Consider the following 55,753-nt stretch of genomic DNA (forward strand, 5'->3'; position numbering starts at 1 on the left):
CGCTGCCGACGGTGGAGGTTTCTACCATGCCCCACACGTGAACAACGTCGACACCGTAGCGTTCCTCCCACATCTTGATAAGAATTGGGGGAACAGGGGAGCCGCCGGCATAGATCTCCGTGAGGGTCATGCGCTCCGGCGGGTGGTGCATGTAGTGCACAAAGAGTTGGATCCAGATGGTGGGAACGCCGTGGGCCACGCGCGGAGAAGTAGCGGCAATGGCCTTGGCAAGGGTGGGGGCGGATACGTCGGCGTCGGGAAGCACGAGCGGGGTGCCCGTCATGAAGCAGGTAAAGGGAACGCCCCAGCTCAGCACGTGACAGATGGGGATGCAGCACAGGAAAGTCTCGCCGTGGGTGATGCACAGCGAGTCCGAGGAGCGCAGCTGCATGGCCTCCAGATACAGCGAACGGTGCGAATACAGTACGCCCTTGGGGGCACCCGTGGTGCCTGTGGAATAGCACAGTGCCGCGGCCGTGCGCTCATCTAGTTCCGGCCAGTCATAGACGGTGGAGCGGCCATCAATTAAAGCTTCATAGGAATACACTTCAATCCCACGGGGGAAGAGATGGGCAAACTGCTGCGCAGGCTGTGCGCCGGTAATGATGACGCTTTTCACGGAGTCGGTACCCACAAGCACCTTGCCTAGTTGCTGCGCCAGCCGGGGATCGCACACGATGGCAGATATTTCCGCGTGATTAATAATATGGCGAATCTGGTCATTCATCAGCTGCTTATTCAGCGGCGCAAAAATCGCGCCCTTGCAAGCAGTGCCAAACATGACCTCGAGGTGTTCGGCGCAGTTCCACATAAAACTGCCCACCCGCTCATCGCCGGTAATACCCAAATCATCATGAATAGCGTGGGCGAAGGCGGCTGCGCGAGCGGCGATATCGCGGAAGGTAACTTCTTCGGCCGGATCAAATTCAGAGCCGGTGCCCTCACCGTGCCAGGTTGTCACCGTGGTGCTGCCGTGCACCGAGGCGCCGTATTCCAAAATGCGGGTCAGGGAGAGGGGGATATCCATCATCGTGGAAAGCATGCCTCTACTGTAGCGGTGTCATGGTGCGGGCGTTGCGGTCTATGCGTTATACTTGTTCGCGACTGGTAGGAAACCGGAATTTTTAGCTCCCCTTTCCTATGGATTCGGGCCCAGAGAAGTTTTGCCCGCAGTCGTTTCTTGATTTCTTCCGGTTCGTGCACCCGCTGTGCGAATTCTCCTTGAGAACATGGAAGAGGCCTCATACTTATTGCCCGGCAGGACGCGCATGCGCCTTGGCACGAGGGCGAGAAGTCCTAGAAAAATACACATTGGCTTCCAGTGCAACGCCGTGAGCCTAGGCTACGGCGGCTCCCGCATCATCGGACCTGGTCAAGCAACGAAAGGATATCCGTGAGCGAAACGGACAACACCGCAGCACAGGATCTTGCATCCCTGAAGCTGCCGGAATTGCGCAAAATGGCCGCAGAGCGCGGCCTACGTGGTGTCTCTGCCCTGCGCAAGGGGGATCTCATCACCGCCATCAAGACTGGTCAAGTTCCGCCAAAGGCCAAGGCCAAGGTGGAAAAGGCCGCTCGGGTAGAAAAGGCGGAAAAGGCAGAGAAATCTGATAAACCAGAAAAGCCACGCGCGCAGGCGCAGGACGATGCGCCGCAGAAGGCGGAAAAGCAGGAAGAATCCGGCGAGAAGCAGGATAACCGCCAGCAGAACTCTGGCGACGAGCAGCGCTATGAGTCGCGTTCTCAGGCACGCCGCGCTCGCCGCAACCGCGCCCGCCGGCAAGAACGCCAGGAGCGGCAGGAACGTCAAGAGCGCGAGGAACGCAGCCACAACGAGGAGCAGGGCGGCAATAAAGACAACCGCGAGAATAACTCCCAGGATGGCTCCGATAATCAGGGCGATAAGAATGACCGCGGCGATAATAAGCAGCGCGGCAATCGCCACGATGACAACAATAATCACGAGCGCGGCAACCGTCGTGGGCGCCGCAATCGCCGCAACCGCCGTGGCCGCGGAAACAATAATGACAATAACGGCGGCAACGATTTGCAGGTCCGCGAGGGCGATGAGCTGCAGGCCGTCGGTGGCATTTTGGACGTGGTAGACAATAACGTCGCCTTCCTGCGCACCACCGGTTACCGCGCCGCGGCTTCCGACGTCTTTGTCAACAACGGCATTGTCCGCCGCCTGGGCCTGCGCTCCGGCGACGCCATTACCGGCCAGGTTAAGGTCTCCGGCCCGACGCATACGCATGGCAACGGTCGTAACCGCCGCAAGTACAACCAGCTGGTTCAGGTCGATACCGTCAATGGCATCGATCCGGAAAACGCAAAGCAGCGTCCGCACTTTAATAAGCTGACCCCGCTGTATCCGAATAAGCGCCTGCGTTTGGAAACGGACCCGAAGATCCTCACCACCCGCGTGATTGACCTCATCATGCCCATTGGTAAGGGCCAGCGCGCGCTTATCGTCTCCCCGCCAAAGGCCGGTAAGACGACGATTTTGCAGAATATCGCCAATGCGATTTCTACCAATAACCCGGAGTGCTACCTCATGGTTGTCCTCGTAGATGAGCGCCCTGAGGAAGTTACGGATATGCAGCGTTCCGTCAACGGTGAGGTTATTGCTTCCACCTTTGATCGCCCGCCATCAGAGCACACCTCCGTAGCCGAGCTGGCTATCGAGCGTGCCAAGCGCCTTGTGGAGCAGGGCAAGGACGTCGTTGTTTTGCTCGACTCCATTACCCGCCTGGGCCGCGCCTACAATAATTCCTCCCCGGCATCCGGCCGCATCCTCTCTGGCGGTGTGGACTCCAACGCGCTCTACCCGCCAAAGCGCTTCCTCGGCGCCGCCCGCAATATCGAAGAGGGCGGCTCGCTGACAATCATCGCCACCGCCATGGTGGAGACCGGTTCTACCGGCGATACCGTCATCTTCGAGGAATTCAAGGGCACCGGCAATGCCGAGCTGAAATTGGACCGTGGCATTTCCGAGCGCCGTGTATTCCCGGCCGTGGACGTTAACCCGTCCGGCACCCGTAAGGATGAATTGCTGCTCGTACCAGAGGAGGCGCGCATCATGACCAAGCTGCGTCGCATCCTTTCTGCCCTGGATTCCCACCAGGCCATTGACCTGCTCATTAAGCAGCTAAAGAAGACCCGCTCCAATGGCGAGTTCTTGATGCAGGTGGCCTCCTCGGCCCCGATGGCTGCGGATAAGGATGAAGAAGATTATGTCTAATCAGGTTTCCCTCGTTGATGACATTGTGTCCGAATACCAGGGCATTGAGATGCAGATGGGCGATCCGGAGGTGGCCGGCGACCAGAAGCAATTCCGCAAGCTCTCCAAGCGCTATGCGGAACTGCGCCCCATCATCATGGTTAATGATGAATTAACCCAGGCCCGCGAGGATCTCGCGGACGCCAAGGAGATGGCCTACGAGGACCATGACTTCCAAGAAGAAGCGGACCGCCTCGAAAAGTCCGTGGAGAGCTTGGAAGAAAAGCTCGCTGATCTGCTCGCGCCGCGCGATGAGCAGGACTCCGAGGACATCATTATGGAAATCAAGGCCGGCGCGGGAGGCGAGGAGGCGGCCCTCTTCGCCGGTGACTTGGCCCGGATGTACGAGCGCTACGCGGATAAGACCGGCTTTAACTGGGAGGTCCTGGGCCTCAACGAGTCGGATCTGGGAGGTGTGAAGGATATGACCATTTCCTTCCGCTCCAAGTCTCCTTCGCGCGATGGTGCCTGGTCCGTCTTCAAGTTCGAGGGCGGTGTGCACCGCGTGCAACGTGTCCCGGTCACCGAGTCCCAGGGCCGTATTCAGACTTCTGCCGCCGGCGTGCTGGTCTACCCAGAGCCAGAAGAGGTGGAGTCCGTCAATATTGATGACAAGGATATTCGCGTTGACGTTTACCGTTCTTCGGGTAAGGGCGGCCAGGGCGTGAATACCACCGACTCCGCGGTGCGCATTACCCACCTGCCAACTGGGCTTATCGTTACCTGTCAGAAGGAACGTTCCCAGATTCAGAACAAGGCGCGTGCACTGCAGGTCTTGCAGGCCCGCTTGGACCAGATGGAGCGTGAAGCTCGCGAGGCTGAGGCCGGCGAGCAGCGCGCCTCCCAGGTGCGCACCATGGACCGTTCGGAGCGCATCCGCACCTATAACTGGCCGGAGAACCGCATCACGGATCACCGCATTGGCTACAAGGCTAATAACCTGGACTCTGTTTTGAACGGCGATATGCATGACCTTATTAAGGCCCTGCAGGACCAGGAGCGTGCCGAGCGCCTCGAGGCTGAGGGCTAAACGGGCGTGGATAACACGTATGGACAGGCGCTGCGCCGTGGGGTGCAGCGCCTTCGTGCTGCCGGGGTACCAAGCCCCGAGTGGGATGCGCGCATCATTGCCACGCACCTTATTCATTGCGGCCACATGGATATCCCGCTGGACCAAGCTCCTATGCCCGGTTTCGATATGGCCTATGATGCGCTGCTACGTCGCCGCGAGTCCCGCGAGCCCCTACAGTACGTGCTAGGCAGCGCCTGGTTCGGTCCGCTGGAGCTCAAGGTGGGCCCTGGCGTATTTATCCCGCGGCCGGAAACCGAGGTGTTGGCGGACTGGGCGGTGCGCAATGCGGACGGCCCGCGGCTGGTGGACTTGTGCACTGGCACAGGGGCGTTGGCACTATATCTGCACCACTACTTACCTGAGGCGCAGGTGCGGGCAGTTGAGCTTGCCGACGCCGCCTTGGCCTACACCACTGCCAATACCCGCGGCAGCGGGGTAGAGGTCATTCAGGCCGATGCTACGGATGCCACTACCTTGGCGGAGTGGAACGGGACCGTGGACCTTATCGTGACCAACCCGCCGTATGTACCGGAGACGCCGAACCTCGATCCGGAGGTCTACCATGATCCACACGACGCGGTCTTTGCCGGTGAGGATGGGATGGGCGTCATCACCGGCCTCATCCCGACGTTCGCCCGCCTTTTGCGCCCGGGCGGCAAGGTGGCCATTGAGCACGATGACTCCACGAGCGAAGCCGTACAAGCCGCAATGGCCCGCCACGGCGGCTTTGAAAGAATTTCGGCGCTGCAGGACATGACGGGAACGCCCCGCTTTGTCACTGCGGTGCGCGCGGTAGACTAAGACACCACTTAGGGCAAGAAGGGGAAAGACTATGCAAGGAAAGATTTTTAACTGTGCCGATGAGGCCGAGCGCGAAGAGGGCCTGAACATTGCGGTCAAGGCTGCACAATCCGGTCGCCTTGTGGTCATGCCCACCGATACGCTGTATGGCCTTGGCTGCGATGCCTTTGATAATGATGCCGTAGCCAATCTCTTGGCTACCAAGCAGCGCGGTCCGGATATGCCGGTACCGGTTTTGGTTGGTTCCTGGGATACCGTTCGCGGTCTCGTGGCTTCCTATACCGATACTGCGCGTGATTTGGTCGAGGCCTTTTGGCCGGGTGGCCTGTCTATCGTTGTTCCTCAGGCGCCATCCTTGCCGTGGAACCTCGGTGATACCCGCGGCACGGTAATGCTGCGCATGCCGCTGCACCCCATTGCAATTGAGCTTTTGCGCGAGGTTGGTCCGATGGCTGTGTCTTCCGCCAATATTTCTGGCCACCAGCCACCAACCACCGCGCTTATGGCTAAGCAACAGCTGGGTAAAGCCGTGACGGTTTACTTGGATGGGGGAGAGACGGCCGTCGGTAAGCCTTCCACCATCATCGATCTCTCCGGTGAGCGCCCGTATCTACTCCGTGAAGGCGCGCTCTCGGCCGAGGAAATCGGCAAGGTCATCGGCCTCGATGCCCAAACCCTGCGCACCCGCCCCCAAGCTTAAGGAGGTATTCGCGTGAGCGGCAGTGGTGTCCCGCTGCGCGAGTTGGCCCTTGTCATCCTCGTCGCAGCAGCATTTACGTATCTGACCACCGGTGTGGTGCGCTCCTTTTTAGTGCGCACCGGCCGGGTGGCGGAAATTCGCCTGCGCGACGCTCACACGCAGCCCACACCCCGTATGGGCGGCGTGGCCATGTTTACCGGCTTTGCGGCGGCAATATTCCTCGCAGCCCAGCTTCCAGCCTTGACTCGCGGCTTTATGCCCGTCACTCCGGAAATGAATGCGGTGCTATGGGCGGCCTTGGCGCTGGTGCTTGTTGGCGTGGTCGATGACCTAGTAGAACTCAGCGCCGTCGTGAAGCTTTTTGGCCAGCTTTTCGCTGCCACGCTCATGAGTGGGTTGGGCCTTACCTGGACACTACTTTTCATTCCGTTTGGCGGCGGCACCACCGTTGTGCTGGACCAATTGCAAAGCACCCTGCTCACCGCATTCTTTACCGTCTTGCTTATCAATGCCATCAACTTTGTAGACGGGCTTGATGGCCTGGCAGCAGGCCTTGGAATGATTGCAGGAGGGGCAATTTTAGTCTTTTCCTTGACCGTCCTCCATGACCAGGGCGGCGCTGTATCGGCCTATCCGCCAGCCATTATTAGTGCCGCACTGGTGGGAATGTGCGCCGGCTTCTTACCCCATAACTTCGAACCATCCCGCATTTTTATGGGCGACTCCGGCTCCATGCTTATCGGCCTTTTGCTCGCTGCGGCCTCAACTTCTGCGTCCGGCAAGATCAACATGTCTCTGTATGGCACGGTGGATATTGTCGCGTTGATGTCACCCATTATCGTGGTCGCCGCAGCGGTATTTATTCCAGTCCTCGACCTTGTCTGGGCTGTTATTCGCCGCCTATCGCGCGGCCGTTCACCGTTTTCTGCGGATAAGGCGCACATTCATCACCGCCTCCTCAAGCTTGGGCACACTCATAGGCGTACCGTGCTAGTGCTTTACTTGTGGGTTTCCGCAGTGGCATTTGGTGCGGTGTCCTTTTCCATCGTTCCCGCGCCGGTGGCCATTGGCGTGACTATTGTGGCCCTGCTTCTCGCGTTTGCAGCTACTCTCGTGCCCTTGCGGCAAGGAAAGATCGGCCCTGCTGCTCGAGAGACCGTCGTGGTGGCGGAAACTGAACCTTCGTGAGGTAGGCTCGGTCTCCGTGAATGATCCTAAAGTAAACTCTGATTTTGATGATCCGCGTCTGCCCCTCAAACGCGCCGTGCAGCTAGGTGTCAAAGCGTTGCTTGTCATTATGTTGGTATCACTTGCCATTTGGGGGGGATTGAAAGGCCTTCCCGGAATTTGGGGCGTCTTAATTGGTGCAGCTCTAGGCGGAGGATTCGTATTGTGCACGGCTCTTTCAGTCCTATTTACAGCCAAGTCAACCCCCTCGACAACAATTGCAGTGGTGCTCGGTGGGTGGCTGCTTAAGCTAGTTTTGCTCTTGGGGGTTTTGGCAGTAATTAGGGAAATGGATTTCTATGACACGTGGGCCTTGTTTCTTAGCGTAGTTGCAGCTCTTGTTGTAACCCTCGGAACCGAAGTCTGGGGGATAGTTACTTCTAAAGTGACGTACGTGGCTTAATCGGCGTTCAAAGAATGCTGCCAAAAGCTTGGGGTAGCTCAGCATCATGGGGGATATCGAGCAGCTCTATTTCATCTGTTACTTGCGGTTATGAGAGATTTATACCCCCGACGAGGGGCGGGTGAGATGTGGTGTGATGAATTCCACGCTTATGAGTTTGGCCAGCAAATCGCAGGTTTATAGCTTAATTACTTACTTTGGAATTGAAGAGTAGCTTCTATGGGGCCCCCACGTGCAAAAACTCAGGATCCAGCTGATACGATTCACTTCGGGTTACCGTGGAAGTAGGCACGTGCTCTCTTCCGGTATTGGTAAATCCCTGTCTTGTTCATGCTGATGTGCGACGGAGTCCGTGAACAGGACAGAAAGTTTGAGACGTCCATCGCACCACAAAAGCTTTTACAAGCTGTGTGGCCCGAACACGGGAGAGAACGCTGAGCGTTACAACATTGGCTATGAAAGGGCACTTCCACACGCCCGATCTAGGTGAAGAATTCTTCCCGGGGCAAATTGATGCCGACCATCTTTTTTTCGGTGACTTCGCCGGCGGATGGTTCGCGCTTGATCGCCTGATGCTGATTCGAATCTTGATGACGCTAATTGTGGTGATCCTTTTCTGGGCCGCCTTTAAGAACCCTAAGTTGGTTCCTTCTGGCATTCAGAATGTGGGCGAGAATGCGGTCGACTTTGTCCGTATTCATATCGCTGAGGACATTTTGGGTAAGAAGGAGGGAAAGCGATTTCTGCCAATTATCGCTAGCATCTTCTTCGCGGTTCTATTCATGAACGTTGCGACCGTTATTCCGGGGCTTAATGTCTCGCCGAACGGACGTATTGGTATGCCAATTGTCTTGGCCGCGGTTTCGTACATTGTGATGATTTACGCGGGTGCCAAGAGGTATGGCCTTGGTAAGTTCATTCGCTCCTCGGTAGTGATTCCGAACTTGCCACCGCTATTGCATCTTTTGGTGGTACCGATTGAGTTTTTCTCTACGTTCATCTTGCGGCCGGTTACCCTTGCTATTCGTCTCATGGCGAACTTCCTTGCTGGACACATCATTCTGGTTCTTCTCTTCTCTGCTACGAACTTCTTCTTCTGGCAGCTGAATGGTTGGACCGCACTGTCTGGATTAACCATTATTCTGGGCTTGGCTATGAGCCTGTTCGAGATTCTGGTTATCTTCCTACAGGCGTACATCTTCGCTCTTTTGACGGCGGTGTACATTGAGCTGTCCTTGCACGCTGATTCGCACTAAGGACGAGGTCGACGAGCGCGACCGAGTAAACCACCTAATTTAAACCATCGACATTCAGTCTTGAGACAGACTGAAATTCTACGAAAGGGAACGACTTTCACCATGAACGAAATCATTCTGGCAGCGGATGCCGCTTCGAAGTTTGAAGGACTGGGCACCATTGGTTATGGCCTGGCGGCTATCGGTCCAGGCATCGGTATCGGTATCGTTGCCGGCAAGACCGTTGAAGCTATGGCCCGTCAGCCAGAAATGGCTGGCCAGCTGCGTACCACCATGTTCCTGGGTATCGCCTTTACTGAGGCCTTGGCACTTATCGGCCTCGTTGCCGGCTTCCTGTTCTAAGAGCTCGAGTTTTCACACCGAATCTTTTAAGACGGGAGACCAATGAATAACGTCGTTTACTTGCTTGCAGCAGAGGGCGGAGATAACCCAGGTTCGGGTAGTTTCTCTGTTCTTCTGCCCAAGAACTATGACATTTTCTGGTCTTTGCTGTGCTTCATCGTAATTCTGTTGCTGTTCTGGAAGTTTGTAATTCCTATGTACAGCAAGATGTTGGCAGAGCGTGAAGACCGGATCGAGGGCGGCTTGAAGCGTGCCAAGGCTCAGCAGGCCGAGGCCAAGGCTGCTCTGGAAAAGTACAATGCTCAGCTGGCTGATGCCCGTGCAGAGGCAGCCGAGATTCGCGAGCAGGCGCGCGAGCGCGGCAAGCAGATCGAGGCCGAGGCCAAGACCAACGCGGAAGAAGAGTCCCGCCGCATCGTCGCCAACGGCGAGAAGCAGCTGGAGGCTTCCCGTTCGCAGGTTGTTACTGAGCTGCGTTCCGAAATGGGCCAGAACTCCATCAACCTGGCGGAGAAGATTCTGGGCGGCGAGCTTTCCGACGCCTCTAAGAAGTCCTCCACCATTGATGGCTTCTTGTCCGAGCTCGACTCTGTGGCACCGGCCGGAAAGTAGGCAACTATGAAGGCAGCTAGCCGCGAAGCACTCGCAACCTCGCAATCTCGCTTGGATGAAATCCTTGCTGGCGAGAATAACGTCGCCACCGCCGCACAGGCGGGCTTGGACATCTTTGAGGTTGTCGATGTCTTGGATGATGACCGCGAACTGCGCGTTGCATTCACCGATATCGCCGCCCCGAGCGAGGCACGTAAGTCCCTAGCGGAGAACCTTTTTGGCTCCAAGATTTCTGGTGGTGCGCTGCGCATCATTCAGGAAGCTGCGGCCGTACAGTGGTCCACTCCGAAGGACTTTGTCAAGGGATTGGTTTCCTTGGGCCGCCGCGCACTGCTGCGTGGCGCTGAGGCGCAGGACCAGCTGGGCCAGGTAGAAGACGAACTCTTCCGCCTTTCCCAGATCCTTGACCGCGAGGGCGAGCTCACCCAGCTGCTTTCCGACCGAACTGCTGATTCCGCCCGCAAGCGCGGATTGCTGGCAAACGTGCTCTATGGCAAGGTCACGATGTTTACTGAGGCACTGGTGCTTCAGGCCATCTCCCGCCCAGAGCAGAACCCGATCGATGATGTGGCCGCTTTGGCTGATTCTGCAGCAGACCTGCAGGACCGCACCATTGCGCGTGTTACCGCAGCGGGTGAACTAAACGAAGGCCAGCAAGCAGTACTCGCTGAGAAGCTGGGCAAAATTTATGGTCGTGCGATGTCCATTCACTCTGAGGTTGACACCAGCCTCCTCGGTGGCATGCGCATCCGCGTCGGCGATGAAGTCATTGACGGTTCTACGGCAGGCAAGATTGCTCGCCTGCGTGCCCAGATGGCGTAGCCGAAACGACAGAAACGATTTAAGTAAGTGCTGGAAGATACTACCGAGAGCAGGAAGAACATGGCGGAGCTGACGATCTCCTCCGACGAGATCCGTAGTGCGATTGCGAACTACACCTCGAGCTACTCCGCGGAGGCCTCCCGTGAGGAGGTCGGCGTGGTCATTTCGGCAGCTGACGGTATTGCGCAGGTTTCTGGCCTGCCGTCCGTTATGGCGAATGAGCTGCTCGAGTTCCCAGGCGGCGTGATTGGCGTCGCACAGAACCTTGACACTAACTCCATCGGTGTCGTGGTCCTGGGCAACTTCGAGTCCCTCAAGGAGGGCGACGAGGTTAAGAGGACCGGCGAGGTTCTCTCCATCCCAGTGGGCGAGGAATTCCTCGGCCGCGTAATTAACCCTTTGGGTCAGCCGATTGACGGCATGGGCCCAATCAACGCTGAAGAGGAGCGCGTCCTCGAGCTGCAGGCACCGTCCGTGCTGCAGCGCCAGCCGGTTGAAGAGCCAATGCAGACCGGCATCAAGGCTATCGACGCAATGACCCCGATCGGCCGTGGCCAGCGTCAGCTGGTCATCGGTGACCGTAAGACCGGTAAGACCGCGGTGTGCATCGATACCATTTTGAACCAGAAGGCTAACTGGGAGTCCGGCGACAAGGATAAGCAGGTACGCTGCATCTACGTCGCAATTGGCCAGAAGGGCTCGACCATCGCTGGTGTGCGCCGCACCCTTGAGGAGCACGGCGCACTCGATTACACCACCATCGTGGCCGCACCGGCTTCCGATTCCGCCGGCTTCAAGTGGTTGGCACCGTTCTCCGGTGCAGCGCTGGGCCAGCACTGGATGTACCAGGGCAACCACGTCCTGGTTATCTACGATGATCTGACCAAGCAGGCTGAGGCCTACCGTGCCATTTCCTTGCTGCTGCGCCGTCCCCCGGGACGCGAGGCATACCCGGGCGATGTGTTCTACCTGCACTCCCGCCTGCTGGAGCGTGCTGCCAAGCTTTCCGACGACATGGGTGCTGGCTCCATGACCGCACTGCCGATCATCGAGACCAAGGCAAACGACGTCGGCGCCTTCATTCCGACCAACGTCATTTCTATTACTGACGGCCAGGTCTTCCTGGAGTCCGACCTGTTCAACCAGGGTGTTCGTCCGGCTATTAACGTCGGTGTTTCCGTCTCCCGTGTCGGTGGCGCTGCACAGACCAAGGGCATGAAGAAGGTTGCCGGTAACCTGCGTCTGGACCTAGCCTCCTACCGTGATCTGCAGGCCTTCGCGGCATTCGCATCTGACCTGGATGCTGCCTCCAAGGCTCAGCTGGAGCGCGGTTCCCGTCTGGTTGAGCTGCTGAAGCAGTCCGAGTCCTCCCCGCAGCCGGTGGAGTACCAGATGGTATCCATCTACCTCGCCGAGGCTGGCATCTTCGACGTCGTTCCCGTTGAAGACGTCCGCCGCTTCGAGGACGAGGTACACGAATACCTCAACGCCAACACCCCAGAGGTCTTTGAGCAGATTTCCGGCGGCAAGCCGCTAACCGATGAGTCCAAGGACGCATTGGTTGCGGCAGCTAAGGATTTCCAGCCGACCTTCCGCACCTCCGAAGGCCATAACTTGGGCTCTGAGGCACCGGTAGAGCCTTTGGATGAAAGCGACGTAAAGAACACCGAGCTCAACGTCTCCCGCAAGACGGCTAAGTAGAGTTCAGAACTCATAACTAACCGTCTAGATTAAAGAAGGGAGGAGAAACGATGGCTAATCTTCGCGAACTACGTGACCGCATCCGGTCCGTTAATTCGACTAAGAAGATCACCAAGGCCCAGGAGCTTATTGCTACCTCGCGCATTACCAAGGCGCAGGCCAGGGTAGAAGCATCTCAGCCTTATGCGACTGAGATGACCAGCATCATGAATAAGCTGGCTTCCGCCTCTACGTTGGAGCATGACATGCTGCGTGAGCGCGAAGACGGAAACGTCGCAGCCATTCTCGTGGTCACTTCTGACCGCGGTATGTGTGGCGGCTACAACAACAACGTCTTCAAGAAGGCCGCACAGCTGCAAGCTCTCCTGGAAAGCAAGGGCTACGAGGTAGTTCGGTACGTTACCGGCAACAAGGGCATCGGCCACTACAAGTTCCGCGAGGACGAGGTAGTTGGCAGCTGGGGCGGTTTCTCTCAGGACCCAACCTGGGAGGCCACCCACGATGTGCGCCGTCACCTGATTGATGGCTTTATTGCTGGTTCCAACGGCACTACCAAGGGCCGCGACGGCCTGCATGCGCAGGGTGAAGGCGTAGGTGTACGTGGCTTTGACCAGGTACACGTTGTCTACACCGAGTTTGAGTCCATGTTGACCCAGACTGCGCGCGCACAGCAGCTGTTGCCAGTTGAGCCGGTTATTCAGGATGAGGAGTACCACCTCGGTGACTCCGCTCTGTCCGACGCCGAATCTGCGGAGGATGTTGCCGCCGGATTCGAATTCGAGCCGGACGCAGATACGCTGATGGAAGCTCTGCTTCCGCAGTACGTCTCGCGTATCCTGTTTGCTATGTTCTTGGAGGCTTCTGCCTCCGAGTCCGCTGCACGCCGTACAGCTATGAAGTCTGCTACTGACAACGCAACCGAGATGGTCGAAGACCTCTCCCGCGTGGCTAACCAGGCCCGTCAGGCACAGATTACCCAGGAAATTTCAGAGATCGTCGGTGGCGCTGGCGCGCTATCTGACAGCGCAGAAAGTGACTAGATTATGACTACAGCTCTGCAAGAGCAGAATGCACAGTCTTCGGCAGTCGCCGGTCGTGTCGTGCGCGTCATCGGTCCGGTTGTGGACGTGGAGTTCCCACGTGAGGCACTGCCGGCCCTGTACAACGCACTGCACGTCGACATCAAGCTCGAAGCTGTTGCAAAGACCGTCACCCTCGAGGTCGCTCAGCACCTCGGTGACAACCTTGTCCGTACCGTGTCTATGGCACCGACCGACGGCCTCGTCCGCGGTGCCGAGGTCATCGACTCCGGAAAGCCAATTTCCGTGCCGGTCGGCGACGTCGTCAAGGGCCACGTCTTCAACGCCCTCGGTGATTGCCTCGATGAGCCGGGTCTCGGCCGCGATGGCGAGCAGTGGGGAATCCACCGCGAGCCGCCAGCGTTCGACCAGCTCGAGGGTAAGACCGAGATTCTGGAGACCGGCATTAAGGTCATCGACCTGCTGACCCCGTACGTCAAGGGCGGCAAGATCGGCCTGTTCGGCGGTGCAGGTGTGGGTAAGACCGTTCTGATTCAGGAGATGATTACCCGTATCGCCCGCGAGTTCTCCGGTACCTCCGTCTTCGCCGGCGTCGGCGAGCGTACCCGTGAGGGCACCGACCTCTTCCTGGAAATGGAAGAAATGGGCGTGCTGCAAGATACCGCCCTTGTCTTCGGCCAGATGGATGAGCCGCCAGGAGTCCGTATGCGTGTGGCTCTGTCCGGCCTGACCATGGCGGAGTACTTCCGCGATGTGCAGAACCAGGACGTGCTGCTGTTCATTGACAACATCTTCCGTTTCACCCAGGCCGGCTCTGAGGTTTCGACCCTGCTGGGTCGTATGCCTTCCGCCGTGGGCTACCAGCCGACCTTGGCTGATGAGATGGGTGTTTTGCAGGAGCGCATTACCTCGACCAAGGGCCGTTCCATTACGTCCCTGCAGGCCGTTTACGTTCCTGCCGATGACTACACCGACCCGGCTCCGGCTACGACGTTCGCTCACTTGGACGCCACCACCGAGCTGGACCGTGCTATTGCCTCCAAGGGTATTTACCCGGCAGTGAACCCGCTGACTTCTACCTCTCGTATTCTCGAGCCAGGTATCGTCGGCGAGAAGCACTACGAGGTTGCACAGCGCGTCATCGGTATTCTGCAGAAGAACAAGGAACTCCAGGACATCATCGCCATCCTTGGTATGGACGAGCTGTCTGAGGAAGACAAGGTCACCGTTCAGCGTGCCCGTCGTATCGAGCGCTTCTTGGGCCAGAACTTCTTCGTTGCGCAGAAGTTCACCGGCCTGCCGGGCTCCTACGTACCGCTGTCCGAGACCATCAACGCCTTCGAGCGCATCTGCGATGGCGAGTTTGACCACTACCCAGAGCAGGCTTTCAACGGCTTGGGCGGCCTTGACGACGTCGAGGCTGCATACAAGAAGTTGAACGAGAAGTAGGGAGAGGCACATGGCTGACATCACCGCCGAATTGGTTTCCGTCGAGCGCCTGCTGTGGTCTGGACAGGCCTCCATGGTCACGGCTGAGACCACCGAGGGTGAGATCGGCGTGCTTCCCGGTCACGAGCCAATGATCGGTCAGTTGATCGATAATGGCGTGGTGACCATCCACCCAGTGGACGGCGAGCGCCGCGTCGCCGCCGTGCAGGGTGGTTTCCTCTCCGTTACCCAGGACAAGATCACCGTCCTCGCTGATTGGGCCATCTGGTCCGATGAGGTGGATGAGGAGAAGGCTCAGAAGGACTTTGCTTCTGAGCACGAGCTCGCCAAGTCCCGTGGCGAGGCCGCACAGCGTGCTGTCCGCCGCGCCAAGGCTTAGTACCTTGGATTGATAGGAGAGGGCAGCAATAGCCGCCCTTCCTGCTCTCTAAAGGCGCCCCGGTTTAAACCGGGGCGCCTTTTTGCGTTTTCTTTGCCTTTTCTTATTGGCGTATAGGTCCTGCCAAGCGCTACAATTCAAGAATCAGTTTCTCCACAAAGCGAGGATGGCGTGAAGGCCCATGAATTCAACGGTGGTTACAGTGCTTCTGTGGGCCCTTGGCGTGGCCCTATTGCTGGTTATTTTTCTGGCTGCGCTTCGCTTTTTTACCGTGCGTGCCCGCGGCACTGCCGTCTTGCTACGCCGAGTACCCGCTAGAAATTCCCTTTCTTGGCGCCATGGTTCGCTGCGTTATGAAGGCGAATTTGTGGAGTATTTCAAGCTCCGCTCCGTTTCTCCGCGCTGCGATCTGCGTATCAACCGCCTCGACATCGAAGTAGTAAGCACCCGCTCGCTCGATGATGCCGAGGCTTCTTTTATGTCTGCCGCCACCGAGGTTGTGCGCTTTCGGGTCAAGGGCCGGGAATATGAGTTGGCATCTGATGCCCACGGCATTATGGCCTTCGGGGCGTGGGTAGAGGCCGCACCATCCAAACGTCAGCAGCGCTTCGACTTCCGGCAACTTCGCCAGCGCGCTACCCGTCAATCCAAGCGATAAGGTTACCCGCTAGGGTAGAGGGCATGCGTTTAGTAATCGCCCGATGCTCCGTAGATTACGTGGGCCGTTTGGATGCCCACCTTCCCATGGCAGACCGTCTACTCATCGTCAAGGCTGACGGCTCTGTATCCGTGCATGCTGACGACCGCGCGTATAAGCCGCTTAATTGGATGACCCCTCCGTGCACGTTAAAAGAATCCGCCATTGAGGACCTAGACGGTGACGATACCGGCGAGGTTTTGTGGTTGGTGGAAAATCCTAAAGGCGAGCAGTTGCGCATTACAATTGCTGAGATCCATGAGGAAATCTCCTATGACATGGGTGAAGACCCAGGCCTAGTCAAAGACGGCGTGGAGGCTCACTTACAAGAGCTTTTGGCAGACCAGATCGATACCTTGGGTGATAGCTATACGCTGGTACGCCGCGAATACCCAACGGCGATAGGCCCGGTAGACATTATGGCGAAAGATGAAAACAACAATAATGTTGCCATCGAGGTGAAGCGCCGTGGTGGGATTGATGGCGTGGAGCAGCTGACGAGGTATCTGGAGTTGCTTAACCGTGATGAGCTTCTGGCCCCAGTATCTGGTGTATTCGCGGCCCAGGAAATCAAACCGCAGGCCCGCACGCTAGCAGAGGACCGAGGCATTCGGTGCGTCGTACTGGACTATCAGGAACTCCGCGGACTTGAGTCTAACGAATTGCGATTGTTCTAATGCCACGGCGGAATAGACGCAAACCGCTCGAGCTTCGATCCTTGCCTAAAGATGGGTCGACTTTTCTCGGCTCGCAGACGGTCGAGGGGCCTAGCTGGACGCACGGTGAACCCTATGTTATGCGGCATATCGGTTCTGCGCGTGCCCAAAAGTACTATGTGTGCCCAGGGTGTAATCAAAATATTCCTCCCGGGGTGGCTCATATCGTCGCGTGGCCGCGCGACGTGGGCCGCCAGGGAGACGATCGTCGGCACTGGCACCGCCACTGCTGGGAGCGTAGGTAGACTAGCGGGCATGATTGTTGCATTCTCTGTAGCCCCCGCAGTAGTCAATAATGACTCCCAAGAAATGGCTGACGCCGTCGCTGAGGCCGTGCGCGTAGTCCGCGAATCTGGCCTTCCTAACGAGACCAATGCCATGTTCACCCTGCTTGAAGGCGAGTGGGACGAGGTCTTTGGAACTATTAAGAAGGCCACTGACGCGGTGCGTGCGGTATCCCCGCGCACATCTTTGGTGGTCAAGGCTGATATTCGCGAGGGCGTAACCAATCAACTGACTGACAAGGTAGATGCGGTTAACCGCCGCCTTGCAAAGGAGGACTAGATGACTTCAGCAAATAACGCTTATGTAGGAGGCGCGCTCGACCTCAGCCAAGTAAAGGCGCGGGCCGAGGCACGGCAGAAGGCGCAGGAATCTCCGCAGACCACTGCTGGCGGGATCCAGCCCTTCTTCACTGTGACGGAAGCTAACTTCGACCAGGACGTGGTGCGCCGTTCTACGGAAGTTCCGGTGATTGTACTCATTGGCACCGCCCGTTCCACGCAGTCGGAGCAGCTAAAGACCGATCTGCAAGGTTTGGCAGCGCAAGGAAACCGCAGCTTCCTAGTTGCCTACGTGGATGCAGATGCTACCCCACAGGTTGCGCAGGCCTTTGGCGTGAAGAACCTCCCCACTGTGGTGGCCCTGGGCGCTGGGCAGCCGCTGACGAATTTCGAGGGTGCACAACCACTAGATGCGCTAAAACAATGGGTAGATGCCCTGGTGCAGAATGTTGGCCCACAGTTGAAGGGCCTACAGAGCGATGCGGGAGAGCCCCAGACCCAAGAGGAAGAAGAGGATCCGCGTCTCCAAGAAGCAGAGGGCTTCTTAAATGCTGGCGACTTTGATGGTGCTCTTAAGGTCTATAACTCCATCTTGGAGGCTGAGCCCGAAAACGTGCAGATTAAGCAGGCCCGCGATACAACCGTACTGCTCAAGCGCCTTGATCCTGCCAACCAGACTGAGGATCCGATTGCGGCTGCGGAAGGGGACAAGGGGGACGTCGATAAGCAGATGCGTGCTGCCGACGCCGAAGTGGTTGCCGGCGCCCCAGAAAAGGCCTTTGATCGCCTCATCGAGACGATGAAGGCAACGGCCGGTGATGAGAAAGCTCGCGTGCGCGAGCGCTTGCTGGAGCTTTTCGGGCTCTTTGAGGGCAATGATCCGCGTGTGATGGAAGCTCGAACCAAGCTGGCGAGTGCCCTGTACTAGCTTGGGTAGGATGGGAAAGCATGACTTCAGTGCTTTTCCTGTGCAATACAAATCGCGGCAAGTCGCAGATGGCTGCGGCGCTTGCCGCCAAGCATGCGCCTGAGTGGGATATTTACTCGGCTGGGGTGCAAACTACCCCGGAGCATACCCAGCAGGGCATCAATCAAGAGGCCAAAGCTTCCCTCGCGAAGGTGGGGGCAGAAATGACTGGTACTCCTGCTCTAGTGGATCCCCACCTTGCTGCCGCTGTCGACCACGTCATCGTGGTAGGTGATGCGGAATATGACGGGCCAGCGCAGAGGTGGGCCATCGAGGATCCTTCGCTGCGTGGTCTGGAGGGTGAAGAGCGCATGGATGCGCTTCGCGATGATATCGAAGCGCGCGTGGTGGAGTTCCTACGCACGCAGCGATAGGCGTTTTATTGCTCCAGTACGTACCACTGCACCGAGTTGGCCGGTAGGTGAAGCGTGGCGGAATTATCCGCCACGTGAATATGCTGAGGAAGCGGGTTCCCAGCGCCCTCATAAACGGCATCATCGGTGTTAAGTACCATTTTCCAAGCACCATCACGTGGAACCCAGAGGCCGTAGTCGGGAATGGAAGAACCCGAAAGGTTGCACACGGCGAGCAAGGCAGAGCCGTCTGCGCCATAGCGGACGTAACCCAGCACGTTATTGTTCGAGTCATCGGCCTTGACCCATTGAAAGCCGTCTTGGCTGAAATCCTGGCTCCACAAAGCTGGAGTGTCGCGGTAGATGAGGTTGATATCGCGCACGAGGCGCTTAATGCCCCGGTGCCACTCATTGCCCCAACCATCGAGGTTGCCCCAATCCACGGAATGCTCCTCGGACCACTCGGTGGTTTGTCCAAATTCCTGGCCCATGAAGAGCAGATTCTTGCCAGGGTGGGAGAACATGTAGCCATACAAAGCGCGCAATCCGGCGGCCTTATTCCAGTCGTCGCCAGGCATGCGCTGCCACAGTGAACCCTTGCCGTGGACTACTTCGTCGTGGCTAAACGGCAACACGTAGCGCTCAGAATAGGCATACACCATGGAGAAGGTGAGCTCGCCATGATGATAGGAGCGGTGGATAGGCTCGTGCTTGAAGTACTCCAGGGTGTCATTCATCCATCCCATATTCCACTTCAGGGAAAAGCCCAGCCCGTTCTCGGAAGTAGGAGCGGTAACGCCCGGCCAGGAGGTGGATTCCTCGGCGATGGTGAGTACGCCAGGATGGGTGCGGTTGAGGGTGGCATTGGTTTCCTGCAGGAATTGGACTGCTTCTAAATTCTCGCGCCCGCCAAACTGATTGGGTAGCCATTCATCGCGGGAGTAGTCCAGGTAAAGCATGGAAGCGACGGCGTCTACGCGCAGGCCGTCAATGTGGAATTCTTCAGCCCAATACAGGGCGTTGGCTACGAGGAAATTGCGCACCTCATTGCGGCCAAAGTCAAAAACATAGGTACCCCAGTCGGCTTGCTCGCCGCGGCGGGGATCGGGGTGCTCATAAAGCGCTTGACCATCGAAGCGGCCTAAGGCCCAGTCATCTTTGGGGAAGTGGGCTGGCACCCAGTCCACGATGATCCCGATGCCGTTTTCATGCAGTGCATTGACTAATGCGCGGAACTCATCCGGCGAGCCCCACCGCGCTGAAGGCGAGTAATAGCCAGAGACTTGGTAGCCCCAAGAGCCGCCGAAGGGGTGCTCGGCCACGGGCAAGAGCTCGACGTGGGTAAAGCCATGCTCCTTGAGATAAGGGATGAGCTCCTCGCGAAGTCGGTTATAATTCGCCCCGACCTTCCACGAGCCAACGTGGACCTCATAGATGCTCATCGGGACATCTAGGTTGCCGGTGCGCTTGTCCATCCACGCGGAATCAGACCAGCCGAAGCTGGTGGAATCCACGATCGAGTCAGTTTCCGGCGGGCAGGCGGTGCGCTTGGCCAATGGGTCGGCCTTGTCTTTGCGGCCTTCCTGGCTAAAGATGGCGAACTTATAGTGCTCGCCAGCACCGATGCCTGGGACAAAGACCTCCCATACGCCGGTAGAACCGAGCGAACGCATCGGATACTGGGTAGGATTCCAGCCGCAGAAATCGCCCACGACGGCAACACCTTGGGCATTGGGGGCCCATACGGCAAAGGACACACCGCTTACGGGACCCATCTCTGTGTCATAAGAACGTAGGTTGGCGCCGAGGACATCCCAAAGGCGCTCGTGGCGGCCTTCGCCGATAAGGTGCAGATCTAGGGATCCGATGGTGGGCAGGAAGTGATATCCGTCTGCCACGGTGCGGGTAGGGGCGCCGGGGTAGGAGATTTCGAGGCGGTAATCGCAGTTCTCGCCTACTTCCGCTTCCCAGATATCGTCGCCCACCAAATTCATAGACAAGGATTGCGTGGGGGTATGAAGCTGTACCGCGGTGGCACCAGGCTGGCGGGTACGGACGGTACCTTCATGCCAGCCGTAGAATCCGTGTGGGTCATGGTGGCGGCAGTCATTGAGGCGAGCGAGGTCAGCGGCCGGGATGTTCATATAATCAGGGTACCTAGATTGGGCGCGTTCCGGTGGACAAATGTTTACGGGCGATAGTCGGTGACCTCGCGCCAGGTGAGCTGCTCCTGCAGGGCGTGGTCGGCAGGGGGAAGGACGAAGACATGGGCGACGTCGCGAAGCGGCTCTAAGCGCACAAAATTGCGCTCGGACCAGTGATAGGCAGAGCCGGTAATCGTGTCTTGGACGGTATAGGACTCGCCGGGATGGCGGCCGATAGCGCGCATATCTACCGTAACGGTCGCTTCTTGCGCATTGCGCGGATCCAGGTTGACCACGACGAGGACCACATTGCCAGTGGCTGGATCAGCCTTGGAATAGGCAATGATGGCGTCATTGTCGGTGTCATGGAAGCGGAGGGTACGCAGTTGTTGCAATGCGGGGTTATCGCGGCGAATCTGATTGAGCAGCCGGATATAGGACTCTAAAGAGTCTCCTGACGCAACCGCAGCAGCAAAGTCGCGCGGCCGCAATTCGTACTTCTCCGAATCGAGGTATTCCTCGGACCCTGGGGCTACCGGGGTGTGCTCATAGAGCTCAAAACCGGAGTACACGCCCCATAGTGGAGACATGGTGGCAGCGAGGACAGCGCGTATGGCGAACATGGCGCGCCCCCCGGTTTGTAAAGATTCATGCAGGATATCCGGGGTATTGACAAAAAGATTAGGCCGGCAAATATCCGCCTGCTCTACGTGCATCTGGCCAAATTGGGTGAGCTCATGCTTCGTGGTCTGCCAAGTGAAGTAGGTATAGGACTGGGAAAAGCCTGCTTTTGCTAGCCCGAAAAGGCGAGGGGCGCGGGTAAAGGCCTCTGCCAAGAAGATGACGTCTGGGTGGGTGGCGTGTACGCGGGTAATCAGCCAATCCCAGAAGTTGGCGGGCTTGGTGTGTGGGTTATCTACGCGGAAAGTGCTCACTCCGGCTTCGACCCAAATCATGAGCGTTTCATAGATTTCGTGGTAGATGGCATCAGGTGCGTTATCGAAGTTGAGTGGATAGATATCCTGATACTTCTTCGGTGGGTTCTCAGCGTAGGCGATGGTGCCATCAGGAAGGACCGTGAAAAATTCTGGGTGGCTGGTGGCCCACGGGTGGTCGGGCGATGCCTGCAGCGCGAAATCAAGCGCTACTTCCAGGCCAAGCTCCTCGGCGCGAGAGACCAGCTTCTTGAAGTCTTCTATTGTGCCCAATTCGGGGTGGGTGGTGGAGTGGTCCTGGATGGCCCACGGGCTTCCCACATCACCGGGCTCAGCAACGACCGAGTTATTTTTTCCCTTGCGGTGCACCTTGCCAATGGGATGAATGGGTGGAAAATACACCGTATCGAAGCCCATATCGGCCACGCGCTCTAGTGCTTGGGCAGTAGTGTCGAAGGTGCCGTGCACAGGATTTCCCTCTTTGTCCCAGCCACCCGTGGAACGGGGGAAGAGCTCATACCACGAGTTATAAAGCGCGGCCGGGCGCTCCACGTAGACCTCGTGAATGGCGCCTTCTACTAGGAGATCGCGCAGGGGATGGGAGTGCAGGATGTCTGTGACCTCGTCCGAGAGCGCTACCTGCACGCGCTTATCGACGTCCAAGGACTCATCCTCCAAGTCCCGTGCAGCAGCAAAGAGGGGCGCCACAATATCCGAGGGGGTCTGGAGAGCCGCCCGAGAAAATAGATCCGCACCATGCTGGAAGTCATTGGCCAACTCGGCAGCGGATTGCCCAGCCGCCATCTTTTTAGTAACCGCGTTCTTCCACGTAGCAATGGGATCGGACCAGGCATCGACGCGGAAGTACCAGGTGCCTTGGGTGCCTGGGGTAAAGACGCCGTGCACTCGATCTTGGTCTTTGGGGTCTACCTGCATGGTGACAGAGGACGTAGCCGTGGACCGCGCCGCCCAGGCAGACAAAGTGGCTGAGACCGCGTCGTGGCCTTCGCGCCAGACCAGTGCGGTGACAGGAATTACCTCGCCCACAACGGCTTTAGAAGCTACAGAACCGGCGGAGATAAGCGGGCGGACATCGTCAATACCAAGGCGAGTAGTCATGCCCATAAGACTAATGCAGCTGTGTCAATTTCACCGGGCAAAGAATAAATCAGTCACAATGGAGGGCGTGAACGACGTAACTCCTACAGATCAAGATTGGCTCGTAGATTTTCGCGGCGTCGAGTTGCGCCGCGGCGGCAAGACCCTCGTTGGTCCTGTGGACTGGCAAGTGGAGCTCGATGAGCGCTGGGTCATTATTGGCCCCAATGGCGCGGGTAAGACCTCGCTAGTGCGCATGGCCGCGGCCGAAGAATTCCCGTCGAAGGGCACCGCCTTTTTGATGGGGGAGCAGATCGGCAAAACTGATATGCGCGATCTGCGCGCGCTCATCGGCATCTCCTCCGCTGCAGTGCAATCGCGAATCCCCGAAAATGAGCGCGTGGACGATCTCGTCGTCTCCGCAGGCTATGCAGTGCTGGGCCGCTGGCGGGAGGAATATCAGGACATGGACTTCTCCCGCGCTGATGAGATTTTGGCCCAGGTAGGTGCAACCCACCTGAAGGAGCGCACCTGGGGAACATTGTCAGAGGGCGAAAAGAAGCGCGTCGTCCTCGCCCGCGCACTCATGACTAACCCAGAGCTGCTCATCCTAGACGAGCCTTCCGCCGGAATGGACCTGGGAGGCCGCGAAGACCTGGTGGGATACCTCGGCGATCTAGCCATGGATCCAGATGCCCCAGCCATCGTCATGATCACCCACCACGTGGAGGAGATCCCATACGGATTTACCCACGCCATGCTGCTGGATGAGGGTAAGGTAGTGGCAAAAGGTCTGATTAATTCAGTCCTCACCTCAGAAAACCTGACTCGCGCCTTCCACCAGCCCATTCAGGTAGACCGCATTGGACAGCGATACTTCGCCCGCCGAGCTTCTCTATGACCAACCCTTTTCATGACCGTATCGATGCCGTTGACGCCAGCGATACCACCGGCTTTAACGGTGGGCGCTTGGCGGCAACCGTCCTGCTTCTACGGGACGGCACCGACGGTCTTGAAGTATGGGTACAAGAGCGCGTGCACACCATGCACAATTACCCGGGGCATTCGGTCTTTCCCGGCGGCGGCGTAGACCCACGCGACTTTCCGCCGCGTTCCTGGGACTCGGGCGAACTATGGGCCGGAAAATCCGTCATCTCCATGGCCCGACGGATGGGCGTAACAAAGTACAAAGCCCACGCGCTAGTATTCGCCGCTGCCCGGGAGCTCTTTGAGGAAGCCGGCACCCTCTTTGCCATCCGCGAAGACGGAATTGTCTCCAATGCACGGCGGTATCACAAGGAGCGAAAACTACTCGAGAGCCACACCATTTCCTTTACCGAATTCCTCAGCAATAACGGCATGCGTGTCGACGCCGATATGCTCCTTCCCTGGGCACGGTGGGTAGGAAAGGGAAAAAGCCACTGGTTCGACACCTTCTTTTTCGTCGGGGTGCTGCCCTCTGGCCAAGAACCCGATGGGGATACCGACGAGGCGGACGATGCCGGATGGTTTTCTCCCCAGCTCATCCTGGACGGCTGGCGCGCCGGGCTGGTGCGCCTAGTCATTCCTACTTGGGCGCAGATGCAGAGGCTGAGCAGATACTCCTCGGTTCAAGAAGTCCTCGATGATGCGTCCTTTTCTGACCTGCGCCCTGTTATCGGGGATCCGCGCGAGGACCCTCGTTACCGCGAATTCTTTTCCACCACCCCTTTAGACCGCATATGAGTTATACCCCCGCAGAAGTCAGCTTCTTGATTGAGCACCACGAGGAAATTGCTCACCTCGATCTCACCTTGACCAAGGCTTCTCGGCTTAAAGACACCGAAGTCTTGAAAGAGAAGTTCGGCGACTATGGCCGCGCAGTCATGGAGCTGGTGACCGCACGTAGTTCGGGCAAGCTTCCCAGTGATTGGCTGATGGACGCCGACTCAGCCCAACAAGCAACCCCCGTCGAGGTTGCGGCATACCGGGCGGAGTTTCTTGCAGAGCAGGGGGTGGGCAGCGTCCACGACATCACCTGCTCCATCGGTACGGAAGGTCTAAATTCTCCGCTCGACTACTTTGGCTCAGACTTGGACGAGTCGCGCGTGAGAATGGCGAGGCACAATCTTTCTTCGACCAAGATCTTTCGCGCTGATGCGCTCACCACTACAACGACTGCCGATGTCCTCCTTGCAGATCCCGCCCGTCGCGCCGGAGGTAGAAGAATCACCCGGCCGGAGGATCTCGTGCCACCGCTTCCAGAGGTCGTCGACAAGCATCGAGACAAGGAATTGGCCATTAAGTGTGCACCCGGCCTTGATTTCAGCGAATGGAACGGCCTTGTTACCGTCGCAAGCGTCGACGGCGGAGTAAAAGAAGCCTGCCTTTATACCCCAGGCCTAGGAACCGGCCGAAGGGCAGTAATGATTCGTGGACACAAGCTAGACGTCCTCGATGATCAAGAAACAAACCTGCCCGAGGCCGGAGACATTGGTAGCTACCTCATTGACCCGGACGGTGCCATTGTGCGCTCCGGCTTGGTGCGGCATTACGCGGCACGGGAAGGGCTGCACCAAATCGATGAGCGCATCGCGTACCTGACAGGGGAGAGGATTCCGGAGGGAGCCTCGGGATTTCCATTCATAGAAAAAGTACCCCTAAAGAGATTAAAATCCGTACTTAAATCCTATGACGCGGGGAGCTTGGAAATCCTCGTGCGCGGGGTAGAAGTGGACCCTGACCAGCTGCGGAAGAAGATGAAGCTCAAGGGGAAGAAGCCTTTTGCGGTAATCATTACGCGAATTGGCGCACAAGGAATCGCCTTGCTGTGCAAACCCCGAGTATCATCGTCCGAGGATAATTACGCAACATAAATATATCGGAAAGGTGAGTGCCCAATGCCAACTATCGTGGCTCTGGTCAAACACGTGCCGGATACGTGGTCTACCAAGTCTTTGGAAGATGACCACACCCTGGATCGCACCTCCGTGGATAACGTCATTGATGAGGTTAATGAGTATTCCGTGGAACAAGCCCTGCGCCTGCGCGACGACAACCCGGATGCGGGTTATAAGGTAGTAGCGCTGACCATGGGGCCGGCCCAGGCAGACGAAGCATTGCGCAAGGCACTGGCTATGGGTGCCGATGACGCGGTGCTTGTCTCCGATGATTCGCTGGCGGGAGCGGATGCGCTGTCGACCGCATGGACTCTTAACGCTGCGCTGAACAAGCTTGACGACGTCCAATTGATCACCGCTGGCACCGAGGCCTCCGATGCCTCGACCGGCCTACTTACTGGATTGCTCGCCGAATACCGCCAGCTGCCTGCCCTTACCGGGCTGCACAAGGTAGAGCTGGCGGGCGGCACGCTGCGTGGCACGCGAGATGATGCGCGTGGCACCTGGGAACTAGAAGCGCCGCTGCCTGCAATTGTTTCTGTGAACGATAAGAGCGACAAGCCGCGCTTCCCTAACTTCAAGGGATTGATGGCCGCTAAGAAGGCGGAAATCACTACTTTCTCCTTAGCTGATTTGGGAATTGAGGCAATTGCGCCCACTACCTCCGTTTCGGCCGCCGAAAAGCGCCCACCGCGCACCGCTGGCGAGGTTATTTCTGAGCCCAACCCGCAAGACGCAGCGAAGAAGATCGCTGACTTCCTAGCCGCAAAGAACTTGATTTAGGAGTCGATATGTCTCACGTTTACGTATTAGTTGAGCACGATGCGGAAAAAGTCCTTCCCGTTACCGGAGAACTGATTACGGCCGCGCGCGAATTGGGTACGGTGTCTGCAGTGGTCGTCGGCAAGCAGGCAGATAAGTTCGATGCTGACCTTGCCGCCCTTGGCGCCGCGCAGGTGGTCCAAGCAACGGCCGAAGACTATGACCAGCGCCTCCTGATTCCAGAAGTCGATGCCTTGCATGCTCTCGGCGCCGCGAACCCCGCACCTATCGTGCTGGCCGCAACTCCCGCCAATAACGAGATTGCCGGCCGCCTAGCTGCCCGCCTCGCTTCCGGCGCACTGGTCAATGTCAGCGGCATCGCCGCTGATGGTTCCGCCCAGATGACCATTTTTGGTGGCTCCTATGAGACTACCTCTACCGCTACCGGCCAGTGCCCGATCTATACGCTGCGCCCAGGCGCGGTAGAGGCCGCACCACAGCAGGTGGAAGCGCAACCAGCCCCGATGCCGTTGCCGGCCGCTACTGGCAAAGATGTCAAGGTAACTTCCTTTACCCCTGCCCAGAAATCTGCACGTCCGGAAATTACCGAAGCCAAGGTGGTCGTCGCTGGCGGCCGGGGCGTGGGTGATGAATTTGGTGATGTTGTCGAGCCGCTTGCCGACGCCCTCGGCGCCGCAGTCGGCGCTACCCGCGATGCGGTAGACGAAGGCTTCTATGACGCTGCCTATCAGATCGGCCAGACTGGCGTTACCGTTTCGCCTGAACTCTATATCGGTTTGGGCATCTCCGGCGCTATCCAACACACCTCCGGCATGCAGACCTCTGGCACTATTGTGGTGGTCAACCAGGACCAGGATGAGCCATTTTTCCAGATCGCTGACCTTGGCGTTGTGGGTGACCTCCATGAAATCGCCCCAGCCTTGACCGAGGAACTGAAGGCACGTCAGTAATGCCGCATTATTTTGACTACGCTGCTACCCAACCGATGCGCCAGAGCGCGATTGACGCGTGGGTAGCTGCGGCTGGCTCCCTGAACTCCGGCGCGCAGTATGGTTCCGGCCGCAAGGCTCGGTCTGTGCTCGATGATGCCCGCGAGAAGGTTGCTTCACTCCTCGGCTGCGAGCCAATCGAGGTGATTTTCACTTCTTCTGGCACAGAGGCAGACAATATCGCCATTCAGGGACTTTATGCGGCCGGTAAAACAAACCGCATAGTTTCCACCGATATTGAGCATCCCGCCGTGCGCGATACCGTGGCTAAGCTGCACAATTCGGGTGCTGCCGTCGAGATTCTTCCTGTCGATCGCTCCGGACACATAGCAGACCTGTCGGCTCTAGACACGCTTGCCGACGTCGCTACCTGCATGTGGGCCAATAACGAAACCGGCGCCATTCAACCCATCGAAGATATTGCCGCCCGAGCCAGCGCAGTGGGTACACCGGTACACGTTGATGCCGTGCAAGCGGTAGGAAAGGTTCCCATCGACTTTTCCCACCTAGGGATCACCAGCCTTGCAGCTAGCGCCCACAAGTTCGGCGGTCCCCGCGGCATTGGCCTACTTCTAGCCAAGCGGAGTCCCGCACCCCAACCCATTGCCTATGGCGGTGGGCAGGAGCGCGGAATTCGTCCTGGAACTGTCGACGTCGCTGGTGCTTCCGGTCTAGCTGCGGCTTTGGAGGAATCCGTCGCGGAAATTTCTACTCAAGGTGAGCGGATTTCCGCGCTTCGCAATAAGCTCCGCGATGGAATTCTCGCCACCATTGACAATGCAGTCATCAATTCCACTGAACCGTGTTTGCCTTCTCACTTGCACGTCTCTTTCCCTGGTGCAGATGGCGATAGCCTTATCATGCTGCTAGATTCCCTGCAGATTGAGGCCTCAACCGGCAGCGCCTGTAGCGCAGGTGTAAACCGCATGTCTCACGTTCTGGAAGCGATGGGAGTAAGCGAGGCTGAAGGAATCGGTTCCTTGCGCTTTACGCTAGGCCGGCTTACTTCGGAAGAAGATGTCGATTACGTGTTGGCTCATCTTCCCGAGGTAATCACCCGAGCCCGATCCGTCTAGCTTTCATTCCTTTCCTTCGCCGCTGCCCGTCGGGCGGCGATAGCTTGGCCCACCGTTAGCGCCCAGTTCTTGTTCTTGGGTGCTAGCGGTCCTTGGGGCTCGTCATATTCCCAGCGCCCATCATCAAACAGCCACACAATGTCCCCAGTGTGCGGATCCATGATATAAAAAGCACCGCCGTCAGTCTTGACGTTATGGTGGTGCTGGCATAGTGAAGCCAAATTGCTCCCTGCAGTTTTCCCTCCCCGAGCATGGTCAATGCGGTGGTCTTTCTGGCAGCTTTCCGCAGGGCGGTAGCACCCCGGCCAGCGGCACACCCCATCGCGGCCTTCCACATAGGCGCCTATGAGCGGGGGAGTAACGTAGCTTTCGCTTTCCATTTCTTTGGCTAAGTCCATGTCTCGCGTCTGAGCGGGGCGCAGGTTATCCGCGGTCTCTGGGCTTACCCATCCGAATCCCCGGATAAACGCGGGTGCAGACTCCTGATCATGGGCGCGATACATATGCAGAACTACCTTAGTCCGAGACTCAATTTCACCCAGAATCAATTTGGCCAGTGCTTCTGCCTTGGAAAGGCCATGTTCCTCGGCGGCTTTGCTGATGTGTTCGTCGATAGCTATAAGGGTAGTTTCGTCAAATTCAACTGCTAGCCCGGCTTTGCCACCGAAGCTGGAGTAGGTGAAATAGGAGTTATTCTTCGTGGGAGCCTCTTTGTTTTCTTCGGTGGATGGGTTTTCAATAGCAATGAGGCCATTGAGTTTTCGCCGTAAATTCGTGTTGGAGGGTAGTACCTGTCTCGGCTTCGAGGGGGTCAAATAACGAGATAGTTCTTGGTCTATCCTCTCGAGGGTTTCCGCAGGGACATCACCGAGCTTGCTAAGTACGGCGTCGATAGTAATGAGGCGAGAGAAATCCAGGAAGTAGTAGGTTTCCTGCAGGGCCATTGTTAGAGGTAACTCAGCCAGCCGGTAGAGCGCCATGGTTATATCGCGCGTGCGCCGCTCACTCAATCCCGTACGGGTGGCAAGGGTATGGCAAGTAATGTCGAAATCGTCTTCTAAGTCTGGTTTGGCATCTTTCCAGAAAAGGTAATCTTGCTTTCTGATTTCGGTAGCTTTAACTGCTAATGGATCTTTAGGATCATTGACTATGTAATAGGCTTCCAAAATTATTTCCCCCGAATATTAGAACTGCTGAACTAATCTTCACGGTGTCTATCTTACGCTGTGGGTGCGCCCGCCACAAGAGGGGGGCAAAAATATGTTCTAAATGGTGAAATTGCCTACGGTGACAGGAATAGAAGAAAAGAAAATTATCTCAAGTGGCGCGTGTTAAAGATGTTGATAGAGTGAAACCATTGTTAGACTCACGCGCATGACTTCAAAGAAGGCACTCCGAAAGAGTATTACTGCGGTAGTTACCGTGGCTGCACTAGCTATTAGTGGTACCGCTGTTGCCCAGGCGGTGAGCTTTGGCGCCCCTAAGGGCGTGGACGTTGCGGCACACCAGCACCCGGGCGGCACGCCCATCGATTGGTCTAAGGTACGTACTGACGGTCAGTCTTTTGCATTTGTAAAAGCAACTGAGGGTGGGGATTGGGTAAATCCGCACTACGTCGAAGATGTTCAGGCCGCCCACGCTGCCGGCCTTAAGACAGGCGCATATCACTACGCTCGTCCATCGACTGACGCCAAAACGCAAGCGGCGAACTTTGCCGCGCAGATTGCGCTGGCGCCAGATCAGACATTGCCTCCCGCACTCGATATCGAGGTGGATGAAGGTAAATCCGCGGCCCAGTTGGAGCAGTGGATCGAAGAATTTACCAGCGAGCTCAAGCGCCTTACCGGCCGCACTCCCATGATCTACACCTACAAGTACTTCTGGATGGGGCAGATGAATAACTCCCAGAAGTTCTCGGATATGCCGTTGTGGCTTGCGGCCTATCAGGATCAGGCGCCCGAGGCCGTGGGTGGCTGGAAGAAGCTATCCTTCTGGCAGCGTTCTGGCTCCGGCAAGGTGGCAGGAATTCCTACCGACGTTGATATGAACCTTTTTAATGGTTCCAAGCAGCAGCTGCAGTCCTTTAGCGATGGAAATTATGTGGATGTCGGCGGCGCGCTCGAACAGCTCGTGGTGGGCGATGGCGTTGACCTAAGCTCGGACAGCACGCCGCTTATCGGCGCTATCCTAGCCCTCGCAGCAGGACTGATTGCGATACCACAGCTTGTCGACGCCGCCGAAAAGTCCGGCCTTGACCCCCAAGCAGCGCAAGGTCTAGCAGGCTTCGTGAAGACCTTGCAGGACAAGGATGCCCTCCCAGTAGAAGATCTGGGTGATATGGCAAAGGGGAACTTCTCTGTCAGTGACCTAGCAATCCTGTTGGACAATGCCGGTCACGTGAACAACGTTAAGTCTGGCAATGTCTCCGAGTCCGAAGTTTCGGAGGCTAAGAACGCGGCCAAGAAGGCTGGCGCTGATGTTCCCGATTTCGATGCGGGCCAAGTAGCCACGCTACTTAATCGCGTGCTGCAGTAGCACCAGCGAAAAACGCGCGGGTCCACGCCTCGTCCTTGTAGTGGGCAGGCACCGCCCCGCCAAGGAGTGCCTTAGCCAGCTGAGCGGCTTCAATGGAGCCCTCGGCTGGCATTTCTGTATCCGAGGCTATAAGGATGATGTTTCCGTAGCGCCGGCCTTTAAGCATTGGTGGGTCCGCGATGACCGCGAGGTGGTCAAAAACCTTGCTTAGTCCGGCCAGTTCGCTTTTTGCTAGCTGCAGATCAGAATGGTCTCCGCAATTGGCAATATAGAGTCCACCTGGCTCTAGTGCCTGCTTTGCAGCCTGGAAGAACTCCACGGTGGTGAGGCTAGACGGAGTCTTATCGCCAGCAAATACATCACGGATGATGATGTCACGGCTGGCGGGCAGGAACCCCTCGGTTTCTTTGCGTGCTTCGCCGGCGCGGATCTTCACGGTAGGGGAACGGGGGACGTCGAAAAGTGTACGCACCAATTCCCCCAGTTTGGCGTCGAGTTCGACCACCGTGTGGCGGCTACCCGGGAGCTTGCTGGCAAAATAGCGTGGAAGGGAGCAGCCTGCGCCACCTAGGTGGGTGACACGCAGCTTATTCGCTGGCCGAGTATTGAGGCGTTCGACGGCAGCTGTAATCCAGCGCATGTATTCGAACTCCAATTCTTCTGGCTCGCCCAGCACGATGTGGCTACTCGGCACGCCGTTAACGTTGAGGATATAGGCTCCATCGCGGAACTCATCCGCCACAACCTCGGCTGTTCCGGTCGAGATTTCGTAGGTGCCGGTGATTCCTTGTTCGGTGGAGGCTCGCTTTCTTCCCATGTGACACAAGCTTAGGGAATGGATTCGATTTAAACCGCGTTGGGGCTAGGGAGTAGACTTTCGGGCCTGTAGTCAAGGTGAATTGGGGAGCAAGATGCGAGTATTGGTTGCCATGTCCGGCGGCGTGGACTCATCTGTTGCCGCCGCCCGGGCGGTAGAAGCTGGCCATGAGGTGATTGGCGTTCACCTCGCCCTGCACAAGGACGCGCAGCAAACCAGAGAGAAAGCGCGCGGTTGCTGCTCGCTAGAGGATTCCGCTGATGCTCGCCGCATCTGCGATAAGTTGGGCATCCCCTTCTATGTGTGGGATTTTTCGGAGGAATTTAAAGAAGAAGTCATCACGGACTTCGTGGATTCCTATGCTCGCGGCGAGACACCTAATCCTTGCTTGCGCTGTAACGAGAAGATTAAGTTCCGGGCACTGCTACAAAAGGGCATGGCGCTCGGCTTCGATGCTGTGGCGACGGGTCACTATGCCACCATTGACGAAAACGGCTACATGCGCCGTTCTTTGGATGAGAATAAGGACCAGTCTTATGTCTTGGGCGTCATCTCGGCCGAAGAGCTGGAGCACTGCTTTTTCCCCATTGGCGATACTCCTAAGCCGCAGATCCGTGAAGAGGCCGCGGCGCATGGCTTTTCCACCGCGAAGAAGCCGGATTCCTATGATATTTGCTTCATTCCCGACGGCAACACTCAGGCATTTTTGGGCGCTCGCATCGGGCGTCGCCCTGGCCTGATCGTGGATCAGGAGGGCACGGAGCTTAAAGAGCACGATGGTGCATGGAACTACACCATCGGTCAGCGAAAGGGCCTAGACATCAAGGCGCCGGCTGCCGACGGCCGTCCCCGCTACGTCACCGACATCGATGCTTCTACGGGCACGGTGACCGTCGGTGCCCGCGAGGACTTGGCCGTGACCTCAATTCAAGCTGACCGCCTGAAGTACCTTCACCCAGCCATGGATGGGGACTTCGAGTGCGAGGTTCAGGTGCGTGCGCATGGTTCCGTGGTGCCTTGTGTCGCGCACGTCGACCGCGATGCGGATGAGATGCGCCTTGAGCTTAAGGAACCGCTTTCCGGCGTGGCTCGTGGCCAGGCGGCGGTGCTGTATTTGCCGTCGCCAGACGAGCTTGGCGATATCGTTATCGGGTCCGGCACCATTTGCGGGACGGCCTAGATGGCCGGCTTTGCACTTGGCCCCATGCCCGGCACTTCCGTAGCGGAGGCGGCGGACATCATAATCAGTGAGACTGACCTGCCCGCTATCCCGCAGCTTCCTGATAGGGGACTCGGCTCCGATGCGGTTGGGCGTACGGCCAGCATGCTCGAGGCCATCAATATCGATCGTGGTCCGCGGTCGTGGCGCATGACTGCGCGTCCGCAGCTTTTGACGCGGCGCACCTGGGATCGCTTAGAACGCGACCTCGATGAGGTTCAGGGGGTCTGGGGCGAGACGGTTTCCCACATTAAGGTGCAAGCCTTGGGGCCCTGGTCTTTGGCGGCGAGCATCGAGCTCTCCGATGGCCACCGCGTGTTCACTGACTCTAGCGCTTTCGCAGAGCTTTCCGACGCCCTCTTACACGGCCTCCACACCCATGCCCACGATGTGGCACGCCGTTTCCACGGCGAGGTGCACGTACAACTCGATGAACCGCTACTGGCAGATATCATTGCTGGCCGGATTCCCGGGACTACTGATTTCGACTCGATACCAGCGGTCCCAGAGGAAGTCGTCCTAGAAAGCCTTTTAGCGTTTGAGGCCGACTATGTGCATGCTGCGCCTATTTGGTCGGTGGCGCGCGCAGCGAAGACTTTTTTGGTTGATTCGCGCTTTCGCCAGCAGCTTTCCACCCCACAGCACTATGACGGATTGGGCGAGCACCTCAGTGCGGGCTACCGCATCGGCTTGGGCATTCCCGGCAAAGATGCGAGGGAGGAAGCAATCGCCTTAGCTTCCCACCTTGATCGCATAGGTATGCCGCGCGAGCTATTGGTCGACCACTTCGATGTTTTCCCCAGTGCGGCTTCGGCTAGTTCGCTTCGTTCTGTCACTGAGACCGCCGACATCCTCGTCCGGGACGCCGGCGATCTTTAATCGACACGCCCGCGGCTATCCGTGGCGGTGAAGTATTCGCCCATATAAGGGATGACGTAGCGCAGTTTGCCGTGTGCGGTGGGTTCGATCAGGTCGGCGTCGATAAGCCGCTGGCGAGTGGCGGACAAGGATCGTACAGTGCGGTCCATGTGTCCTGCTATGTCGGCGATGGTGGCCACGCCGTCTAGCTCCACTGCGGCCATTGCTTCCAAAAACTCCCGCTGTGCCGGTGGCAAGGTCAACGTCGCAGGCTGGTGCACCTGCGCGCCCATAATTGAAATCGCATCTGCAGCTATCGAGGCAATCGTCTCCTGAGAAATGCCACTTTCTTGGTTCTGGCGACTGCGCTCCCATGCCAGCGAGCCAACCAATTGCACGAGGTACGGGTAGCCGCGGGTAAGCGCCGCGGCGTCCCTAGTCGCCTCGGGGCTAAACTCTAACCCCGAGCCAGACGCTGTGTGCTCTAGAGCCTGCTGCGAATTGGCCGGAGACAGCGGTCCTAAGACGAACTTCTGGGCCCTGCGCAGAAACGTTACTCCAGGAAGATCTAATAAGTGGTTGACCCCTTGGGGAAGGCCGGCGGCTACCAAAGCGATATCAATTTCATCGCGCACTAGGTCTTGGTAGGCCACGGCGATGGTGGTGAGCTCTTCGACATCGGCGTCTTGCACCTCGTCGATGGTAAGCAGGATTCCGGTGCCTTTTAGCTCTGCGGAAAGCTCACGCAGGCGAGTATTCAGCGTGGGGGTGAAGCGATCTTCCTTTTGATGATCAAAGCCGATTGACCCTACGCCGCCGATGCCGATGCGGCTGACCTTCTTCTTGTCGCTCGGAGAGAGTTGTTCAAGCAGCCTGGGGATGGTGGTATTGACCAGTTCCTCGACCATGGTGGAGCGCCCTGAGGCGCGTAGCGTTACCCACCCTCGGGCCTCGGCGATGTCCTCCAACTCGTTGATGAGAACAGTCTTGCCGATGCCCCTTGCACCGCTGAGCACCATGGAGCGGGAAGCATTGCCTGCCGAGCCATCGAGCGCAGTGCGGAAGCTATCGAGCACGATACCGCGCCCGACCCAGAACAGGGGAGGAGCACCGAATGTAGGGCGGAACGGATTTTCCATATGGCTAGTGTAACCCTTGTTATCGGAGATTTGGGAGACTTTTAGCCGTACTTGGAGATTTAGGAGAATTGGGAGACTTTATCCGATGAGGGGCCATGCAGTCGAGACATCCGAGGCATCGCGGCCCTTGCCCTCTAGGTATTTCTTAAATGCAGTCCGATCCTCGTACCACTTGACCGCCTGGAATTCCATGAGCTCGTTTTCATCCATCTGCGCCAAGTTGGGGTAGTGCTGGCGTACCTGTTTCCAAGCGACGCGGGCGGCTGCGAGGGCGTCGGCAGTAGCTTCGTGGGCGTTGCCCAACTCGACGCCGTAGTGCTCGCACACTGCGCCAAGGGTGCGCTTGCCCTTGCGCCATTTATCGCTGACGCGGTCGATTACATAGGGGTCATAGACCGGGCCAGTGACCGTGAAATCGCCGGTGAGGCTCCGCAGCACGGTGAGATCAAAAGCAGCGTTGTAGACAATGAGCGTTAGACCATCCTCCCAGGCGGCCTTGATGGCCGCGACCGTATCTTTCAGAACCTCTTCGTGCGGTCGGCCCTCGGCGCGGGCTTTTTCGGTAGTGATGCCATGCACGTTGGTCGCTTCCTCCGGGATCTCGATTCCGGGATCGGCGAGGTGCTCCACCTTTTGTACATCGCGGCCATCAATGCGGACTAAGGCAGAGGTGACGATGCGGGCTTCTTTGGGATTGGCCGAGGTGGTCTCAAGGTCGAAGGCGAGCATGCGGGAGGCGTCGAAAGTCATGATCAATACCTTAGTAGCTAGCCCCGACACGAGGGATAGCTACACTTGAGCAGCGTGACTAATCCAGTTGATCTGCACCGTGAATGGAATGACCTTGCGCAGGAAGTGCGCCGCCACCGCAACCTGTACTACAACGGTGAGCCGGCTATTCCCGACGCCGACTTTGATGCCCTCTTCCAACGCCTTCTTGCACTCGAAGAAGAACATCCTGAGCTTGCCGTGCCTGATTCACCTACCCAGCAGGTGGGTGCTGCACCGAGCGCCGGTGAGGATATTGAACACCTTGAGCGCATGATGAGCTTGGACAATGTGTTTAGCGCTGGCGAGATGCAGGATTGGCTCGATAGAACCCCAGCAAAGACTTATCTGACTGAGCTCAAGATTGATGGCTTGTCTATCGATTTGGTCTATCGCAATGGGCGCCTGACTACCGCCGCGACCCGTGGCGATGGCACAGTGGGCGAAGACATCACTGCTAATGCACGCGTGATTGAAGACATTCCGCATGAGCTCAAGGGGACAGATGAATACCCGGTCCCAGAGCTGATCGAGATTCGCGGCGAAGTCTATATGCGCCCCGAGGATTTTGAAGAGATCAATGAGGAGCGCGCGGCCGATGGCAAGGAAAAGTTTGCTAACCCGCGCAATGCCGCGGCAGGTGGACTGCGCATGAAGGATCGCGCCGAGGTGAAAAAGCGCCGCCTGAAAATGGTGTGTCACGGGCTAGGCGCGCGCGAGGGATTTTCACCCACTTCCCAACATGATGCTTATAAGGCAATTGCGGCTTGGGGGCTGCCCGTTTCCCCATATACCAAGCAGGTTTACTCGGCTGAGCAGGTCCAGGACGAGGTGGCACATTGGGCAGAACACCGCCACGATGCCATCTTTGAGATGGATGGACTCGTCGTCAAGGTAGATGATTTGGGCTCGCAGCGCGCACTGGGTGCGACTTCCCGCGCCCCGCGCTGGGCCATTGCCTATAAGTATCCACCGGAAGAGGTGACTACAAAGCTTAAGGGCATTGAGGTGGGTGTTGGGCGTACCGGGCGAGTGACCCCGTTTGCCATTATGGAGCCGGTCTTTGTCTCCGGTTCCACAGTGTCCATGGCTACCTTGCATAATCAGTCCGAGGTAAAGCGCAAGGGTGTGCTTATCGGGGATACCGTCATCATTCGCAAGGCGGGCGAGATTATCCCGGAGGTGCTCGGACCAGTGCGCGAGCAGCGCGATGGTAGCGAGTATGAGTGGGCATTCCCGGAGAACTGTCCGGCATGCGGCACGAAGTTGGCCCCACAAAAAGACGGCGACGCGGATTGGCGGTGCCCCAATACCCAATCGTGCCCAGCACAGCTTTCCGCGCGCTTGGAGTATTTGGCCTCGCGCAAGGCACTGGACATTGAGGCCCTGGGCGAGAAGGGGGCAATGGACTTAATTGAAAATGGTATTCTCGTCGACGAATCAGAGCTTTTCGAGCTCACCGAGGAAAAGCTCCTAGCCTCGGACGTCTACACGGCGAAGAAGGATACAAAGGACAAGCGCACCAAAAAAGAAGGAAATGTCAAGGTCAATACGGCCGGACAGAACTTGTTAAAGAATCTGGATGAGGTCAAAGGCCGTGACTTCTGGCGCGTCCTGGTCGCGCTGTCTATTCGTCACGTGGGACCAATTGCCGCTCGGGCGCTGGCCTCCCGCTATGGATCCATGGAAAAGCTACGCGCAGCCAAAACGGAGGAGCTGGCAGAAGTCGATGGCGTGGGTATGACCATCGCACAATCTTTCCATGATTGGTTCGAAGTGGACTGGCACCGCACTATCGTGGACAAATGGGCTGCCGCAGGGGTGGCTATGGAGGTAGCGGTGGAAGACCACAAGGAGCAGACTCTAGAGGGTCTGACCATCGTGGTGACCGGCAGCTTGGAGAACTTCACCCGTGATTCCGCGAAAGAAGCTATTGTTTCTCGTGGCGGAAAGGCTACCGGTTCGGTCTCGAAGAAGACCTCCTATCTCGTGGCTGGCGAAAACGCCGGTTCGAAGGAGGATAAAGCCCGTGAGCTGGAAATCCCGATTCTCAATGAAGCGGAATTCCAGCAGCTACTAGAAACAGGTGAAGCCTAAATCGGTCCGGCTACTTGAGGAAGCTGCCCAAGATAGTGCCGATGTGACCTAGGTGCTCCACCTCGGAAGCTAGGTAGTCAGGGCCGCCGGTGCGGCCCATGGCTATAACTAGGCCGGTATCGCCGAGCGGGGCGGCGGCTAGGGCGGAATCGAGAAGGGACCAACTTTCCGGGATCCATTCATCACGCTCGGGGCTGAGCACGCGGGCGCTTTCCACCTCGATATCGTGAGGAACGGTGCCGTCATCTTCGGGGGCGGCATTGGAAGAAGCTACGCGGTGGATGGGCTCGTTATTGTCGATGACGATGCACCACGTGGAGGTTAGAGCCCTTGGGATCGCGGCTACTACCTCTTCCATAGCGGCAGTGACATTCGTGGCATGGGCAACTCGTGCAAGGAGCTCGATTTGCCCGCGGCGGTCTACGCGGCCGCTGAATGGGCGGATGGAGTCGACCTCCACGCCCTCGACAGAGGAGGCGGCGGTAATGAGGACATCGGCCATGGTGCCTTGCGGCAACTCAATGACAATGTCATCCATGACTGTTCCATCGGGAAAGTTTTCTACGATATCGACCGATTGGATATTGCCATCGACGAGTCCAAAGGCGTCGGCAAGCTGGCCCAAGCTGCCAGGAGCATCGGGGAGCAGTACGCGGATCAAAAAGGACATGGTCTTGCACGCTTTCGGTAGTTTGTAGTCCCAGACATGATACGTGCGTCACAATGCGGGCTTCAAGCAACGCAAATTTGGGGTGACGCGGCAACCGTCGTGGTCGGTGCAGTACCATGGGTCGTTAGCAATTCACATAGTACATGCTGACGGTGAATATTTTTCACCCGCGTGTCAATTATGCAGAAAAAGGATGGAGTTCGCGTGTCTGAGATTTCGCGTGATGAGGTAGCCCACCTCGCCAAGCTTTCCCGCCTGGCCCTCAGTGAGGAAGAGCTAGCCCAGTTCGCAACGCAGATTGATGAAATTGTTGATTCGGTTTCCGCGGTGGGAAACGTTGATACCGAGGGCGTGGAGCCGATGAGCCACCCGCACTCCGTGGACGCCCCGATGCGCGAGGACGTTATTGTGCGCACCCTTACTGCAGAACAGGCCTTGGACCAAGCACCGGCCGTAGAAGAAGAGCGCTTCGTTGTGCCACAGATCCTGGGAGGAGAATAAATGTCTAACCTGACCGTTCCCGCGGAGGGCCTGACCTCCCTGACTGCTGCCGAGCTGGCGGAGAAGATTCACGCCCGTGAAATTACTTCCCGCGAGGTAACCCAGGCATTCCTAGACCGCATTGCAGAGACCAACGAGGAGCTCAACTCCTTCCTGCATGTGGGTGCGGAAGAAGCCCTCGCGGCTGCCGACGCCGTGGATAAGGCACTCGATGCCGGCGAAGAGCCTGCTTCTGGTCTGGCCGGCGTGCCGCTGGCGCTTAAGGACCTGCTGGTTACCACCGATGCGCCGACAACCGCCGCTTCCAAGATGCTGGAGGGCTACGTTTCTCCCTATGACGCCACCGTGACCAAGCGCCTGCGCGAGGCTGGAATCCCCATCCTGGGCAAGACCAACCTGGATGAGTTTGCTATGGGTTCTTCCAATGAGAACTCTGCTTTTGGCCCAGCGCATAACCCTTATGACACGGAGCGCACCCCAGGCGGCTCCGGCGGTGGTACCGCTGCTGCGCTTGCATCCGGTCAGGCGCCGCTTGGCATCGGTACCGATACCGGTGGTTCCATCCGCCAGCCAGCTGCACTGACCAACACCGTTGGCGTAAAGCCGACCTACGGCACCGTGTCCCGCTACGGTCTTATCGCTGCTGCCTCGTCCCTCGACCAAGCGGGCCCGTGCGGCCGCACTGTCCTCGATACCGCGCTCCTGCACGAGGTCATCGCTGGCCACGATGCTTTCGATGCTACTTCCGTTGATAAGCCGGTAGCGCCGGTTGTCGCCGCTGCACGCGAGGGTGCTACGGGGGACCTCTCTGGAGTCAAGGTCGGCCTGATTAAGCAATTTGAGCGCGATGGCTGGCAGGAAGGCGTGATGGAGAACTACCATGCCGCCGTTGAGCAGTTGCGCGAGCAGGGTGCGGAGATTGTCGAGGTAGATTGCCCGCACTTTGACGACGCCCTGGCAGCGTACTACCTGATCATGCCGTGCGAGGTGTCCTCTAACCTGGCGCGTTTCGATGGCATGCGCTACGGCCTGCGTGCGGGAGATGACGGCTCCCACTCTGCCGAGCAGGTCATGTCCCAGTCTCGTGCAGAAGGCTTTGGCCCAGAGGTCAAGCGCCGCATCATGCTGGGTACTTATGCACTGTCCGTGGGCTACTACGATGCCTACTATCTGCAGGCGCAGCGCGTGCGTACGCTCATTGCCCAGGACTTTGCTCGCGCCTTCGAGCAGGTTGACGTAATTGTTTCCCCGACCACCCCGACTACCGCGTTTAAGCTGGGGGAGAAGGCCGAGGATCCGATGGCAATGTACAACTTTGACCTGTGCACTCTGCCGCTGAACCTGGCTGGCCTGTGCGGCATGTCTGTGCCATCCGGTATGGCAAGCGATACCAATTTGCCCACCGGTCTGCAGATCATGGCGCCAGCCTTCCAAGATGACCGCCTGTACAAGGTCGGCGCTGCCTATGAAGCTGGCCGCAATAAATAAGCGACTTCCTGTGGGGTCCCTGGCAATTCCATAAAGGTTTATCTGCCCCCGTTGAATTTATATTCGGCGGGGGTAAAATTATCGGGTATGCATTTCAAGAAGACCGCAATTTTTTCGCTGTCCGCCGCTGCACTCATGGGCGTGGGCGTTGCCAATGCCGCGCAGGTGCCCTCCATCGATCCGGGGTTCAGCATGACCGCGCCGACCAACTCTGGGCTTATTGCCCCGCTGCCGAAGGGCGCGGAGAAGCTGGAGCCTCACATCGAGGGGCAGACCATCACTGGAACTCTCCACTCCATTAAGGAAGAAGGAAAGTTTAGCGTCGAATTTGCCAAGGACCACTCCTTGGTGATGAATGATGGCTGCAATACTTACACCACCACCTACAAGGTGGCTGCGGATGGCACCATCAGCGTCGGCGAGTTTAACTCCACCCGCGCGGCGTGCGATGAGCATACGCAGCAGCTTTCCGACGCCCTGCTCGGCCTCCTTGAGTCCAAGCCTTCCTTCTTTAACCTCCCTGGCGGCACCGTCGCCTTGGGCAGCGAGGAAGCTGCGGCCGAGTTTAGTGTTGCCAAGTAAAACTCGCAGCACACTAAAACTAAAAATGCGCACCATGTCTTCGGGCATGGTGCGCATTTTGTGTGTGTGGGGGGATTACTTGGCGTCGGAAAGCGCATAGGCTGCGCCCGCCGAGGCCGCGGTCACGCTAAGGACGGCTGGCCAGGCGCCAATCTTCTTCGCCAACGGGTGGGAGGCGCTGAATGCGCCCACGTAGAGTGCACACAGGCCAGCAGTGGTAGCCGGAGTGGTTTTCTTTGCCCAAGAGCGGCCTGCCCACACGCCAGCGGCGGCGAGGATAACGCCGCCGAGCGGGCGGATTCCGGTCTCGCGGGCGGTCACCCACCCGCCGATAAGGCCGAGGGTGACAGTAGTGGCGGTAGATACGTCTTGGGGCTTTTTGATATCAATCATGGACATGCGGCCAGTCTAGGCCGATAATTCTGGCCCCGCTAGACTTTATGGCTATGACTGTGGAGACGCACTTGCCGCCTGAGCGCCAAGCATGGCGCGCCATGTTTGCACTGTCCCTGGGATTCTTTGTGTCTCTTCTGGACCAATCCATGGTGGCGGTCGCGCTGCCGAACCTGCAACGTGATCTAGACGCGGGTGTAAACCAGGCCATGTGGGTATCCGCGTCCTATTTATTGGCTGCAGTGGTGCCGTTGCTCTTCGCCGGCCGTCTGGGCGACGTTTTGGGCCAACGCCGGATGTTTTGTCTGGGCGTGGCTATCTTCGGGGTCGGTGCGATGGTTTGTGCCATAGCTCCCCAAGTAGAAGTACTCATTGCCGCGCGTGCCGTGCAAGGCGTAGGGGCATCTCTCCAGATGCCGCAAAGTATGTCCGTCATCAACCGAATCTTCGCACGCGAGCGCCGTGGACGTGCGTTGGGCGTGTGGGGTGTAATCGGCTCGATTGCAGCACTTGTCGGTCCACTCGCCGGAGGCTTCTTAGTGGGAAACTTCGGTTGGCAGGCCGCCTTTTGGGTACACATTCCTTTCGTGGTGCTGGCCATCGTGCTGGCGCTGTTGTGGGTGCCCGAGTTGCCTACTACCGCGCAGTCCATCGATGCGCCATCGGCCGTTGTTTCTCTGATCGCGTTGGCGGCGATTGTCTTTGGCATCCAACAGGGACCAGTACTGGGGTGGGGCTGGACCATTTGGCTTATTCTGCTCGCCGGAGCAATCGCTAGCGCAGGTTTTATTCGGTTGCAGGCTACCGCCGATGCCCGCGGGGCGAGCCCGCTGGTGCCGCTGACGCTCTTTCGCGACCGCAATTACCTTGCCGGCTCGGTGGGCATTATTGCCATGGGGTTTATGGCGGCTGCAGTGATGCTACCCATCATGTTGTGGCTGCAGACCATGCAGGGCATTCCAGCAGGCGAGGCTGGCATTATCGTGGCGCCAATGGCTCTGATTTCTCTACTGATATCTCCGCTCGCGGGAATTATGGCGGATTATGTGAATCCTCGAATTCTTGGAGTGGTGGGATTTTCCCTCCTTATTCTTTCTCTGCTTGCGGCATGGTGGGTGATGCATGTAGACGCCTTGCCGTGGGTGCTCGGGCTGCCCATTGCAGGCCTTGGCGTGGGGCAGTCTTTCATCTGGGGTTCCAACGCAGCTACCACCTTGCGCGATATTTCGCCGGAGCTCATGGGTGCTGCATCCGGTGTGTATAACACCTCCCGCCAAGTGGGATCCGTAGTGGGCGTCGCCTTAGTGTCTGCCGTTATGCAAACAGGTGACCCAGCAGTGGCACTTATTAATTCGCTCCTTGTCATCGTAGTTGCGCTGGTGGTGGGCTTGGTTTCTGCTCTCTGCTTTCGGGACACTCTGCAGGGCTAAAAATAGCGCGCTAGATTGGTAGGTATGCGTCTAGGTGTTTTAACGTCCGGTGGCGATTGCCCCGGCCTCAATGCTGTAATTCGTGCGGTTGTGCGTACCGCATCCAATGAATTTGGAGATACCGTCGTAGGTTATGAAGACGGTTGGGTGGGCTTGATGGAGGACCGCCGTCGCGATCTCTATGATGATGCAGAAATCGACCGCATTTTGTTGCGCGGTGGCACCATCCTAGGCACTGGCCGCCTGCATCCGGATAAGTTCAAGGCGGGTCTTGATCAGATTAAATCCAATATGGCCGATGCCGAAGTGGATGCCCTCATTGCCATCGGAGGCGAAGGCACCCTCAAGGGAGCAAAGTGGCTATCCGATAACGGGGTGCCGGTAGTAGGCGTTCCAAAGACCATTGACAACGACGTCAACGCCACCGACTACACCTTTGGTTTTGATACCGCCGTATCCGTAGCTACCGATGCTATTGACCGCTTACATACCACCGCGGAATCGCATAACCGTATTCTGATTGTGGAGGTTATGGGCCGCCATGTGGGGTGGATTGCCTTGCATGCGGGCATGGCTGGTGGCGCGCACTACACGGTGGTGCCCGAGGAGCCCTTCGATATCGCAGAAATCACCAAGGCGATGGAGCGCCGCTTCCAAATGGGTGAAAAATACGGCATCATCTGCGTTGCAGAAGGCGCCCTCCCCAAGGAGGGGACGATGGACTTTGAAGCCGGCGGCGTGGATCAGTTCGGGCACCAGACTTTCAACGGTATTGGCCAGGTCATTGGCGATGAGATCAAGGCTCGCACTGGATATGACGTGCGAACGACGGTTCTGGGACACATCCAGCGCGGCGGTACACCGACTGCCTATGACCGCGTTCTGGCAACTCGATACGGCGTGCACGCAGCCCGTGCTACCCATGAAGGCAAGTCAGGTATGTGTGTAGCTCTCCATGGCGAGGATATTGATCTAGTTCCGTTGGAGGAGGCCGTGGGAACCCTTAAGACAGTGCCGGAATCGCGTTACCGCAATGCACAAGCGCTCTTTGGGTAGAGACCACGCACATTTCGAATATTAGGATAGCGCTCCCACTGGGTGGGAGCGTATTCTTTTGTCTATGAGTATCGATAGCATGACAGATAATCGGATGGCGGCGGCTACTGTGCCCTCCGCAGCTCAAGACCGCCAAGCATTTATCGCAGCGCTAGGCTTTCCGGTGCTCGTGATTATCGGCGGCGTGATTGGATACTTTGCACCGAATACCGCGGCATCCTTTGCCCCGCAGGTCACCCCGCTGCTGGGCATTGTCATGTTTGGTATGGGCCTTACCCTCAAGCCGGTGGACTTTGCCTTGGTGGCCCGCCGGCCGCTTCCCGTGCTCATCGGAGTAGTTGCGCAGTTTGTCATCATGCCGCTGGTGGCATTGGCGGTGGTAGCAATCATGGACCTCCCAGAAGCGGTAGCGGCCGGGGTCATTCTTGTAGGCTGCGCTCCCGGTGGAACGAGCTCTAATGTGGTGTCCTATTTAGCGCGTGGCGATGTAGCCCTGTCGGTGACCATGACCTCGATTTCCACCCTATTGGCACCGGTGTTTACCCCGTTGCTGACCTTGTGGCTGGCAGGGGAGTATATGCCGGTTTCCGCTTCGTCTATGGCATGGTCCATTGTGAAGGTGGTGCTCATTCCTGTCGTCGCCGGCATCCTCATAGGCATGCTGGCGCCGCGGGTGGTGGCAAGGATTAACTCGGCATTGCCTTGGATTTCGGTTGCGGCGATTTCCGCCATCGTGTGCATCGTGGTGGGCGGAGCGCACGACACCATCGCCAGCGCCGGTGCGCTGGTCTTTGCCGCCGTGATTATCCACAACGGGTGTGGCTACGGTCTGGGCTACCTAGCCGGATTGATAACCAAGCAGCCAGTCGCTGCTCGGCGCACGATGGCCGTCGAGGTGGGCATGCAAAACTCCGGCTTGGCCACCTCCTTGGCATCGACGTATATGAACCCATTGGCTGCTCTGCCAGGAGCCGTCTTTTCCGTGTGGCACAACCTTTCCGGTGCGGTGCTGGCTGCCATCTGCCGCTATGTGGATTCCCGTAGGAAGGAGAGTACTAGCTAGAAACCAATCGTGACCGCTGGAAGAGACTCGTCTACAAACCAGGGTTCTTCCTGTGCGGTCAGGGGCGGCTGACCTTCTTCGAAGCTTAAGGTGTCGCCGTCCTTGACGGTGGCGCCTTGGAGAACGTGGTCTGCGATATTAGCCAGCTTGTAATAGAGATCGGTGGGATCCATCGATTCGGTGGCCGCCTGGACTTCGGGGTGACCTGCTTGGACTAGCCCCACGGTATAACCCAGAATCTTGTTTCCCTTTTGGGTGAGCCATACTGGCGCAATGTGCATCGGGGCAAGGTTGTCCCGAACGGCCTCGAGGAACGTATTCGGAGCGATAGATACGTTGCCTCTGGGGTTGTGGACGATGAGGCATTCTGGGTGTTCGGCTACCACAGCGGTGGCTTTAGAGAGCAGCTCTAGGTGCTCGCGGCGAGCCTCACGAAACTGCTTGGCACCGTTGTCTTCTGCATCCCGGGGAAGTACGGAGACGAGGATTTGTGCGGTGGCAGAATCGAGACCGCGTGCGTCCGCGCTCAAAATGGGGTGGAGACCATAACTATCGCGGGTGGGAGGGGTATCGATGGCTTGGTAGTGCAATAAGAATGAATCATCGAGCTCGGCCATGAGGCTACCGGGATTCTTGCCCGGAGTGATGTCTCCCAAGCGATCGGCAAAAGTGGTGGTCAAACGCTCGCTTACCTCCTCGGGCGTGGGGGCAGTGCGAAAGACTGCGATGTTGATCAAAGGGGCATCGATAAGCTGAGCATCAACGCTATGTGGTGTAGTCATAATATTCAGCGTAGGGGCGTGAGCGCGCGGGTGCATGGACGTATTAAGATGGCACGCATGACTGCTGCGATGTATGACCTGATGGACTTTGATGAGGTCCTAGAAAAGTTCGAGCCGGTAATGGGCATGGAAGTCCACGTAGAGCTGGATACGGAAACCAAGATGTTTTCTACCTCTCCTACGAACTTCAACGCAGCGCCTAACTCCAACGTTGACCCAGTCTCACTGGGTCTGCCCGGTGCGCTGCCGGTAGTAAATTCCAAGGGCGTGGAGGGCGCCATCAAGATTGGCTTGGCGCTTAATTGCTCCATTGCCGAGTCCTCTCGCTTTGCCCGCAAGAATTATTTTTACCCGGACCAGCCAAAGAACTACCAGATTTCCCAGTATGACGAGCCGATTGCCTACGACGGCTACCTGGACGTAGTTCTGGAGGACGGCACCGAGTGGCGGGTGGAAATTGAGCGCGCGCACATGGAGGAAGACACCGGCAAGCTGACCCACTTGGGCGGCGTGGACGGCCGTATTCACGGTGCTACGGCTTCCTTGGTGGATTGCAACCGTGCGGGCATTCCTCTCATTGAAATTGTCACCAAGCCGATCGTCGGCGCCGGCGAGCGTGCACCGGAGGTGGCTAAGGCCTATGTTTCCGCTCTGCGTGAGCTTGTGGCAGCCCTAGGCGTTTCCGATGCTCGTATGGATCAGGGCTCGATGCGTGTGGATTCCAACCTGTCTCTGCGCCCAGTGGGTCAGGAAGAATTCGGCACCCGTACCGAGACCAAGAACATCAACTCCCTGCGTTCTGTGGAACAGGCGGTTCGCTTCGAGATGCAGCGCCAGGCACAGGTACTTGAAGATGGCGGCACCATCGATCAGGAAACCCGCCACTACCAAGAGACCGACGGCACTACCTCCAAGGGGCGTCCGAAGGAGACCGCGGAGGATTACCGTTACTTCAATGACCCGGATCTTCCACCGGTCATCGCCCCACGCGAGTGGGTAGAAGAACTGCGCCAGACCCTTCCGGAGCTGCCATGGGTTCGCCGTGCGCGCATTCAGGAAGAGTGGGGCATCAAGGATGAAGAGATGCGCGACTTGGTCAACGCCGGCGCACTCGACCTCATCGTGGATACCGTTGAGGCCGGCGCGAAGCCGGACGAGGCGCGCTCTTGGTGGGTTTCCTATCTAGCAGGCAAGGCCAACGAGAAGGAAACCGACCTTGCAGGTTTGTCCATTACCCCGCAGCAGGTGGCGCGCGTTATCGCGCTCGTCAATGAAGGGAAGCTGACTACCAAGCTGGCGCGTAAGGCGGTAGATGGCGTGTTGGCGGGCGAAGGCGACGTCGACGAGGTCGTCGAAAAGCGCGGCTTGGAGGTCGTACGCGACGATGGCGCCATTGAAAAGGCCGTGGATGATGCGCTGGCAGCTAACCCGGACATCGTGGAGAAGTACCGTGCCGGCAATAAGAAGGTAACCGGTGCCATTGTGGGTGCGGTCATGAAGGCCACCCAGGGTAAGGCCGATCCTGGTCAGGTCAATAAGCTCATCGCAGAGATGCTGAACTAAGCACCACATTAAGCCAGCCGCGCTCGCACTTCCTCGAACATGACGCGTGGCTGGCTTTTTTGTGCCCTCATTTCCTGCCAAAATTGGTGATTATTTTCGTTAGGCGAGGTCAGTAGGGGTGGGCGTAGGGTTGTGGGCATGTCAATTAAGAGCAAAGTATTGCAAAAGGAAAGTCCTGACGCATCCTTTAAGGTCGTAGAAATCGAGCGCCGCGATCCGCGCGAGGATGACGTGGTCATTGATATCAAAGCTGCGGGCATTTGCCACTCCGATATCCACACCATTCAAAACGAGTGGGGCGAAGCCCACTTCCCACTGACGGTGGGCCATGAGATCGCCGGTGTTGTAGAAGCCGTGGGCGATAAGGTCACTAAATTCAAGGTCGGCGACCGCGTTGGCGTGGGATGCTTAGTAAGTTCCTGTGGCGAGTGCGAGCAATGCCGCAATGGACAGGAGCAGAACTGCCTTAACGGCAATGTAGGAACCTATAACTCCGAGGACGTGGACGGCACCATTACCCAAGGTGGCTACGCTCAGAAGGTAGTCGTCAACGAAGGATTCGTATGCACCATCCCAGAGGACATCGATTTTGACGAAGCGGCCCCGCTGCTGTGCGCGGGAATTACCACCTATTCGCCGCTGGCACGCTGGCAGGTCAAGGAAGGTGACAAGGTCGCTGTAGTGGGCCTAGGCGGATTGGGCCACATGGGTGTCCAAATCGCGGCGGCCAAGGGAGCAGAAGTGACCGTGATTTCCCGCTCCTTGCGCAAGGAGAAGGAGGCCTACGAGCTTGGTGCGAAGCACATTCTGGCCACCGGTGAGGACGAGGACTTCTTTGCCAACCACCGCGGCGAATTCGATGTCATCCTGTCCACCATTTCTGCACAGTACTCCCTCGATGACTACCTGCAGCTGCTCAAGCCGCGCGGCATCATGTCCGTGGTAGGGCTGCCACCAGAGGAGCTGGGAATCCATATGGGCAGCCTCGTCAGCGGCGGTAAGGTGCTTACGGGCAATAATATCGGCGGTATCGCCGAGACCCAGGAGATGCTGGACTTTTGTGCCGAGCACGGCATTGGTGCCGTCATTGAGAAGATCGGCGTCAACGATGTCGATGCTGCCTATGAGCGCGTGGTAGCCGGGGACGTGAAATTCCGCTTTGTGATTGATACCGCGACCTTCGAAGACTAAGGCGTTTGGTTGATTTCGCTGAATCCCCATATGTGATTTAGCACAACATCGGTATGCATCAGTAGGTGTTTGGCGGGTCACTTACGTACCATTCCTTAAGGAACGCATATCGGTGTTGCGTAGCCCACGTGCTGGGGAGCGGGGGACAAAGGGGCCGCGCGCACCAGTATGCGAGAGATATTCGCTACAAAAGTTAGGCAACTGTGTCTTCTAAAAACATTATCGCCATTGCAATGTCCTTCGTGGGCTTGTTGGTCGGCGCAGGCTTTGCCACGGGACAAGAGGTGGTGCAGTACTTCACTGCCTTTGGCACCTGGGGCATTCCTGGCATCATTATCGCCGCACTCGTCATGACCCTCGCGGGTACAGTGTTCTTGCAGCTGGGAAGCTATTTCCACGCCTCGGAACACAATACTGTTTTCCGCAATGTCACCCACCCGATCGTCTCCAAATTGCTGGATGTGGCGGTCATCATCACCCTCTTTGCCATTGGTTTTGTGATGCTGGCCGGTGCCGGCTCTAACATGGAACAGCAATTTGGCTGGAAGACGTGGATTGGTTCCACGCTCATGCTGGTCTTGGTCTTGCTCGTCGGCATGCTCGACGTGGATAAGGTTTCCAAGGTTATCGGTACGGTCACACCGTCCATCATCATTGCGGTCATTGGCGTAGCCATCTACACCGGACTCAATATGCCGGATGACATTGGGGCGGCCCTAGACGCTTCGAGTCAGATCGATACTCCGATTGGCAACTGGCTGATTTCCGCACTGAACTACAACGGCCTTGCTCTGATGCTAGCCGTATCTATGTCCCTGGTTATCGGCGGCGATAATATTAGCCCGCGCGAGGCCGGCTGGGGCGGCGTCGTGGGCGGCATTATCTACTCCGTCATGATGGGTCTTGCCGGTTTCTCTTTGCTGATGAACTCGGATAAGGCACAAGGCTCCGATATTCCGATGTTGTCTCTGGTCGATGACGTCAATCCCACATTGGGCGCTGTCATGGCGGTCATCATTTACTTGATGATCTTCAATACCGCCATCGGCATGTTCTACGCGCTGGGTAAGCGCCTGTCTGCCGGCCATGAGAAGCGCTACCCGGTCATCTTCGTCATCGGCTGCTTGGCTGGTTTCGCTGTTTCCTTTGCCGGCTTTAAGACCTTGATGAACTACATCTATCCAATCATTGGCTACATGGGAATCCTCATGGTCGCCATCTTGGTTTTTGCGTGGTTCCGTAGCCAGTCCCAGATTCAGGACGAGGCAGTGCGTCGCGAGCGCGTACGAGCCCTCATGCACCTGAAGCTGCACCCAGACAAGGATTACGACGCCGAGCGTTACGACGATGAAATTGGCCAGCACATCGAGGACTCCAATATGGACAACGAGGCCCTCTACGATGAGCTGGTGGAGGAAGTCACCGAAGAGCTCGACGGCGACGATGACGTGGACTTTGACAAGGAAAAGTACGAAGAAAAGCGCCACGATTACTCCTACTACACCGAGCGCGATGCGGTAGAAACCGACCGCACCCCGGAGGAAATTGAAAAGTGGGTCGAAGAAACCGGGGCATCCGGCGACCCCGAGGAAGATGAGGAGCTTCCGCAGACTGACAAACCGAAGAATTAAGCGGACAATGGGTGCCATGAGTATCTATGCACCCGCATCTGACCGTTATGATTCGATGGAGTACCGCCGAGTAGGCAACTCTGGGCTGAAGCTGCCGGCCATTTCCCTTGGCCTATGGCAGAACTTCGGTGACGATCGTCCCCTGGCCACGCAGCGCGAGATTCTACGTGCAGCGTATGACCGGGGGATTACTCATTTCGATTTGGCCAATAACTATGGCCCAGAACCTGGCGCCGCCGAAGACAACTTCGGCCGCATCTTCGCCCGCGATTTCCGTCCCTTCCGTGATGAAATGATCATCTCTTCCAAGGCCGGCTGGGTGATGAATGATTCCCCTTATGGCTTTGGTGGCTCCCGCAAGTATCTGGTGAGTTCCTTGGACGCGTCTCTCGAGCGCATGGGCTTGGACTACGTGGACATTTTTTATCACCACCGCCCGGATCCAGATACCCCGCTGGAAGAAACCCTTTATGCACTGCGCGATATCGTAGCTTCCGGCAAGGCCCTCTACGTGGGCATTTCTTCCTACGGTCCGGAGCTTACCGCGGAGGCCGTGGAATTCATGGAAGACGAAGGCTGCCCATTGCTGATTCATCAGCCAAGCTATTCCATTCTCAACCGCTGGATTGAGCGTCCGGGCGAAGATGGCGAGTCGTTGCTTGACGTCACCGGGCGTAGCGGATTGGGAGTCATCGGCTTCGGGCCGCTGGCACAGGGCATGCTGACCGATCGCTATATCGATGGCATTCCCGCAGACTCTCGCGCGGCACAAGATAAGACCTTGGAAAAGGGCTGGCTCAACGAGGAGAACCTGTCCATGATTCGCGACCTCAACGATATTGCGCGTAAGCGTGGACAGTCTCTAGCTCAGATGGCTATTTCGTGGGTACTGCGCGACCAAGGCGATCGCACGCTAACCTCGGCGCTGTTGGGCGCTTCTTCGGTGGAGCAGCTCGAGCATAACCTAGGGGCACTGGACAACCTCGACTTCAGTGCAGAGGAGCTGGGCGCGATTGACGACGTCGCCCACGACGCCGGAATCAACCGGTGGGCCGGTGCGACCGCGTCGCGCGTTCGCGGCAATTAGGCGGCCCTTTGAACCCGGCCCCTAGAGCAGGAGCAACTTGAGCGTTAGGCCAATCATGATGACGCCGATACCGAAGTTGATCCAACGCCATACCGTGGGTCGGGACAACACATGGGAAAAACGTGCAGCGCCAAAGCCGATGAAGGGGAACCAAGTGAAGCTGGCGCAGATAGCACCCACGGCGAAAAGCCAGCGCCCTGATTCGCCGTATTGGTTGGCGATGCTGCCGAGCATGACCACCACGTCTACGTAGGCGCCTGGGTTCAGCCACGTTAAGGCCAGGGCGGTCAATAGTGGCTTAACCCAGGAGGGGGAGCGCTTTATCTCCACCCGAGTTTTAGTCTTCGTCGTGCTGCGTGACGTGGAACCATCGAAGGTGGCTACTTCCTGCGGGACCTTAGGCTGTGTGGATTCGACCTCAATGGCCTCGCCCTTCGTCTTTAACGCATCGCGGAAGCAGGTAAAAGTAAAATAGGCCAGGTAAGCCGCGCCAACGTATTTCAGGACTTGCAGGGCGTTGGGAAACTTTTCGACCAGGTAGCCCACGCCGGCTGTGCCGGAGGTAATCAGGATGACGTCGGAAAGCGCGCAGACGGCAATGATTAAACCGATGTGATCACGGCGGATGCCGAATTTAAGCAGCATGGCATTTTGCGGGCCGACGGCCACGATGAGCGATAATCCCAGAAAGAAACCAGCAAGCACGATGGACATGCCTTCTAGTGTGATTTCTTAGGCTGGATTAGTCCAGTTAATGCTTCTTCAGTTGGTTTAGAATAGCTTCATGAACCCGGTGCACCTAGAAACCTTGCTTGCGATCGTGGACGAAGGCAGCTTCGATATTGCCGCGGCCATGCTCGGTATATCGCCGTCTGCGGTGAGTCAGCGTATCAAGGCCTTGGAGTCGAGCACCGGACGAGTACTCCTTCGCCGTGCCACCCCGGTAACCGCCACGGAAGCGGGCGAGATCCTTGTGCAGTCCGCGCGCCGCATGGCGTTGGTGCAAGCAGAAACGGATGCCCGCCTAGGCCAGCGCTTAGCCCGAGTACCGTTATCTGTCGCTGTAAATTCAGATTCTTTGGCGACGTGGTTTAGGAGGGTTCTTAACGATACCGCGCGGCGGGGCGACGTCGCGTTGCGTATCCGGATTGAGGATGAAGCGCGCACCCTGGCAATGTTGCGCCGTGGCGATGTGCTGGGCGCAGTAACGAGAGAGGCCACACCAGTTTCGGGCTGCGAGTCGAGCTTTTTGGGCACCATGCGATACTTTCCAGTCGCGGCACCGCATATTGCAGAAAGTTTCCATAGCGGTCGGCTGACCTGGGAAACCATGCCCTTGGTGGGATACGGCCCCAACGATCAGGTATTGGATGATGCGATGCGCGAGCGCTTTATTGATTCCGCCGTAGTCCGTGCACGAGTGTCGCAGATACCTTCTTCCGAGGGCTACCTAGAGGCGGTTCGCGTTGGCTTGGGGTGGGGATTGCTGCCCCAAGCCCAGGCACTGCCGCTTTTGGAGGCGAAAGAGCTGGTGCTTCTTGATGACTCCCCGCTCGATATCGACTTATATTGGCAACGTTGGCGTTTGGAATCGGAGGTTTTGGGTGAGCTCACGCGTTCGGTGATTGAGGCCGCAAGCGGCTTGGAGGCACTCTAGCCAGTTTGCTGCAACGGCGCGCCGTGGCGGGTACCACAAAAGCGCAGGCCCGTGCCTTAAATTGGAGCTATGAGCGATAAACAGCCGGATAAAGCCACACCGTTAGATGAAGACATGGGCGTGCCTACCTATAACGCCAAGCCCGCCAGCAAAGATTCCGTTTCCAGCGAGAAGAACTCGAAGCCTGGCCTCTTCGAGCGCGCCGGCCGCGCTGAGCCGCAGGAGATCAAGCCTTCCCAGGCGCGGCAAGACCGCCCTGAAACTGAGGTAATGTCCTACTCCAGCGCGAATGAAGCCGCGCGTCAGCAAAGCGGCGCCAGCGAGGAAACTGTAGCGTTTGCGCAACCGGAGTCGGCCACGCCGGTTAGTGCCGAGGAGGAATCGGCACTTGCTACTGCCGACGCCCCTGAAGAAGGTGCCGCCAGCGCAGAAACCACAGAGGAGCGCGAGGCCCGCTTGCAGGCGGAACAGGAAGAAAAAGAAGGCTACCACCGCTATGGGCGCCGCGGCACTATCGACTTTGGTCTGCTATTCATTCGCATCGCACTGAGCGCCTACCTAATCATTGCCGGTGCAAAAACCTTCTTCGAGCTCGGCGATAGCCAGGGCTTGTCCGGTCTAGAGGGTGATTTTGCCAACTATGCTTGGGATACCGCGCTGTCGATTGCGGTTCCGACCATGCAGCTTATCGCTGGTGTATTCCTGTTGCTGGGACTCATTACGCCTCTGGCTGCCATGCTGGGCTTGGTAGTGACCGGCTTTAGCGCTGTCCACGAGCTAGCGCAGACCGATGCCGGTTTGGACGTCTTTAGCTGGCCAGATTCCGTCTGGCTTTCTTTGGTCCTCTTCGTTATCGCTGTGGGACTGCAGTTTACTGGCCCGGGCTTTATTTCCCTTGACTTCAAGCGCTCCTGGGCACGCCGCCCGCTGGGCACCTCCTGGGTCTTTGTGCTTATCGGCGTAGCGATTCTCGTAGCACTGTGGTTCTTCGGTGCGGGAGTTAATCCGCTGAAATAATCGCCAAAATATAATCCGTCGCGCACGCGGCGGATTTTCTTTTACCCCTTGCTTTCCAGGAGGGAAAGTATGATATTTTCTAAAGTGGAAAACAACGAAATTCGAGGGTGAAAGGGATAGAGACGATGGAAGACAGCGTGCACGAGGCACTGGCATTTAATGAAGAAATGGAGCAAGACCAGAGCGCAGGGCGGAAGACCGCGCTTAATGCATTGTTTGCTGCGGCGTTAGCAGGACTGTGGTTTGGCCTGAGCCAATTTGGGGAAGGTATGCCGCTATGGTTATCTCTCGGAGTCATAATTGCCTGCGTGGGTGTAGGCCTTTGGGTAGGCGCTAAAAAGCGTGACGTACGTGCAGGCTATAGACAAAATCCTTTTGACCAGCCGCAGCCGGACTGGAAGTACTATCTCGGATTTTTTCTAATGTTTGCCCCTACGTTTTTCCAGACCTTTCTCGAAGGGCACATGGTGATTGCGGCCACCGTATTCACGCTGTGGGGCGTGGGTGTGTTTTGGGCTCTCAATTCGGGAGCAATGGATATGTCCACGCGTGGCCATAGAGACGACAAGCAGGCGAGCGGTGATGAGTGAGCTTGATCCAGTAATTCACCCGCTTAACCGGTTTAAGATTTGTGCGGTACTTAATGCTGCCGGGGCAGTGGAAGGTGCCATTAATAAGGAGATGCGCTTTGCGGCGATCCGGGACAAGGTGAATCAATCCGATGCCACGCTGTCTAAGCAGCTAAGCGCACTGGAAAAAGAGGGGTATGTCAGTCGCTTTCGTGAGTATGGATCCTCACGTGGCAAGGACACGGTATGGGTAATGCTCACAACTAAAGGTAAGGCCGCATTCGATTCGCACCTTGCAGCGCTTAAGACGCTAGCGGGACAGGAGTAGCGGTATTCGCGTTCCGGTTATTGCGCTGGGATGCATAGAAAGCGGCTACGAAAAGTGCGACGGTCAGTATGGTTAGCCACACGAAGTCATCCACCCAGAACTTCTGGTAGCGCTCCATGGCGTGGACATCGACTTGATCGCCCCACCACCACTTGGGCGGGACGGTCAGCAGCATGGCTGACCAGGCGACGAGGACGGTAAGAAGGCTGCCCGCGGCCCATCCCGTAGAAAGCCAGCTCCAGGCGCGGTAAAGAAAGACTGGGATGATGAGCGTGAGCCAGACCCAGTGGTGTGACCAGGAAACGGGGGAGATGAGGAGGAGAGTGAGGGCGGTGACCATTTGGGCGTCGACAAGCAAATGCTCTTCGCACAGGCGCTTAATAAGCCACGCCGCGAATGCAATGACCACGAGGGAGGCGGCGATCCACGCGATGTTGATGGCCAGACCATTAGCGTCCATGGCCTCCGAAGAAGAATACATGCGCTGAATGGCGCCCTTGATAGAGCTATTCGACTGGTAATCAGTCCCCACGCCGAAGTCGCCGCCAGAGCCCATATCGAGCAATTTGGAACTGAAAAACTCCACGAACGCGTCCCAGCGGAAGGCTGCGGCAAGGAGGGTGGCCGCAACAGCGGAAAGGAGCGCTGTGGCGATCTGCTTCCACTCCTTGCGCACGAGGAAGTAAAGCAGCATGGCCAGAGGGGTTATTTTGATGGCGGCCGCCAGACCGATCAGGATTCCTTGCGGTAGGAAGCGCCGGCGCGGAACGAGGTCGAGGACAACGAGCGTCATGACCACGATATTGATTTGGGCAAAGCCGTTATTGAGGTCAACCGGCTCAAAGCGCAATGCAATTGCCCAAGTAATGGCGGCGACGGGCAGGAGGAACTCCGGATTTTTCAGCACGGCCTTGAAGACAAAGTAAAGGCAAACGAGAACGAGCAGGTCAGAGAGAATAACCATGATGTCGCCTGCCATGTCGTGGTCAATACCGTCGAAGGCCGTTAGCGGAACCATGACCAGCGCG

The 55,753-nt window shown here is 57.6% G+C and carries 56 protein-coding genes (1 of these 56 cut by a window edge); 44 read left to right on the top strand and 12 right to left on the bottom strand.

Going from position 1 to position 55,753, the window contains the following annotated elements; translation table 11 throughout:
• On the bottom strand, positions 1-1,042 hold a 1,042-nt coding region (locus WMQ00_RS06685), incomplete at its 3' end, for an AMP-binding protein (protein ID WP_340440801.1).
• Between the two features lie 351 nt (positions 1,043-1,393).
• On the opposite strand from WMQ00_RS06685, the gene rho reads away from it, so the two are divergent.
• The 20 genes from rho to WMQ00_RS06785 all read left to right on the top strand — a co-directional run bounded on the left by rho (position 1,394) and on the right by WMQ00_RS06785 (position 18,401).
• Positions 1,394-3,241 (top strand): transcription termination factor Rho, encoded by a 1,848-nt coding sequence (gene rho, locus WMQ00_RS06690; RefSeq protein WP_023021760.1) that lies wholly within the window; start codon positions 1,394-1,396, stop codon positions 3,239-3,241.
• Entirely contained in the window at positions 3,234-4,310 is a 1,077-nt protein-coding gene (prfA, locus tag WMQ00_RS06695) for a peptide chain release factor 1 (protein ID WP_023021759.1), read from the top strand. The genes rho and prfA overlap by 8 nt, the downstream gene beginning before the upstream one ends.
• Positions 4,311-4,316: 6 nt before the next feature.
• On the top strand, positions 4,317-5,153 hold the full coding sequence (prmC, locus tag WMQ00_RS06700; protein ID WP_340440802.1) for a peptide chain release factor N(5)-glutamine methyltransferase: 837 nt from the start codon (positions 4,317-4,319) through the stop codon (positions 5,151-5,153).
• A 31-nt stretch (positions 5,154-5,184) separates the two neighbouring features.
• A complete protein-coding gene (locus WMQ00_RS06705; protein ID WP_023027842.1) occupies positions 5,185-5,853 on the top strand; it encodes an L-threonylcarbamoyladenylate synthase in 669 nt (222 codons plus the stop codon).
• Between the two features lie 12 nt (positions 5,854-5,865).
• Entirely contained in the window at positions 5,866-7,041 is a 1,176-nt protein-coding gene (locus tag WMQ00_RS06710) for a glycosyltransferase family 4 protein (RefSeq protein WP_248098913.1), read from the top strand.
• 16 nt (positions 7,042-7,057) lie between these two features.
• Positions 7,058-7,483: a hypothetical protein gene (locus WMQ00_RS06715; protein WP_023021755.1), complete on the top strand. Its 426-nt coding sequence runs from the start codon at positions 7,058-7,060 to the stop codon at positions 7,481-7,483.
• 455 nt (positions 7,484-7,938) lie between these two features.
• Entirely contained in the window at positions 7,939-8,739 is an 801-nt protein-coding gene (gene atpB / locus WMQ00_RS06720; RefSeq protein WP_023021754.1) for a F0F1 ATP synthase subunit A, read from the top strand.
• A gap of 102 nt (positions 8,740-8,841) precedes the next feature.
• The gene (locus tag WMQ00_RS06725; RefSeq protein WP_023021753.1) at positions 8,842-9,081 is read left to right on the top strand and encodes an ATP synthase F0 subunit C; all 240 of its coding nucleotides are present in this window, start codon (positions 8,842-8,844) and stop codon (positions 9,079-9,081) included.
• A 42-nt stretch (positions 9,082-9,123) separates the two neighbouring features.
• Entirely contained in the window at positions 9,124-9,693 is a 570-nt protein-coding gene (locus WMQ00_RS06730) for a F0F1 ATP synthase subunit B (RefSeq protein ID WP_023021752.1), read from the top strand.
• A 6-nt stretch (positions 9,694-9,699) separates the two neighbouring features.
• Positions 9,700-10,515 carry a F0F1 ATP synthase subunit delta gene (locus tag WMQ00_RS06735; RefSeq protein WP_200287687.1) on the top strand — a complete coding sequence of 272 codons (816 nt, stop codon included), beginning with the start codon at positions 9,700-9,702 and terminating at the stop codon, positions 10,513-10,515.
• 60 nt (positions 10,516-10,575) lie between these two features.
• Positions 10,576-12,216: a F0F1 ATP synthase subunit alpha gene (atpA, locus tag WMQ00_RS06740; protein ID WP_023021750.1), complete on the top strand. Its 1,641-nt coding sequence runs from the start codon at positions 10,576-10,578 to the stop codon at positions 12,214-12,216.
• A 50-nt stretch (positions 12,217-12,266) separates the two neighbouring features.
• Entirely contained in the window at positions 12,267-13,256 is a 990-nt protein-coding gene (locus tag WMQ00_RS06745) for a F0F1 ATP synthase subunit gamma (RefSeq protein WP_023021749.1), read from the top strand.
• Between the two features lie 3 nt (positions 13,257-13,259).
• A complete protein-coding gene (gene atpD / locus WMQ00_RS06750) occupies positions 13,260-14,705 on the top strand; it encodes a F0F1 ATP synthase subunit beta (protein ID WP_340440803.1) in 1,446 nt (481 codons plus the stop codon).
• Positions 14,706-14,715: 10 nt separating this feature from the next.
• Positions 14,716-15,084: a F0F1 ATP synthase subunit epsilon gene (locus WMQ00_RS06755; protein ID WP_086588747.1), complete on the top strand. Its 369-nt coding sequence runs from the start codon at positions 14,716-14,718 to the stop codon at positions 15,082-15,084.
• 181 nt (positions 15,085-15,265) lie between these two features.
• Positions 15,266-15,742: a DUF2550 domain-containing protein gene (locus WMQ00_RS06760; protein ID WP_023021746.1), complete on the top strand. Its 477-nt coding sequence runs from the start codon at positions 15,266-15,268 to the stop codon at positions 15,740-15,742.
• Between the two features lie 23 nt (positions 15,743-15,765).
• Positions 15,766-16,458 carry an endonuclease NucS gene (gene nucS / locus WMQ00_RS06765; protein WP_049361374.1) on the top strand — a complete coding sequence of 231 codons (693 nt, stop codon included), beginning with the start codon at positions 15,766-15,768 and terminating at the stop codon, positions 16,456-16,458.
• Positions 16,458-16,742, top strand: coding sequence for a hypothetical protein (locus tag WMQ00_RS06770; protein ID WP_080971253.1), 285 nt, complete (start codon positions 16,458-16,460; stop codon positions 16,740-16,742). Before nucS ends, WMQ00_RS06770 begins: the two co-directional genes overlap by 1 nt.
• Positions 16,743-16,752: 10 nt before the next feature.
• Positions 16,753-17,061: a thiamine-binding protein gene (locus WMQ00_RS06775; protein WP_034656448.1), complete on the top strand. Its 309-nt coding sequence runs from the start codon at positions 16,753-16,755 to the stop codon at positions 17,059-17,061.
• Positions 17,062-17,988 carry a tetratricopeptide repeat protein gene (locus WMQ00_RS06780; RefSeq protein ID WP_086588750.1) on the top strand — a complete coding sequence of 309 codons (927 nt, stop codon included), beginning with the start codon at positions 17,062-17,064 and terminating at the stop codon, positions 17,986-17,988.
• Between the two features lie 20 nt (positions 17,989-18,008).
• On the top strand, positions 18,009-18,401 hold the full coding sequence (locus WMQ00_RS06785) for an arsenate reductase/protein-tyrosine-phosphatase family protein (protein ID WP_200287685.1): 393 nt from the start codon (positions 18,009-18,011) through the stop codon (positions 18,399-18,401).
• A gap of 5 nt (positions 18,402-18,406) precedes the next feature.
• Here WMQ00_RS06785 and glgB read toward each other — a convergent pair whose 3' ends face one another.
• Both glgB and WMQ00_RS06795 read right to left on the bottom strand, forming a co-directional pair.
• Positions 18,407-20,524, bottom strand: coding sequence for a 1,4-alpha-glucan branching protein GlgB (glgB, locus tag WMQ00_RS06790; RefSeq protein WP_200287684.1), 2,118 nt, complete (start codon positions 20,522-20,524; stop codon positions 18,407-18,409).
• A 44-nt stretch (positions 20,525-20,568) separates the two neighbouring features.
• A complete protein-coding gene (locus WMQ00_RS06795; RefSeq protein WP_284798658.1) occupies positions 20,569-22,578 on the bottom strand; it encodes a maltotransferase domain-containing protein in 2,010 nt (669 codons plus the stop codon).
• A gap of 58 nt (positions 22,579-22,636) precedes the next feature.
• Between WMQ00_RS06795 and WMQ00_RS06800 the strand changes: the two genes are divergently transcribed.
• The 6 genes from WMQ00_RS06800 to WMQ00_RS06825 are packed head-to-tail and all read left to right on the top strand — an operon-like array spanning position 22,637 to position 28,284.
• Positions 22,637-23,458, top strand: a complete 822-nt coding sequence (locus WMQ00_RS06800) for an ABC transporter ATP-binding protein (RefSeq protein ID WP_049361370.1) — start codon at positions 22,637-22,639, stop codon at positions 23,456-23,458.
• A complete protein-coding gene (locus WMQ00_RS06805) occupies positions 23,455-24,282 on the top strand; it encodes an NUDIX hydrolase (protein WP_049361369.1) in 828 nt (275 codons plus the stop codon). Before WMQ00_RS06800 ends, WMQ00_RS06805 begins: the two co-directional genes overlap by 4 nt.
• Entirely contained in the window at positions 24,279-25,412 is a 1,134-nt protein-coding gene (locus WMQ00_RS06810; protein WP_340440804.1) for a THUMP-like domain-containing protein, read from the top strand. The genes WMQ00_RS06805 and WMQ00_RS06810 overlap by 4 nt, the downstream gene beginning before the upstream one ends.
• Positions 25,413-25,436: 24 nt before the next feature.
• Positions 25,437-26,219, top strand: coding sequence for an electron transfer flavoprotein subunit beta/FixA family protein (locus tag WMQ00_RS06815; RefSeq protein ID WP_023021736.1), 783 nt, complete (start codon positions 25,437-25,439; stop codon positions 26,217-26,219).
• 8 nt (positions 26,220-26,227) lie between these two features.
• On the top strand, positions 26,228-27,169 hold the full coding sequence (locus WMQ00_RS06820) for an electron transfer flavoprotein subunit alpha/FixB family protein (protein WP_086588755.1): 942 nt from the start codon (positions 26,228-26,230) through the stop codon (positions 27,167-27,169).
• Positions 27,169-28,284 carry a cysteine desulfurase family protein gene (locus WMQ00_RS06825; protein ID WP_340440805.1) on the top strand — a complete coding sequence of 372 codons (1,116 nt, stop codon included), beginning with the start codon at positions 27,169-27,171 and terminating at the stop codon, positions 28,282-28,284. Before WMQ00_RS06820 ends, WMQ00_RS06825 begins: the two co-directional genes overlap by 1 nt.
• Here WMQ00_RS06825 and WMQ00_RS06830 read toward each other — a convergent pair.
• Positions 28,281-29,228 (bottom strand): HNH endonuclease signature motif containing protein, encoded by a 948-nt coding sequence (locus WMQ00_RS06830; protein ID WP_259824355.1) that lies wholly within the window; start codon positions 29,226-29,228, stop codon positions 28,281-28,283. The genes WMQ00_RS06825 and WMQ00_RS06830 overlap by 4 nt on opposite strands.
• 430 nt (positions 29,229-29,658) lie before the next feature.
• Between WMQ00_RS06830 and WMQ00_RS06835 the strand changes: the two genes are divergently transcribed.
• Positions 29,659-30,819, top strand: coding sequence for a glycoside hydrolase family 25 protein (locus WMQ00_RS06835; RefSeq protein WP_023021732.1), 1,161 nt, complete (start codon positions 29,659-29,661; stop codon positions 30,817-30,819).
• Here the strand turns inward: WMQ00_RS06835 and WMQ00_RS06840 are convergent.
• Positions 30,800-31,636, bottom strand: a complete 837-nt coding sequence (locus WMQ00_RS06840) for a spermidine synthase (RefSeq protein ID WP_340440806.1) — start codon at positions 31,634-31,636, stop codon at positions 30,800-30,802. The genes WMQ00_RS06835 and WMQ00_RS06840 overlap by 20 nt on opposite strands.
• A 94-nt stretch (positions 31,637-31,730) precedes the next feature.
• Here WMQ00_RS06840 and mnmA point away from each other — a divergent pair, with 94 nt between their 5' ends.
• On the top strand, positions 31,731-32,816 hold the full coding sequence (gene mnmA, locus WMQ00_RS06845; RefSeq protein WP_340440807.1) for a tRNA 2-thiouridine(34) synthase MnmA: 1,086 nt from the start codon (positions 31,731-31,733) through the stop codon (positions 32,814-32,816).
• A 24-nt stretch (positions 32,817-32,840) separates the two neighbouring features.
• The gene (locus WMQ00_RS06850; protein ID WP_234288102.1) at positions 32,841-33,734 is read left to right on the top strand and encodes a methionine synthase; all 894 of its coding nucleotides are present in this window, start codon (positions 32,841-32,843) and stop codon (positions 33,732-33,734) included.
• Here WMQ00_RS06850 and WMQ00_RS06855 read toward each other — a convergent pair.
• The gene (locus tag WMQ00_RS06855) at positions 33,731-34,852 is read right to left on the bottom strand and encodes an ATP-binding protein (RefSeq protein ID WP_200287672.1); all 1,122 of its coding nucleotides are present in this window, start codon (positions 34,850-34,852) and stop codon (positions 33,731-33,733) included. The genes WMQ00_RS06850 and WMQ00_RS06855 overlap by 4 nt on opposite strands.
• Before the next feature lie 78 nt (positions 34,853-34,930).
• Positions 34,931-35,602, bottom strand: coding sequence for a 3'-5' exonuclease (locus WMQ00_RS06860; protein ID WP_200287671.1), 672 nt, complete (start codon positions 35,600-35,602; stop codon positions 34,931-34,933).
• Between the two features lie 45 nt (positions 35,603-35,647).
• Between WMQ00_RS06860 and ligA the strand changes: the two genes are divergently transcribed.
• Positions 35,648-37,717 (top strand): NAD-dependent DNA ligase LigA, encoded by a 2,070-nt coding sequence (ligA, locus tag WMQ00_RS06865; protein WP_282439148.1) that lies wholly within the window; start codon positions 35,648-35,650, stop codon positions 37,715-37,717.
• Between the two features lie 10 nt (positions 37,718-37,727).
• Here ligA and WMQ00_RS06870 read toward each other — a convergent pair whose 3' ends face one another.
• The gene (locus WMQ00_RS06870) at positions 37,728-38,387 is read right to left on the bottom strand and encodes an amino acid-binding ACT domain protein (protein WP_239208877.1); all 660 of its coding nucleotides are present in this window, start codon (positions 38,385-38,387) and stop codon (positions 37,728-37,730) included.
• Positions 38,388-38,591: 204 nt separating this feature from the next.
• Here WMQ00_RS06870 and gatC point away from each other — a divergent pair, with 204 nt between their 5' ends.
• The 3 genes from gatC (at position 38,592) to WMQ00_RS06885 (ending at position 40,958) form a co-directional block, all read left to right on the top strand.
• Positions 38,592-38,888 (top strand): Asp-tRNA(Asn)/Glu-tRNA(Gln) amidotransferase subunit GatC, encoded by a 297-nt coding sequence (gene gatC, locus WMQ00_RS06875; RefSeq protein WP_034656449.1) that lies wholly within the window; start codon positions 38,592-38,594, stop codon positions 38,886-38,888.
• Positions 38,889-40,376 (top strand): Asp-tRNA(Asn)/Glu-tRNA(Gln) amidotransferase subunit GatA, encoded by a 1,488-nt coding sequence (gene gatA / locus WMQ00_RS06880; RefSeq protein ID WP_239208879.1) that lies wholly within the window; start codon positions 38,889-38,891, stop codon positions 40,374-40,376.
• Positions 40,377-40,463: 87 nt separating this feature from the next.
• Positions 40,464-40,958, top strand: coding sequence for an META domain-containing protein (locus WMQ00_RS06885; protein WP_239208881.1), 495 nt, complete (start codon positions 40,464-40,466; stop codon positions 40,956-40,958).
• A 75-nt stretch (positions 40,959-41,033) separates the two neighbouring features.
• Here the strand turns inward: WMQ00_RS06885 and WMQ00_RS06890 are convergent, their stop codons facing one another.
• Positions 41,034-41,357, bottom strand: coding sequence for a hypothetical protein (locus tag WMQ00_RS06890; RefSeq protein ID WP_340440809.1), 324 nt, complete (start codon positions 41,355-41,357; stop codon positions 41,034-41,036).
• 47 nt (positions 41,358-41,404) lie between these two features.
• Here WMQ00_RS06890 and WMQ00_RS06895 point away from each other — a divergent pair, with 47 nt between their 5' ends.
• The 3 genes from WMQ00_RS06895 to WMQ00_RS06905 all read left to right on the top strand — a co-directional run bounded on the left by WMQ00_RS06895 (position 41,405) and on the right by WMQ00_RS06905 (position 44,900).
• The gene (locus tag WMQ00_RS06895) at positions 41,405-42,781 is read left to right on the top strand and encodes a DHA2 family efflux MFS transporter permease subunit (RefSeq protein ID WP_340440810.1); all 1,377 of its coding nucleotides are present in this window, start codon (positions 41,405-41,407) and stop codon (positions 42,779-42,781) included.
• A gap of 24 nt (positions 42,782-42,805) precedes the next feature.
• Positions 42,806-43,837, top strand: a complete 1,032-nt coding sequence (locus tag WMQ00_RS06900; RefSeq protein ID WP_023021719.1) for an ATP-dependent 6-phosphofructokinase — start codon at positions 42,806-42,808, stop codon at positions 43,835-43,837.
• Positions 43,838-43,916: 79 nt separating this feature from the next.
• Entirely contained in the window at positions 43,917-44,900 is a 984-nt protein-coding gene (locus WMQ00_RS06905) for a bile acid:sodium symporter family protein (protein ID WP_445293061.1), read from the top strand.
• On the opposite strand, the gene WMQ00_RS06910 is transcribed toward WMQ00_RS06905, so the two are convergent.
• A complete protein-coding gene (locus WMQ00_RS06910) occupies positions 44,897-45,682 on the bottom strand; it encodes a DUF4261 domain-containing protein (RefSeq protein ID WP_239205668.1) in 786 nt (261 codons plus the stop codon). The two genes, WMQ00_RS06905 and WMQ00_RS06910, sit on opposite strands and share 4 nt — an antisense overlap.
• A gap of 57 nt (positions 45,683-45,739) precedes the next feature.
• On the opposite strand from WMQ00_RS06910, the gene gatB reads away from it, so the two are divergent.
• From gatB to WMQ00_RS06930, 4 genes are all read left to right on the top strand, one after another.
• Positions 45,740-47,245: an Asp-tRNA(Asn)/Glu-tRNA(Gln) amidotransferase subunit GatB gene (gatB, locus tag WMQ00_RS06915; RefSeq protein WP_316331155.1), complete on the top strand. Its 1,506-nt coding sequence runs from the start codon at positions 45,740-45,742 to the stop codon at positions 47,243-47,245.
• A 138-nt stretch (positions 47,246-47,383) separates the two neighbouring features.
• Positions 47,384-48,436 carry an NAD(P)-dependent alcohol dehydrogenase gene (locus tag WMQ00_RS06920; RefSeq protein WP_340440812.1) on the top strand — a complete coding sequence of 351 codons (1,053 nt, stop codon included), beginning with the start codon at positions 47,384-47,386 and terminating at the stop codon, positions 48,434-48,436.
• A 203-nt stretch (positions 48,437-48,639) separates the two neighbouring features.
• Positions 48,640-50,067 (top strand): YkvI family membrane protein, encoded by a 1,428-nt coding sequence (locus tag WMQ00_RS06925; protein ID WP_239208417.1) that lies wholly within the window; start codon positions 48,640-48,642, stop codon positions 50,065-50,067.
• A 16-nt stretch (positions 50,068-50,083) separates the two neighbouring features.
• On the top strand, positions 50,084-51,154 hold the full coding sequence (locus WMQ00_RS06930; protein ID WP_284835757.1) for an aldo/keto reductase: 1,071 nt from the start codon (positions 50,084-50,086) through the stop codon (positions 51,152-51,154).
• 21 nt (positions 51,155-51,175) lie between these two features.
• Here the strand turns inward: WMQ00_RS06930 and WMQ00_RS06935 are convergent, their stop codons facing one another.
• On the bottom strand, positions 51,176-51,868 hold the full coding sequence (locus WMQ00_RS06935) for a LysE/ArgO family amino acid transporter (RefSeq protein WP_239208419.1): 693 nt from the start codon (positions 51,866-51,868) through the stop codon (positions 51,176-51,178).
• A gap of 70 nt (positions 51,869-51,938) precedes the next feature.
• Here WMQ00_RS06935 and WMQ00_RS06940 point away from each other — a divergent pair, with 70 nt between their 5' ends.
• The 4 genes from WMQ00_RS06940 (at position 51,939) to WMQ00_RS06955 (ending at position 54,725) form a co-directional block, all read left to right on the top strand.
• The gene (locus tag WMQ00_RS06940) at positions 51,939-52,811 is read left to right on the top strand and encodes a LysR family transcriptional regulator ArgP (RefSeq protein WP_340440813.1); all 873 of its coding nucleotides are present in this window, start codon (positions 51,939-51,941) and stop codon (positions 52,809-52,811) included.
• Between the two features lie 69 nt (positions 52,812-52,880).
• Entirely contained in the window at positions 52,881-53,828 is a 948-nt protein-coding gene (locus tag WMQ00_RS06945) for a DoxX family membrane protein (protein WP_340440814.1), read from the top strand.
• A gap of 125 nt (positions 53,829-53,953) precedes the next feature.
• Positions 53,954-54,418: a hypothetical protein gene (locus WMQ00_RS06950; protein ID WP_301716160.1), complete on the top strand. Its 465-nt coding sequence runs from the start codon at positions 53,954-53,956 to the stop codon at positions 54,416-54,418.
• On the top strand, positions 54,411-54,725 hold the full coding sequence (locus WMQ00_RS06955) for a transcriptional regulator (protein ID WP_200287647.1): 315 nt from the start codon (positions 54,411-54,413) through the stop codon (positions 54,723-54,725). Before WMQ00_RS06950 ends, WMQ00_RS06955 begins: the two co-directional genes overlap by 8 nt.
• Here the strand turns inward: WMQ00_RS06955 and WMQ00_RS06960 are convergent.
• Positions 54,700-55,753: the 3' portion of a glycosyltransferase family 87 protein gene (locus WMQ00_RS06960; RefSeq protein ID WP_340440815.1), read on the bottom strand. It continues 221 nt past the right edge of the window; only the last 1,054 of its 1,275 coding nucleotides appear in the window; the start codon falls outside the window, past its right edge; the stop codon is at positions 54,700-54,702. The two genes, WMQ00_RS06955 and WMQ00_RS06960, sit on opposite strands and share 26 nt — an antisense overlap.

Source organism: Corynebacterium sp. KPL2825 (genome assembly GCF_037908445.1).
Lineage (GTDB): Bacteria > Actinomycetota > Actinomycetes > Mycobacteriales > Mycobacteriaceae > Corynebacterium > Corynebacterium kefirresidentii.

Excerpts from the sequence above, each read along its gene's own strand:
- prfA (WP_023021759.1), top strand. The coding sequence starts at position 3,234 with ATGTCTAATCAGGTTTCCCTCGTTGATGACATTGTGTCCGAATACCAG.
- WMQ00_RS06705 (WP_023027842.1), top strand. The coding sequence starts at position 5,185 with ATGCAAGGAAAGATTTTTAACTGTGCCGATGAGGCCGAGCGCGAAGAG.
- atpB (WP_023021754.1), top strand. The coding sequence starts at position 7,939 with ATGAAAGGGCACTTCCACACGCCCGATCTAGGTGAAGAATTCTTCCCG.
- WMQ00_RS06725 (WP_023021753.1), top strand. The coding sequence starts at position 8,842 with ATGAACGAAATCATTCTGGCAGCGGATGCCGCTTCGAAGTTTGAAGGA.
- WMQ00_RS06730 (WP_023021752.1), top strand. The coding sequence starts at position 9,124 with ATGAATAACGTCGTTTACTTGCTTGCAGCAGAGGGCGGAGATAACCCA.
- WMQ00_RS06735 (WP_200287687.1), top strand. The coding sequence starts at position 9,700 with ATGAAGGCAGCTAGCCGCGAAGCACTCGCAACCTCGCAATCTCGCTTG.
- atpA (WP_023021750.1), top strand. The coding sequence starts at position 10,576 with ATGGCGGAGCTGACGATCTCCTCCGACGAGATCCGTAGTGCGATTGCG.
- WMQ00_RS06745 (WP_023021749.1), top strand. The coding sequence starts at position 12,267 with ATGGCTAATCTTCGCGAACTACGTGACCGCATCCGGTCCGTTAATTCG.
- atpD (WP_340440803.1), top strand. The coding sequence starts at position 13,260 with ATGACTACAGCTCTGCAAGAGCAGAATGCACAGTCTTCGGCAGTCGCC.
- WMQ00_RS06755 (WP_086588747.1), top strand. The coding sequence starts at position 14,716 with ATGGCTGACATCACCGCCGAATTGGTTTCCGTCGAGCGCCTGCTGTGG.
- WMQ00_RS06760 (WP_023021746.1), top strand. The coding sequence starts at position 15,266 with ATGAATTCAACGGTGGTTACAGTGCTTCTGTGGGCCCTTGGCGTGGCC.
- nucS (WP_049361374.1), top strand. The coding sequence starts at position 15,766 with ATGCGTTTAGTAATCGCCCGATGCTCCGTAGATTACGTGGGCCGTTTG.
- WMQ00_RS06770 (WP_080971253.1), top strand. The coding sequence starts at position 16,458 with ATGCCACGGCGGAATAGACGCAAACCGCTCGAGCTTCGATCCTTGCCT.
- WMQ00_RS06775 (WP_034656448.1), top strand. The coding sequence starts at position 16,753 with ATGATTGTTGCATTCTCTGTAGCCCCCGCAGTAGTCAATAATGACTCC.
- WMQ00_RS06780 (WP_086588750.1), top strand. The coding sequence starts at position 17,062 with ATGACTTCAGCAAATAACGCTTATGTAGGAGGCGCGCTCGACCTCAGC.
- WMQ00_RS06785 (WP_200287685.1), top strand. The coding sequence starts at position 18,009 with ATGACTTCAGTGCTTTTCCTGTGCAATACAAATCGCGGCAAGTCGCAG.
- glgB (WP_200287684.1), bottom strand. The coding sequence starts at position 20,524 with ATGAACATCCCGGCCGCTGACCTCGCTCGCCTCAATGACTGCCGCCAC.
- WMQ00_RS06795 (WP_284798658.1), bottom strand. The coding sequence starts at position 22,578 with ATGACTACTCGCCTTGGTATTGACGATGTCCGCCCGCTTATCTCCGCC.
- WMQ00_RS06800 (WP_049361370.1), top strand. The coding sequence starts at position 22,637 with ATGGAGGGCGTGAACGACGTAACTCCTACAGATCAAGATTGGCTCGTA.
- WMQ00_RS06805 (WP_049361369.1), top strand. The coding sequence starts at position 23,455 with ATGACCAACCCTTTTCATGACCGTATCGATGCCGTTGACGCCAGCGAT.
- WMQ00_RS06810 (WP_340440804.1), top strand. The coding sequence starts at position 24,279 with ATGAGTTATACCCCCGCAGAAGTCAGCTTCTTGATTGAGCACCACGAG.
- WMQ00_RS06815 (WP_023021736.1), top strand. The coding sequence starts at position 25,437 with ATGCCAACTATCGTGGCTCTGGTCAAACACGTGCCGGATACGTGGTCT.
- WMQ00_RS06820 (WP_086588755.1), top strand. The coding sequence starts at position 26,228 with ATGTCTCACGTTTACGTATTAGTTGAGCACGATGCGGAAAAAGTCCTT.
- WMQ00_RS06825 (WP_340440805.1), top strand. The coding sequence starts at position 27,169 with ATGCCGCATTATTTTGACTACGCTGCTACCCAACCGATGCGCCAGAGC.
- WMQ00_RS06830 (WP_259824355.1), bottom strand. The coding sequence starts at position 29,228 with ATGGCCCTGCAGGAAACCTACTACTTCCTGGATTTCTCTCGCCTCATT.
- WMQ00_RS06835 (WP_023021732.1), top strand. The coding sequence starts at position 29,659 with ATGACTTCAAAGAAGGCACTCCGAAAGAGTATTACTGCGGTAGTTACC.
- WMQ00_RS06840 (WP_340440806.1), bottom strand. The coding sequence starts at position 31,636 with ATGGGAAGAAAGCGAGCCTCCACCGAACAAGGAATCACCGGCACCTAC.
- mnmA (WP_340440807.1), top strand. The coding sequence starts at position 31,731 with ATGCGAGTATTGGTTGCCATGTCCGGCGGCGTGGACTCATCTGTTGCC.
- WMQ00_RS06850 (WP_234288102.1), top strand. The coding sequence starts at position 32,841 with ATGCCCGGCACTTCCGTAGCGGAGGCGGCGGACATCATAATCAGTGAG.
- WMQ00_RS06855 (WP_200287672.1), bottom strand. The coding sequence starts at position 34,852 with ATGGAAAATCCGTTCCGCCCTACATTCGGTGCTCCTCCCCTGTTCTGG.
- WMQ00_RS06860 (WP_200287671.1), bottom strand. The coding sequence starts at position 35,602 with ATGACTTTCGACGCCTCCCGCATGCTCGCCTTCGACCTTGAGACCACC.
- WMQ00_RS06870 (WP_239208877.1), bottom strand. The coding sequence starts at position 38,387 with ATGTCCTTTTTGATCCGCGTACTGCTCCCCGATGCTCCTGGCAGCTTG.
- gatA (WP_239208879.1), top strand. The coding sequence starts at position 38,889 with ATGTCTAACCTGACCGTTCCCGCGGAGGGCCTGACCTCCCTGACTGCT.
- WMQ00_RS06885 (WP_239208881.1), top strand. The coding sequence starts at position 40,464 with ATGCATTTCAAGAAGACCGCAATTTTTTCGCTGTCCGCCGCTGCACTC.
- WMQ00_RS06890 (WP_340440809.1), bottom strand. The coding sequence starts at position 41,357 with ATGTCCATGATTGATATCAAAAAGCCCCAAGACGTATCTACCGCCACT.
- WMQ00_RS06895 (WP_340440810.1), top strand. The coding sequence starts at position 41,405 with ATGACTGTGGAGACGCACTTGCCGCCTGAGCGCCAAGCATGGCGCGCC.
- WMQ00_RS06900 (WP_023021719.1), top strand. The coding sequence starts at position 42,806 with ATGCGTCTAGGTGTTTTAACGTCCGGTGGCGATTGCCCCGGCCTCAAT.
- WMQ00_RS06905 (WP_445293061.1), top strand. The coding sequence starts at position 43,917 with ATGACAGATAATCGGATGGCGGCGGCTACTGTGCCCTCCGCAGCTCAA.
- WMQ00_RS06910 (WP_239205668.1), bottom strand. The coding sequence starts at position 45,682 with ATGACTACACCACATAGCGTTGATGCTCAGCTTATCGATGCCCCTTTG.
- gatB (WP_316331155.1), top strand. The coding sequence starts at position 45,740 with ATGACTGCTGCGATGTATGACCTGATGGACTTTGATGAGGTCCTAGAA.
- WMQ00_RS06920 (WP_340440812.1), top strand. The coding sequence starts at position 47,384 with ATGTCAATTAAGAGCAAAGTATTGCAAAAGGAAAGTCCTGACGCATCC.
- WMQ00_RS06930 (WP_284835757.1), top strand. The coding sequence starts at position 50,084 with ATGAGTATCTATGCACCCGCATCTGACCGTTATGATTCGATGGAGTAC.
- WMQ00_RS06935 (WP_239208419.1), bottom strand. The coding sequence starts at position 51,868 with ATGTCCATCGTGCTTGCTGGTTTCTTTCTGGGATTATCGCTCATCGTG.
- WMQ00_RS06940 (WP_340440813.1), top strand. The coding sequence starts at position 51,939 with ATGAACCCGGTGCACCTAGAAACCTTGCTTGCGATCGTGGACGAAGGC.
- WMQ00_RS06945 (WP_340440814.1), top strand. The coding sequence starts at position 52,881 with ATGAGCGATAAACAGCCGGATAAAGCCACACCGTTAGATGAAGACATG.
- WMQ00_RS06950 (WP_301716160.1), top strand. The coding sequence starts at position 53,954 with ATGGAAGACAGCGTGCACGAGGCACTGGCATTTAATGAAGAAATGGAG.
- WMQ00_RS06955 (WP_200287647.1), top strand. The coding sequence starts at position 54,411 with ATGAGTGAGCTTGATCCAGTAATTCACCCGCTTAACCGGTTTAAGATT.